Annotated in this window: 54 protein-coding genes (1 of these 54 running past the window's edge); 37 read left to right on the top strand and 17 right to left on the bottom strand. The window is 65.5% G+C overall.

The window, feature by feature from the left end; translation table 11 throughout:
* The 6 genes from HY019_RS11110 to HY019_RS11085 form a co-directional block, all read right to left on the bottom strand.
* Positions 1–291, bottom strand: the start of a protein-coding gene (locus tag HY019_RS11110; RefSeq protein ID WP_290691992.1) for a GspH/FimT family pseudopilin. It extends 327 nt beyond the left edge of the window; 291 of the gene's 618 nt are visible here — the first part of the coding sequence; the start codon lies at positions 289–291; its stop codon lies off the left edge, out of view.
* Positions 285–740, bottom strand: a complete 456-nt coding sequence (locus tag HY019_RS11105) for a type IV pilin protein (RefSeq protein ID WP_290691990.1) — start codon at positions 738–740, stop codon at positions 285–287. Before HY019_RS11105 ends, HY019_RS11110 begins: the two co-directional genes overlap by 7 nt.
* Before the next feature lie 257 nt (positions 741–997).
* A complete protein-coding gene (locus tag HY019_RS11100) occupies positions 998–1,858 on the bottom strand; it encodes a sulfurtransferase (RefSeq protein WP_290691988.1) in 861 nt (286 codons plus the stop codon).
* Between the two features lie 59 nt (positions 1,859–1,917).
* Complete coding sequence (locus HY019_RS11095; RefSeq protein WP_290691987.1) at positions 1,918–2,859, bottom strand: alpha/beta fold hydrolase; 942 nt, start codon at positions 2,857–2,859, stop codon at positions 1,918–1,920.
* A 100-nt stretch (positions 2,860–2,959) separates the two neighbouring features.
* Positions 2,960–3,841 (bottom strand): alpha/beta hydrolase, encoded by an 882-nt coding sequence (locus tag HY019_RS11090; protein WP_290691985.1) that lies wholly within the window; start codon positions 3,839–3,841, stop codon positions 2,960–2,962.
* A gap of 126 nt (positions 3,842–3,967) precedes the next feature.
* Positions 3,968–4,945, bottom strand: coding sequence for a tetratricopeptide repeat protein (locus HY019_RS11085; RefSeq protein ID WP_290691983.1), 978 nt, complete (start codon positions 4,943–4,945; stop codon positions 3,968–3,970).
* A 116-nt stretch (positions 4,946–5,061) separates the two neighbouring features.
* Here HY019_RS11085 and purE point away from each other — a divergent pair, with 116 nt between their 5' ends.
* From purE to HY019_RS11065, 4 genes are all read left to right on the top strand, one after another.
* Complete coding sequence (gene purE, locus HY019_RS11080; RefSeq protein WP_290692038.1) at positions 5,062–5,568, top strand: 5-(carboxyamino)imidazole ribonucleotide mutase; 507 nt, start codon at positions 5,062–5,064, stop codon at positions 5,566–5,568.
* Entirely contained in the window at positions 5,565–6,737 is a 1,173-nt protein-coding gene (locus HY019_RS11075) for a 5-(carboxyamino)imidazole ribonucleotide synthase (RefSeq protein WP_290691981.1), read from the top strand. The genes purE and HY019_RS11075 overlap by 4 nt, the downstream gene beginning before the upstream one ends.
* Positions 6,738–6,772: 35 nt before the next feature.
* Entirely contained in the window at positions 6,773–7,831 is a 1,059-nt protein-coding gene (locus tag HY019_RS11070; protein ID WP_290691979.1) for an L-threonylcarbamoyladenylate synthase, read from the top strand.
* 113 nt (positions 7,832–7,944) lie between these two features.
* On the top strand, positions 7,945–9,315 hold the full coding sequence (locus HY019_RS11065) for an SGNH/GDSL hydrolase family protein (RefSeq protein ID WP_290691977.1): 1,371 nt from the start codon (positions 7,945–7,947) through the stop codon (positions 9,313–9,315).
* Between the two features lie 46 nt (positions 9,316–9,361).
* Here HY019_RS11065 and HY019_RS11060 read toward each other — a convergent pair whose 3' ends face one another.
* A complete protein-coding gene (locus HY019_RS11060) occupies positions 9,362–10,927 on the bottom strand; it encodes a D-alanyl-D-alanine carboxypeptidase (protein ID WP_290691975.1) in 1,566 nt (521 codons plus the stop codon).
* Between the two features lie 33 nt (positions 10,928–10,960).
* On the opposite strand from HY019_RS11060, the gene tsaB reads away from it, so the two are divergent.
* From tsaB to HY019_RS11045, 3 genes are read left to right on the top strand one after another with little or no spacing between them, the layout of a single operon-like run.
* Positions 10,961–11,740, top strand: a complete 780-nt coding sequence (gene tsaB / locus HY019_RS11055) for a tRNA (adenosine(37)-N6)-threonylcarbamoyltransferase complex dimerization subunit type 1 TsaB (RefSeq protein WP_290691973.1) — start codon at positions 10,961–10,963, stop codon at positions 11,738–11,740.
* Positions 11,741–11,790: 50 nt separating this feature from the next.
* Complete coding sequence (rimI, locus tag HY019_RS11050; protein WP_290691971.1) at positions 11,791–12,297, top strand: ribosomal protein S18-alanine N-acetyltransferase; 507 nt, start codon at positions 11,791–11,793, stop codon at positions 12,295–12,297.
* Entirely contained in the window at positions 12,284–13,201 is a 918-nt protein-coding gene (locus HY019_RS11045) for a uracil-DNA glycosylase (RefSeq protein WP_290691969.1), read from the top strand. The genes rimI and HY019_RS11045 overlap by 14 nt, the downstream gene beginning before the upstream one ends.
* A gap of 9 nt (positions 13,202–13,210) precedes the next feature.
* Here the strand turns inward: HY019_RS11045 and HY019_RS11040 are convergent, their stop codons facing one another.
* Both HY019_RS11040 and hemB read right to left on the bottom strand, forming a co-directional pair.
* Positions 13,211–14,464: a magnesium transporter CorA family protein gene (locus HY019_RS11040; protein WP_290691967.1), complete on the bottom strand. Its 1,254-nt coding sequence runs from the start codon at positions 14,462–14,464 to the stop codon at positions 13,211–13,213.
* Between the two features lie 74 nt (positions 14,465–14,538).
* The gene (gene hemB / locus HY019_RS11035) at positions 14,539–15,540 is read right to left on the bottom strand and encodes a porphobilinogen synthase (RefSeq protein ID WP_290691965.1); all 1,002 of its coding nucleotides are present in this window, start codon (positions 15,538–15,540) and stop codon (positions 14,539–14,541) included.
* Positions 15,541–15,829: 289 nt separating this feature from the next.
* Here hemB and HY019_RS11030 point away from each other — a divergent pair, with 289 nt between their 5' ends.
* From HY019_RS11030 to HY019_RS10915, 24 genes are all read left to right on the top strand, one after another.
* Positions 15,830–16,276, top strand: coding sequence for a CopD family protein (locus HY019_RS11030; RefSeq protein ID WP_290691963.1), 447 nt, complete (start codon positions 15,830–15,832; stop codon positions 16,274–16,276).
* 15 nt (positions 16,277–16,291) lie between these two features.
* The gene (locus tag HY019_RS11025) at positions 16,292–17,440 is read left to right on the top strand and encodes a VanZ family protein (RefSeq protein WP_290691961.1); all 1,149 of its coding nucleotides are present in this window, start codon (positions 16,292–16,294) and stop codon (positions 17,438–17,440) included.
* Between the two features lie 17 nt (positions 17,441–17,457).
* Entirely contained in the window at positions 17,458–17,784 is a 327-nt protein-coding gene (locus HY019_RS11020) for a (2Fe-2S) ferredoxin domain-containing protein (protein ID WP_290691959.1), read from the top strand.
* Positions 17,785–17,806: 22 nt separating this feature from the next.
* Entirely contained in the window at positions 17,807–18,472 is a 666-nt protein-coding gene (locus tag HY019_RS11015) for an alpha/beta hydrolase (RefSeq protein WP_290691957.1), read from the top strand.
* Positions 18,473–18,815: 343 nt separating this feature from the next.
* Complete coding sequence (locus HY019_RS11010; protein WP_290692036.1) at positions 18,816–19,925, top strand: D-alanyl-D-alanine carboxypeptidase family protein; 1,110 nt, start codon at positions 18,816–18,818, stop codon at positions 19,923–19,925.
* Positions 19,926–19,964: 39 nt separating this feature from the next.
* Entirely contained in the window at positions 19,965–20,267 is a 303-nt protein-coding gene (locus HY019_RS11005; RefSeq protein WP_290691955.1) for a DUF493 family protein, read from the top strand.
* Between the two features lie 145 nt (positions 20,268–20,412).
* On the top strand, positions 20,413–20,736 hold the full coding sequence (gene yajC / locus HY019_RS11000) for a preprotein translocase subunit YajC (protein WP_290691953.1): 324 nt from the start codon (positions 20,413–20,415) through the stop codon (positions 20,734–20,736).
* Positions 20,737–20,774: 38 nt separating this feature from the next.
* Positions 20,775–22,634 (top strand): protein translocase subunit SecD, encoded by a 1,860-nt coding sequence (secD, locus tag HY019_RS10995; protein WP_290691951.1) that lies wholly within the window; start codon positions 20,775–20,777, stop codon positions 22,632–22,634.
* Between the two features lie 15 nt (positions 22,635–22,649).
* A complete protein-coding gene (secF, locus tag HY019_RS10990; protein WP_290691949.1) occupies positions 22,650–23,666 on the top strand; it encodes a protein translocase subunit SecF in 1,017 nt (338 codons plus the stop codon).
* Positions 23,667–23,742: 76 nt separating this feature from the next.
* Positions 23,743–26,082, top strand: coding sequence for a DUF1631 family protein (locus tag HY019_RS10985; RefSeq protein WP_290691947.1), 2,340 nt, complete (start codon positions 23,743–23,745; stop codon positions 26,080–26,082).
* A gap of 183 nt (positions 26,083–26,265) precedes the next feature.
* The gene (locus tag HY019_RS10980) at positions 26,266–27,816 is read left to right on the top strand and encodes a hypothetical protein (protein WP_290691945.1); all 1,551 of its coding nucleotides are present in this window, start codon (positions 26,266–26,268) and stop codon (positions 27,814–27,816) included.
* Positions 27,813–28,508 (top strand): hypothetical protein, encoded by a 696-nt coding sequence (locus HY019_RS10975; RefSeq protein WP_290691943.1) that lies wholly within the window; start codon positions 27,813–27,815, stop codon positions 28,506–28,508. Before HY019_RS10980 ends, HY019_RS10975 begins: the two co-directional genes overlap by 4 nt.
* On the top strand, positions 28,505–28,993 hold the full coding sequence (locus HY019_RS10970) for a hypothetical protein (RefSeq protein ID WP_290691941.1): 489 nt from the start codon (positions 28,505–28,507) through the stop codon (positions 28,991–28,993). The genes HY019_RS10975 and HY019_RS10970 overlap by 4 nt, the downstream gene beginning before the upstream one ends.
* On the top strand, positions 28,990–30,681 hold the full coding sequence (mshL, locus tag HY019_RS10965; protein WP_290691939.1) for a pilus (MSHA type) biogenesis protein MshL: 1,692 nt from the start codon (positions 28,990–28,992) through the stop codon (positions 30,679–30,681). The genes HY019_RS10970 and mshL overlap by 4 nt, the downstream gene beginning before the upstream one ends.
* 12 nt (positions 30,682–30,693) lie before the next feature.
* Positions 30,694–32,403 (top strand): GspE/PulE family protein, encoded by a 1,710-nt coding sequence (locus tag HY019_RS10960; RefSeq protein WP_290691937.1) that lies wholly within the window; start codon positions 30,694–30,696, stop codon positions 32,401–32,403.
* Positions 32,400–33,644, top strand: coding sequence for a type II secretion system F family protein (locus tag HY019_RS10955; RefSeq protein WP_290691935.1), 1,245 nt, complete (start codon positions 32,400–32,402; stop codon positions 33,642–33,644). The genes HY019_RS10960 and HY019_RS10955 overlap by 4 nt, the downstream gene beginning before the upstream one ends.
* Positions 33,645–33,751: 107 nt before the next feature.
* On the top strand, positions 33,752–34,162 hold the full coding sequence (locus HY019_RS10950; RefSeq protein WP_290691933.1) for a type II secretion system protein: 411 nt from the start codon (positions 33,752–33,754) through the stop codon (positions 34,160–34,162).
* A gap of 136 nt (positions 34,163–34,298) precedes the next feature.
* Positions 34,299–34,694 (top strand): type II secretion system protein, encoded by a 396-nt coding sequence (locus tag HY019_RS10945; protein WP_290691931.1) that lies wholly within the window; start codon positions 34,299–34,301, stop codon positions 34,692–34,694.
* Positions 34,695–34,886: 192 nt separating this feature from the next.
* A complete protein-coding gene (locus HY019_RS10940) occupies positions 34,887–35,282 on the top strand; it encodes a type II secretion system protein (RefSeq protein ID WP_290691930.1) in 396 nt (131 codons plus the stop codon).
* Between the two features lie 207 nt (positions 35,283–35,489).
* Positions 35,490–35,972, top strand: a complete 483-nt coding sequence (locus HY019_RS10935) for a prepilin-type N-terminal cleavage/methylation domain-containing protein (RefSeq protein ID WP_290691928.1) — start codon at positions 35,490–35,492, stop codon at positions 35,970–35,972.
* Positions 35,962–36,621, top strand: coding sequence for a hypothetical protein (locus tag HY019_RS10930; RefSeq protein WP_290691926.1), 660 nt, complete (start codon positions 35,962–35,964; stop codon positions 36,619–36,621). Before HY019_RS10935 ends, HY019_RS10930 begins: the two co-directional genes overlap by 11 nt.
* Positions 36,618–37,541: a type II secretion system protein gene (locus HY019_RS10925; protein ID WP_290691924.1), complete on the top strand. Its 924-nt coding sequence runs from the start codon at positions 36,618–36,620 to the stop codon at positions 37,539–37,541. The genes HY019_RS10930 and HY019_RS10925 overlap by 4 nt, the downstream gene beginning before the upstream one ends.
* Positions 37,538–37,957: an agglutinin biogenesis protein MshP gene (locus tag HY019_RS10920; protein WP_290691922.1), complete on the top strand. Its 420-nt coding sequence runs from the start codon at positions 37,538–37,540 to the stop codon at positions 37,955–37,957. The genes HY019_RS10925 and HY019_RS10920 overlap by 4 nt, the downstream gene beginning before the upstream one ends.
* Positions 37,958–38,018: 61 nt before the next feature.
* Positions 38,019–39,941, top strand: coding sequence for a DUF6701 domain-containing protein (locus HY019_RS10915; RefSeq protein ID WP_290691920.1), 1,923 nt, complete (start codon positions 38,019–38,021; stop codon positions 39,939–39,941).
* Here HY019_RS10915 and HY019_RS10910 read toward each other — a convergent pair.
* From HY019_RS10910 to def, 5 genes are all read right to left on the bottom strand, one after another.
* On the bottom strand, positions 39,920–41,485 hold the full coding sequence (locus HY019_RS10910) for a glycosyltransferase family 39 protein (protein WP_290691918.1): 1,566 nt from the start codon (positions 41,483–41,485) through the stop codon (positions 39,920–39,922). The genes HY019_RS10915 and HY019_RS10910 overlap by 22 nt on opposite strands.
* Before the next feature lie 76 nt (positions 41,486–41,561).
* Positions 41,562–44,888, bottom strand: a complete 3,327-nt coding sequence (locus HY019_RS10905) for an EAL domain-containing protein (protein WP_290691916.1) — start codon at positions 44,886–44,888, stop codon at positions 41,562–41,564.
* A 177-nt stretch (positions 44,889–45,065) separates the two neighbouring features.
* Positions 45,066–45,908, bottom strand: a complete 843-nt coding sequence (gene htpX, locus HY019_RS10900) for a zinc metalloprotease HtpX (RefSeq protein WP_290691914.1) — start codon at positions 45,906–45,908, stop codon at positions 45,066–45,068.
* Between the two features lie 81 nt (positions 45,909–45,989).
* Complete coding sequence (fmt, locus tag HY019_RS10895; RefSeq protein WP_290691912.1) at positions 45,990–46,973, bottom strand: methionyl-tRNA formyltransferase; 984 nt, start codon at positions 46,971–46,973, stop codon at positions 45,990–45,992.
* A gap of 2 nt (positions 46,974–46,975) precedes the next feature.
* Positions 46,976–47,494, bottom strand: a complete 519-nt coding sequence (gene def, locus HY019_RS10890; protein ID WP_290691910.1) for a peptide deformylase — start codon at positions 47,492–47,494, stop codon at positions 46,976–46,978.
* 283 nt (positions 47,495–47,777) lie between these two features.
* Between def and HY019_RS10885 the strand changes: the two genes are divergently transcribed.
* The 4 genes from HY019_RS10885 (at position 47,778) to lipA (ending at position 52,163) form a co-directional block, all read left to right on the top strand.
* The gene (locus HY019_RS10885) at positions 47,778–48,947 is read left to right on the top strand and encodes a LysM peptidoglycan-binding domain-containing protein (RefSeq protein WP_290691908.1); all 1,170 of its coding nucleotides are present in this window, start codon (positions 47,778–47,780) and stop codon (positions 48,945–48,947) included.
* A gap of 148 nt (positions 48,948–49,095) precedes the next feature.
* Complete coding sequence (dprA, locus tag HY019_RS10880) at positions 49,096–50,253, top strand: DNA-processing protein DprA (RefSeq protein WP_290692034.1); 1,158 nt, start codon at positions 49,096–49,098, stop codon at positions 50,251–50,253.
* A gap of 51 nt (positions 50,254–50,304) precedes the next feature.
* Positions 50,305–50,991, top strand: coding sequence for a lipoyl(octanoyl) transferase LipB (lipB, locus tag HY019_RS10875; protein ID WP_290691906.1), 687 nt, complete (start codon positions 50,305–50,307; stop codon positions 50,989–50,991).
* 164 nt (positions 50,992–51,155) lie between these two features.
* Positions 51,156–52,163: a lipoyl synthase gene (gene lipA, locus HY019_RS10870; protein WP_290691904.1), complete on the top strand. Its 1,008-nt coding sequence runs from the start codon at positions 51,156–51,158 to the stop codon at positions 52,161–52,163.
* Between the two features lie 30 nt (positions 52,164–52,193).
* Here lipA and HY019_RS10865 read toward each other — a convergent pair whose 3' ends face one another.
* Positions 52,194–53,168 carry an oxygenase MpaB family protein gene (locus HY019_RS10865; protein ID WP_290691902.1) on the bottom strand — a complete coding sequence of 325 codons (975 nt, stop codon included), beginning with the start codon at positions 53,166–53,168 and terminating at the stop codon, positions 52,194–52,196.
* 249 nt (positions 53,169–53,417) lie between these two features.
* Between HY019_RS10865 and HY019_RS10860 the strand changes: the two genes are divergently transcribed.
* Positions 53,418–54,158, top strand: a complete 741-nt coding sequence (locus HY019_RS10860; RefSeq protein ID WP_290691900.1) for a fused MFS/spermidine synthase — start codon at positions 53,418–53,420, stop codon at positions 54,156–54,158.
* A gap of 42 nt (positions 54,159–54,200) precedes the next feature.
* The gene (locus tag HY019_RS10855; protein WP_290691897.1) at positions 54,201–54,401 is read left to right on the top strand and encodes a ribbon-helix-helix protein, CopG family; all 201 of its coding nucleotides are present in this window, start codon (positions 54,201–54,203) and stop codon (positions 54,399–54,401) included.
* 18 nt (positions 54,402–54,419) lie between these two features.
* Here HY019_RS10855 and HY019_RS10850 read toward each other — a convergent pair whose 3' ends face one another.
* Together HY019_RS10850 and HY019_RS10845 are read right to left on the bottom strand one after the other, a co-directional pair.
* Positions 54,420–55,166 carry an SGNH/GDSL hydrolase family protein gene (locus HY019_RS10850; protein WP_290691895.1) on the bottom strand — a complete coding sequence of 249 codons (747 nt, stop codon included), beginning with the start codon at positions 55,164–55,166 and terminating at the stop codon, positions 54,420–54,422.
* Positions 55,166–56,239, bottom strand: coding sequence for an acyltransferase (locus tag HY019_RS10845; RefSeq protein ID WP_290691893.1), 1,074 nt, complete (start codon positions 56,237–56,239; stop codon positions 55,166–55,168). Before HY019_RS10845 ends, HY019_RS10850 begins: the two co-directional genes overlap by 1 nt.
* Positions 56,240–56,267: the final 28 nt, after the last annotated feature.

The raw sequence follows: 56,267 nt of genomic DNA, 5'->3' as shown, positions 1-56,267 counted from the left end.
GCCATCCGGGCTGGTGCCCGAGAGGTTGATGACCCAGTTCTTGCCGGATGAGTCGATCGTGCAGTCGTTGCCCAGCGTGCTGGTCAACTGAAAGCGCACCGAGGTGTTGCGTTTGACTGCTTCGGCGCGGGCCGAATGCAGGCCATTGATGATGGATTCGGCCGCACTGCGCATCTGCGAGTTGCGAATCCACTCCGACATCGACGGCAGGCCGGACATCAGCAGGAAGGCCATGATGGTCAGGCCGACCATCAGCTCGATGAGCGTGAAACCACGTGAGGACTTCAGCATATGCCGCCCTTCTTTGAGACCCAGCAGCCGTTTTTGGCTGTCCAGCCATTGGGGACGGCGGTGGTATTGCGGGCGTTGTCCTGGTCTACCGTGTACACGAAGCCCGCCATGGCGCCGGTACCGGTGGCCGTGAGCAGGAAGGTGGTGGCGGTGGCCGTGCAGGTGAAGGTGAAGTAGCTGCTTGAGCTGGTGTCGGTTGCTGGCACGCCGCCGCAGGCTGCGCCGTCCAGGTAGCTGCGCTGGTCCTGGAACCACTGCTCCAGCTTGGATTGCTTGAGCGCCAGGTTGGACGTGGCATCGGGGATCTTGCCGCGTGTGCTGTAGTCCCGGTAGGCCGGGATCGCCACGGCAGACAGGATGCCGATCATGGCGATCACGATCAGCATTTCGACCAGCGTGAAGCCGGTGATGGCTGGGCGGGCGGGCCCTTGAGTGGTGGATGTGTGCATGCGCAAAACCCCTTGTCTTGAGGAAATGATGTCCTCGCGACAGGAATTCTGGGATGCCCCCCAAGGGCTGGAAGGCCGGATAACCGTGACAAATCCGACGCTTTAGAAGCGGTTTACGTCTTGTTGCGAGCAGCTGTTCACGGGGCTTGATTGGCGTAAAACCGTTCGTCGGACGAGCGCGACCGTTCAGCGGTGGCGTGACGACCGCTGGGGATGGTGCTCAGGGGGAGGGTGGGGCGCGGGATCCAGCGCCGAAGTCAGCGCTCGACGGGCCGGCTCGGGTCAGCGCACCACTCGCTCCAGGAGCCGGCGTACAGCCGGGTCACGGGCAGGCCGGCCTGGGCCATGGCCAGCAGGTTGTGGCAGGCGGTGACGCCCGAGCCGCACTGGTGCACGACGGTGTCCATGGGTGCTGCCGCCAGCAAGGCCTCGAACTCGGCCTTCAACTGGTCTGCCGGCTTGAAGCGGCCATCGGGCTGCAGGTTGAGCTGGAAGAAGCGGTTGCGCGCGCCGGGGATGTGGCCACCCACCGGGTCCATGGTTTCGTTCTCGCCGCGGAAGCGGTCGGGTGCGCGCGCATCGATCAGCACCTGGCGATCGGCTTGGCCCAGATTGGCGAGCACCTGTTCGGCACGCAGCACCCAGCTGGCGCGTGGCTGGATCTTGAACGCACTGGGCGGGCGAGCCGCCGCGCGCGTGTCCACAGGTCCTTGTGCAGCCAGCCAGGCCTGCCAGCCGCCATCGAGCACCTGCACCTGTTCAAACCCAGCCCAGCGCAGCAACCACCACAGTCGTGCAGCGAACATGCCGCCTGCGTCGTCATAAGCGACCACGCGCGTGCCGGGCTGGATGCCCCAGCTTTGCACGGTGTGCTCAAAAGCCTCGGGGGCGGGCAGGGGGTGGCGGCCATTGGTGCCCGTCTTGGGGCCGGACAGGTCCCGGTCCAGATGGGCATACAGCGCGCCTGCCACATGGCCTTGCGCGTAAGCCGTTTCGCCGGCCGCGGTGTTGCCCAGGTTGAAGCGGCAATCGATGAGCAGCCAGTCCTGATCGTGCCGGGGCAGGGCTTGTTGCAGTTCTTCCGCGGAGATCAGGGGGGCGATGGGCATGGTGGGCATCGGATGAGGTTGGTGGTGATGGGGCTGGCAATGGTGTCGTTTGATGTGCGGGTACCCGTTCATCGATGCAGCGCCGCCGTGATGGCCGCGCGCACCTCAGCGGGTGCTTCGTGCACCAGCCAGTGCGTGGCACGAGGCAGGCGTGTGATGTGCAGATCAGGCACGTGGCGTTCCAGGCCATCGAGCAGGCTGGGCGGCAGTGCTGTGTCAGCCTCCCCCCAGATCACGCTGGTGGGCACGTTGACCTGCAGCAGCGCGTCGGGCAATTGCAGCGTGTTGATCGGGTCGGAGGGCGATGAGGGGGGATGCAAGGGCGACGCACGGTAGTAGTTCAGTGGGCCGGTGAGGGCAGAACTGGCCGTGGCCACGCCATCGATCGGTGTGGGGGTGGCCGACCAGGCTTGCCTGTATTGCGCGCGCAGGCCCGGCGTCAGCCAGGTGGCGCCACCAAAGCGTTCGAAGAAGGCCCACATCTGCTCGAAGTCATTGGCGCTCAGTTGAGGCTCGATACCGGGTTGGCGCAGCAGGTTCATGTAGCTGCTGGCGGCTTGCTGGGTGGGGTCGTCGCGCAGCGCAGCCAGGAAGAGGCCCGGATGCGGGGCGTTGAGGATGACCAGCCGCTGCATGCATTGCGGCGCCGCTGCGGCCAGCCCCCAGGCCAGTGCGCCACCCCAGTCATGGGCGATCACGGCGGCGGCCGGTGTATCCGGTGTGACGGCTTGCTGGCGGATCAGCGCGATCAGGTCACCCAGCACCACCTGGGCTCGATACGCCTTGACGTCTGCCGGTGCATAAGAGCCTGGATAGCCGCGCAGATTGGGCGCCACGCAGCGGTAGTGCTCACTGAAGTGCGCCAGCAGCTCATCCCATACGAAAGCGGCTTCCGGGAAGCCGTGCAGGAACAGCAGCAGCGGTGCGCCCTTGGGGCCCGCCACACGGCAGTTCAGGAAGGGTTGCTCGGCACCGTTGGCCGGCAGGGTGACAAGCTCCGTGGAGATCATGGGCACATTCATGGGCACGTGGGCTGATCAAGGTGCGGCCCATTGTCCATGAAAGACCGCGCCATGGTGTGGCTGGCCCTGGCATCCCATGGTGCCTCCTTCATCGCCCGATCTGCACGTCCACCTTGGAGTAGGTCGGGGTGCCTGCGCCGGTGATGAAGGGCTCGTAGCGCTTGTCCTCGTCCACATAGCGCTTGAGCCAGCTGATCACGGTCTTGCCCACGGTGTTTTGCACACTGTCCTTGGCCAGCGACAGCGGGCACAGGTGATCGGCGCCAGCCACTTCCAGGTAGGCGTGGTTGATGTCGGGGCTGAGCGAGGCGTAGTACTTGGCCGAGAAGGTCTTGTTGGGCGCGATGGCGTCCTTCTCGCACGCCAGGATCATCGTGGGCACGGTGATGGCGGAGAAGTCCGAGCCCGTGGTGGCCGGGGTCATCGGGATCGCGGCTTTGAGCATTGGGTCCTTGAGGGCTGCCGTGAGCGTGCCGCCGCCACCTGCCGAGTGGCCCATCAGGGCGCGGCGGCTGGAGTCCGTGGCGCTGCCGAAAGGCGTGTCGGGCAGGGCAGCCAGGGCTGCCACCTGTTTGAGCGCGGCGGCCATTTCGCGGGCGCGCGCGTCGGGCACGTCAAAGATGGTGCTGGTACCGATGTTGACCACCACGAAACCATGCGTGGCCACGCGTTCGGCCAGCCACTGGTAGTAGCTGGGCACGCCCAGGAACCCCGGTGTCAGCACAACCAGACCGAACTTGCCCTGGCTGGTATCGCGCGGGAAGTAGACGGTGGCGCTGCCGTAGCCATCGGGTTTGGCGATGGTGGTGGTGGCGATCGCGAAGGGGCCGTTGGCTTGCAGGGCGCTGTCTGTTGGGGCCGGGCCGCGCTCGAAATCGGCGGCCTGGGCGCTCATGGACAGGATGAGGGCGCTGACGCTGAGGGCGAGGCGCGTCAGCGGCTTCCCGCTGCGTGGTGGCGTGGCTGGCATGGCTGGTTCTCCTCTTTGTTCAAACACGTACGGATGAACACCATGCTAGAGGTGCCGACGCTGATTTAACGCTAGGTGTTTACGCGTCGGCGTCGGCGTCGGCGTTGGCGGTGACGCGCCTCGGCTTCAGAACAGCGCCATGCTCAACTTGCGGCGGTACTGGTCGATCACCGGGTCATTGCCCGTGATCTCGACCTTGCCGGCAATCTCCAGCTTGGGCTTGTCTTGCGCGCCCGGTGCACCGGCCACGGGCTTGCCCGCCACCGGCTTGGGCTGCGGCTTGGTCATCACTTCCAGGATGGCCACATAGGTCTTGCGCGGCAGCTCCTCGTTCCAGGCCTTGTCGCGCATGATGATCTCCAGCAGCTCGTCCATCGCCATGGTGGGCTGGCTGGCGGCCCAGAACAGCTGCGCCAGCTCGAAGCGGGCGGCAAAGTCACGCTTGTTGGCGCTGATGGCCGCTTCCAGCTCCTGCGGGGCACGGCCCTGGCGCGCCGCCTGCACGGCCGAGATATAGCGGCTGAAGGCCAGAGGGCGGGCTTCCGGCACCGGCCCCGTGGCGCGGCCCGCGATCGGCAGGAACACGTGCTTGGCCGCTTCCACCTGGCCTTCGCTGAGCAGCAGCTTGATCAGGTCATAGCGGGCCTCGTCGTTGTTCGGGTCCTTGGCCAGGGCGTCTTCCAGCTTGGCGGCGGCCGTGTCCAGGTCGCCCTCTTCGGCCAGCTCCTCTGCTTCAGTGGTTTCTTCCGCCGAGGCGATCTCGCCTTCGCCCGGCACATGTTTGTCCAGGAACTCGCGGATCTTCTCGGCCGGCAGGGCGCCCACAAAGCCGTCCACCGGCTGGCCACCCACGAACATCACGCAAAACGGGATCGAGCGCACCCCGAACATCTGCGACAGCTGCCCGGCGATTTCCTGCTGCTCGTCGGCATTGACCTTGGCGAGCATGAAACGGCCGGCGTATTCTTCTTCCAGGCGCTCCAGAACCGGGCCCAGCGACTTGCAGGGGCCGCACCACTCGGCCCAGATATCGAGCAGCACGGGCACCTGCATCGAGGTGGTGATCAGGTCGGATTCGAAGTTTTCGAGCGTGATGTCGATCATGTTGGGCAGATCTTTGCGAGGATGAAGGTGGGCGGCTGGCGGGCCAACGCCTAAAATCCGGGGTTTGATGAGTCGATTTGACGAAAAAGGATCAAGCCGTGACTGACACGACTGGCGTGAACACTGTGAAAGTGGGTGTGGTGATGGGTTCCAGCAGCGACTGGGACGTCATGCGCCATGCTGCCGACATTCTGACCGAGTTCGGCGTGCCTTTCGAGGCGCAGGTGGTCTCGGCTCACCGCATGCCGGACGACATGTTCCGCTACGCCGAAGCCGCGGCCGACCGTGGCCTGGTCGCCATCATCGCTGGTGCGGGCGGCGCCGCCCACCTGCCGGGCATGCTGGCCGCCAAGACCACGGTGCCCGTGCTGGGCGTGCCGGTGCCATCCCGCCATCTGCAAGGCGTGGACTCCCTGCACTCCATCGTGCAGATGCCCAAAGGCATCCCCGTGGCCACCTTTGCCATCGGCACGGCTGGTGCGGGCAATGCGGCCTTGTTCGCCGTGGCCATGCTGGCCCATGGTGATGCTGCCTTGCGCGCCAAGCTGGATGCCTTCCGCGCACGCCAGACCGAAGTCGCCCGTGCCATGACCAAGGACCTGACCATGGACACCAAGGCATGACGGTCAACAAAGACGTGATCCTGCCCGGTGCCACCCTGGGCGTGATGGGCGGCGGCCAGTTGGGCCGCATGTTCGTGCACGCTGCGCAGGCCATGGGCTACCGCACCGCCGTGCTCGACGCCGACCCCAGCAGCCCCGCCGGCCTGGTGTCGCACGCCCACATCCAGACCGCCTACTTGGACGCTGCTGGCCTGGCCGAGCTGGCCAAGGTGTCGGCCGCCATCACCACCGAGTTCGAGAACGTGCCTGCCCAGGCGCTGGACAAGCTGGCCGAGACGCGCCCCGTGGCCCCGGCCGGCAGCGCGGTGGCCATCTGCCAGGACCGCGCCCGCGAGAAGGCCCATTTCGTGGGCTGCGGTGTGGACTGCGCCCCGCACGCCCTGATCGAGACCCCCGCGCAACTGGCCGCTGTCAGTGACGACCTGCTGCCCGGCATCCTGAAAACCGCCCGCCTGGGCTACGACGGCAAGGGCCAGATCCGCGTCAAGACCCGTGCAGAGCTCATCGCCGCCTGGGACGAGTTGCAGCGCGTGGGCTGCGTGCTCGAAAAGATGCTGCCCCTGGCGTATGAAGTCAGCGTGCTGGTGGCGCGTGGCCGCGATGGCCAGGTCGTGCACTTCCCGCTGCAGCAGAACCTGCACCGCGACGGCATCCTGGCCGTGACCACCGTGCCCGCGCCCAATGTGACCGAAGCCGTGTCGCAGCAGGCTTATGCGTCCGCCCACAAGATCGCCGCGTCCATGGACTACGTGGGCGTGCTGTGCATCGAGTTCTTCGTGCTGGCCGATGGCCGTATCGTCGCCAACGAAATGGCGCCGCGCCCGCACAACTCCGGCCACCACACCATCGACGCATGTGATGTGTCCCAGTTCGAGCTGCAGGTGCGCGCCATGACCGGCCTGCCGCTGGTCGAGCCCGTGCTGCACAGCCCCTGCCTGATGCTCAACCTGTTGGGTGACCTGTGGTTCCCCCATGGCGCCATGACGCAGCAGGAGCCGGACTGGGCCGCCGTGCTGGCGCTGAGCGGCACCCACCTGCACCTGTATGGCAAGACCGAGGCCCGTCAGGGCCGCAAGATGGGTCACCTGACGGTGACCGGCGCCACACCCGAAGCCGCCAAGGCCGTGGCCTTGCGCGCCGCCGCCATCCTTGGCATTGCGCCGTTCTGATCCACCGCTGCCTTCCTACCCGAACGACCACGTCCATGCGCCTGCTCGACCCCGCCCAACAAGCCGATGCGATCGAGCTGGCTGCCCAGCGCCTGGTTGACGGTGGCCTGCTGGCCATGCCGACCGAGACGGTCTATGGCCTGGCCGCCCGCGCCGATGACGATGCCGCCGTGGCGCGCATCTTCGCCGCCAAGGGCCGCCCGGCCGATCACCCCTTGATCGTGCACGTGCCCAACCAGGCCGCGGCCCTGAGCTTTGTCTCGGCCTTCCCGCCCGTGGCGCAGCGCCTGACCGCCGCTTTCTGGCCGGGCCCCCTGACCGTGATCGTGCCCCGCAACCCCGAGATCGCCACCGCGGCGGCAGGCGGGCAGGACACCATCGGCCTGCGCTGCCCGGACCACCCGGTCGCCCGCGCCCTGCTGGACGAGTGCGCCAAACGCGATGTCCTGGGCGTGGCCGCGCCCAGCGCCAACCGCTTTGGCCGCATCAGCCCCACGCGGGCCGAACACGTGGTCGAAGAGTTCAAGGACCAGGGGGAAGGGTTGGACGAAGTCTGGGTGCTCGAAGGCGGCCCTTGTGACGTGGGCATCGAGTCCACCATCATCGACTGCTCGCGCGGGCACCCCGTGCTGCTGCGCCCCGGCAAGCTCACGCTGGCCGAGATCGAGGCCGTGGCGGGCGAGCCCGTGCAGTGGTCGCGCCCCGAAGCGCCGGACCCATTGGCCCCCAAGGCCTCGGGCACCCTGGCGTCGCACTACGCGCCGCGCGCCAAGGTCCGCCTGATGGACGACGAGCGCCTCAACGCCGCGCTGGACGTGATGGAGCCCGAGCTCTCCGCCGCCGTCATCCGCGACCCCCATCAAGCCCCGCGCATCGCCGTGTACTCGCGCAGCCTGTGGGCCTGGCGCCCCAAGCACAAGGCCATCGTCCACCGGTCCATGCCCGGGGATGCCGTGACCGCCGCCCAAGACCTCTTCGCCGACCTGCGCGAGCTGGACGCCACCGGGGTCGAGCTGATCTGGGTGGAGACCCCGCCCGACGACCCCGCCTGGGATGGCGTGCGCGACCGCCTTGCCCGCGCCGCCGCATCCTGAAAATAGGCTCACCAGCCTGATTGCCTTACTTTACGTGGCAGACTCTGCGACGCTCCAGGGCGCCGTTATGCTCTGGGCTTGATCGCCTGACCCGACCGTTTGACGGAGATTTCATGTTTCGTGTTGCTGCCTCTGAGAGCCCCAAGTCCCTGCGCCTGCTAGGCCTGGCGGCTGTGGTCTGTTCCGCCCTGACCCTGGTGGGCTGTGGTGGGGGCAATCGTGCCAAGGACTACGTGCCGGAGCGCGTGGTGGCGTTGGGCGATGAAAACAGCGCTTTGGCAACGTATACCTTGGCGAGCAGCGGTGGCTATGTGGTTAAGGGCCTGGTCTATACGATCAACCCGGTCAGCACCGTGAGCGACACCTCGGCGGTCTGTAGCGATACGACGCAGACGGGCAGCACCTTGTGCCTGGACGCGAATCTGTTGGCGGACCCGGATATGACAACTTTCGTGGCCACGTCGCCCTCCAGCACCACCAACCCATTGGGGATTGGATACCATTTCGGCACGGTAGATGAGCGTATCAACCTGGTGACGATGATCACCTTGGGTTCGGTTACTGATGGCGTCACAGGGCCTCAATCGCAGGCAAAGAGGACGATCGGGCTTTTTTATGGGTGCAATGCATCCGCCAACTGGATCCAGGCAGTTGCCCGCTCGTTCGGCTTGGGTTTTCGCAATGACCCCAATGGGTGCGGCCTGGATTACCCGGGTGCCCGGACCTATGCCAGCGAGGGGGCCACGGTGTCCCAATTGCAAGGTCAGTTGAATGCGGCCCAAGCCGACGCGCCCTTGGGCAAAGGGGCCCTGGTGACGGTGTGGGTGGGGCAGAACGATCTCTACACCCTGTTAACGAACAACACTTACGCCACCCTGGATGCCAAGCGTTACCAGGCCAAGTTGCTCGCGGACCAATTGGCCGGGGTCATCAAGCCGATCATCAACAGTGGTGCCAAGGTGATCGTGGTCGGTGTGGCTGACCTGGGCTTCTCCCCCTACGCCGTCAGCCAGATGTCGGGTGCGACCACATCGTGTGATGCGAGCGTCCGTAGCGACAACTCGGCTGCGCCGCCTTGCAATGGGGACATGCAGAAGATCGTTCAGGACTTCAACAAGACCTTGAAGATCGGTGACAAGGACACGGGTCTGCGTGGCCTGCAAGACTATGTCAACCAGGGGCGCGACTACGCCTTTGTGGACGCTCAGCAGCTTGTTCGTTCACTCGCACTCAGCGCCTCGTATGTCAGCGACAAGCAGTTCTGCGAAAAGGATCTCACCAAGGCCTATCCGATGATGACCCCTGACGGTGTCAAGAACAATTCTTCCGTGCTGTACTGCAATTCGTCCACCTATGCTGGTCGCGACACAGCAGACGTGGCTTATGCGTCCACCTACATCTGGGCGACTGACAAGCTCCTGGGCACCACGGCCCACAGCAACATTGGCTCCGTGGCCTACGCTCGCGCGTCCAACCAGTTCTGACCCCCACGCGCGCACGCATCCAAACGGCCCTTTCAAGGGCCGTTTTTCATTGGTCCTTCACCGCCCAGCCAATCAGTGCCGCCAATGCGGGCCGTGCCGCGTCAGCCTGCGGGTGGTTGACCACCCCCACCACCACCCAGCGGCGGCCGGAGTCGCCTTCCACATAGCCCGCCAGCGCCGCCACCCCATCCAGCGAGCCGGTCTTGATGTGGGCCTTGCCGCTCACGCTCTGCAGCTTGCGGGCTGTGCCGTCCAGGCCGGTGATGGGCAGCGAGGCGATGAACTCGGGCATGGTCGGGCTGGCCCACATGGCCTGCAGCCAGCGGCCCAGGCAGTGCGCACTGCTGCGCTCCACCCTTGACAGGCCCGAGCCGTTGTCCAGCGCCAGCGCGTCGCCTTCACACACGGTGTGCCCGCTGCCATCTGAGGTGGCCTGGCGCACTTGCTGGCTGACGATGGCGCGCGCCTTGTCCAGCGTGGCAGGGCCTGCATCCCCCGCATTGGCCATGTTTGTCGCGTTGCCCCCGTTTGTCCCGTTTGCCCCGTTGGCTGGGCCCGGCGTTCCCGCCAAAGCCAGGCTCAGAAACAGCTGCCGCGCCATCACGTTGTTGCTGAACTTGTTGATGTCGCGCACCAGCTGGCCCAAGGGCGCAGAGGCCCAGCTTTGCCACACCACGGCGTCGGCAGGCCAGTCGCCGGCCTTGATCTCACCGCCGAGTTTGCCGTCCAGCTGGCGCCAGGTGGCGTGCAGCAAGCGCGCCGCATAGTCCCCTGCGCCTTCACCTTGCCAGAGCACCGGCCAGTCCCGCGCGCCGCAAGCCGCCGGGTAGGGCCCTTGCACCGACAAGGTCCAGGGGCGGATGCCGTGCTGCGTCCAGCCACTGGCCGGGCGCATGTCCAGGCTCATGGCTTCACGCCAGTCGCCGCAGGCACCCGTGGCCTTGACCTGGATGCGGGACTGCAGCCGGACCTCATCGAGCGCAGGCTCCATGCTCACGCGCACCTGCCCGGGCCGGGCTGCGTCGGGCATGACATGCAGGATCAGCGCCTGGTGGTTGAGCAGCAGGGCGTCGGGCCCCGCGTTATAGGGCTTGAGGCCCTGGCCATCGAAGGCCGCAGGATCATGCGGCGGCACCTCGAACGCGTGCCGGTCGATGAGCAGGTCGCCCTTGATGTCCTTGAGCCCGGCACCACGCCAGCGGGCCATCATCAGCTGCACGTTCTCCAGTACGAGGCCGGGGTCGCCACTACCTCGGATGTAGAGCGGCCCGTCGAGCTTGCCATTGGGTTTGAGCGGGCCACCCAGCGCCACATCCGTGCGCCACACATAGGCCGGCCCCAGTGTGTTCAAGGCCGCGCCGGTGGTGAACAGCTTCATCACAGAGGCCATCTGCCGCACAGTCTGGGCCTGGTGTTCCAGGCGGGGCGGTGCGCCCGGGCCGGCGTCCACCGGCAACACCAGCAGCGAGACGGCGTCAGCAGGCACCCCGGCGGTCTGCAGTGCCGCCGCGAGGCTGGCCGGCAGGGCGTTGGTGGGTTCGATCGCCCAGGCGCCCTGATGGAGCAGGGGCAAAACGGTGGCGAACAGCTTGGGCAGGAACAGGCGGGTCATGCCGCCGATCATAGAAGCCCTACACTCCCGCCCATGTCTTCGCCCGCTTCTGTTGCGCCCATCCTGATGGCGCTTGACACCGCCACCGACCGCATCCACGCCGCCCTGAGCGCGGGCGCCACGGTGCACGCACTGGATCTGCCCGGTGGCGCCCTGGCCTCCGCCAGCCTCCTGCCCGCACTCCAGGGCCTGTTGAGCCAGGCCGGCTACGCCTGGGCCGATGTGGACGCCATCGCCTTCGGGCGCGGCCCTGGCGCCTTCACCGGGCTGCGGACCACCTGCTCCGTCACCCAGGGCCTGGCCCTGGCCCTGGGCTGCCCCGTGATCGCGATCGACACCCTCATGGCCGTGGCCGAACACGCCCGCCTGGCCGCACCAGACGCGCTCGCTGCGGGCGAGGTGGTCTGGGTGCTGCAGGACGCCCGCATGGACGAGCTCTACGTGGGCGCCTTCCGCTGGGATGGTGCCCACTGGCAGGTCGAGCAGGCCGCGCAACTGTGGTCGCTGGACGAGCCCTTGCATCGCTGGGCGCCCGATGGCCTCATGCAGGCCGGTGTGCGCTGGGCAGGCAACGCTTTGCGCGCCTACCCCGACAAGCTGGCCGTTTTGCACCCTGCGCAATGGGTGGCACATGGCGAGCCTGCCGTGCCCGGTGGCCAGGCCCTGGCCGAGCTGGCGCAACGCGCCTGGCAACGCGGCGACACCCTGGATGCGGCCCTGGCCTTGCCCCTGTATGTGCGCGACAAAGTGGCCCAGACGACCGCCGAGCGCCAGGCCGCCAAGGCCACCCCCCAGGATGCCACCCGTGCATGACGGACGGCCCGTAGTTCGGGCATGATTCGGCCTTCGCCCCCACTCCTGACATGACGATCTTGCAGACCCGCTACGTTGACCGCCCCATGACCGAGGCCGACATCCCGGCCGTGATGGCCATGGAGCGCGAGGCCTGCCTGCATCCCGTTCACGCCTGGAGCGACGACAACTACCGCTCGTCCATGCGCGCCGGTTACTGGGCGCGCGTGCGTTGCGAGGCCGACTCTGGCCGCGTGGTGGCCGTGTGCGTGGCCATGGACGGCGTGGACGAAGTGCACCTGCTCAACATCGCGGTGGCGCGTGACCTGCATGGCCAGGGCGTGGCACGCGATTTCCTGTCGGTGCTGTACGCGCGCTGCCGCCAACGCCAGGCGCCCTTGCTCTGGCTGGAGGTGCGCCCCAGCAACGAGCCGGCCCGGGGGCTGTACCGCCGCGAAGGCTTCATCGAGGTGGGCGTGCGCAAGAACTACTACCCCGCCGCCCAGGGGCGTGAAGACGCCCTGGTCATGAAGCGCGACATCGACCTGCTCAACGGGGTGCGCCATGAGCTGGACTGAACGCCAGCGCGCCATGCTGCGCGAGATCGGCATCCCCCCGTTCTGGCCCGTCGAAGCCGAGCCCAGCGAGGCGCCGCCCGCGCAAGCCGCCGCGCCCCAGGCGGCCGATCCAGATCAGCCCATGCGCCGCATCGCCGCGGTGGCCGAAGAAGCGATCCAGCGTGCCGCGGGCTCGACAGGCCTGGCCGATGCCGGCGAGTTGCCCGTTCAGCCGAGCGCACGCCCGGCAGGGCCTGCAGGGCGCGCACCTGCCGCACCCGCCCGCACCTCCAGCGCCCCCAGCGCCAAACCCACCGAGGTGCCACTGGGCCCCCGCCCCGTGGGCGTCGAGACCATGGACTGGCCCGCCCTGCGCGACGCCGTGGCCTCTTGCCAGGCTTGCAGCCTGTGCCAGAGCCGCACCCAGGCCGTGTTCGGCGTCGGCAACGAGCAGGCGCAATGGATGATCGTGGGCGAAGCCCCCGGCGAGCAGGAAGACAAGCAAGGCGAGCCCTTCGTGGGCCGGGCCGGGCAGTTGCTCGACCGCATGCTGGCCGCCCTGGACCTCACCCGCGCCGAGGCCGAGGCCACCCGCCAGGTCTTCATCGCCAACGTGCTCAAGTGCCGCCCGCCGGCCAACCGCAATCCGCAGCCGCAGGAGGTCGCGCAATGCGAGCCTTATCTGCTGCGCCAGATCGCGCTGGTCCAGCCCAAGGTCATCCTGGCCATGGGGCGCTTTGCCGTGCAGTCCTTGCTCAAGTCCACCGAACCCATCGGCAAGTTGCGCGGCCGGGTGCATGAGGTGGCAGGCGTGCCGGTGATCGTCACCTATCACCCCGCCTATCTGCTGCGCAGCCCGGCCGACAAGGCATTGGCCTGGGATGACCTGTGCCTGGCGCGCGAGGTCATGCGCAACAAGGTTTAGTCACCCAGGCTAGTCACCCAGATAGCGCTGGCGGCGGAACCACCACACCAGGCCGAGGCCGACCAGAGCCATCAGCCCGCAGGCAATCCAGAAGCCGACGCGGGCATGGATCAGGGGCAGGGCATCAAAGTTCATGCCGAAGACGCCCGTGATCAGGTTCAGCGGCAGGAACACGGCAGTCAGCACGGTGAGCGTGCGCATGATGTCGTTGGTGCGGCTGCCCTGTGCCGAAAAGTGCATCTGCACGGCGCTTTCGGCCGAGCTTTCCAGCCGGCGCACATGGCCCAGCACCCGCTCGATGTGCTCCTGCACGTCCTTGGATCGCACCCGCAGCAGTTCACGCTCGCGCGCGGCCTGTGCCTCGGCGGGGATGGGCCACTCTTCCAGCGCATCGATCCATTCCTGCACGGCGCTGCGCTGGTCCTCGCAGGTGTCTTCCAGCATGTGCAGGGTGTTGCGCGAGTCCAGCAGGGCCTGCCAGTTGGTGAACTGGTTGCGGTTGCTCAGCAGCTCCTGCTGCAGGTAGCCGAACTGCTTGGTCAGCAGGCGGCGCAGGTCCAGGTAGCTGTCCACCATGTGGTTGACGATGCGCAGCATCAGGTCGGCCGGGTTGGGCGGCAGGCGGGAGGTGCTACCCCGGCCTTCGTGACGCGGCACCTGGGCGTTGTCCAGGCCGTGATCGTGCACGGGTGGCAGCACGTTGTCATCGGTTTGCGCGTCGGCGTTGCCGGAACCGGCTTGCGCGGCCTCGCTGGCATAGCTGGGGCCTTGCGCCAGCACGCTCACGTCCTGCGCGTCGTGGCGGGGCGGGTGCGGGATCATCTGGCTCAGGCGCGCCTCGAAGAAGTCGCGCACCGAGCAATCGGCCGGGTGCACCGTCAGCAGGACGCGGTCGAACAGGGCAAAGCCCACGGGGCTGGTGTCGATGGCCGCCATGGCCTGGCGCGCGCTGGATGCGGTGCCACGTTCCTCGTCCAGGAACAGGCGCTCGGTGCCGTGGCCGGCGGCCAGGCGGCGGAACACCAGCAGGTCGTACCACGAGGTGTAGTCGTACTGCGAGGGCAGTTGCGGGTTGAGCAGGTCGGAGATGTGCAGGTCCACCAGCGTGCCGCCGGCCAGGCGATGCAGGTGCTGCTGCACCTGGGGCAATTGCACTTCAAAAACGCGCCGGCTGGTCGTCACCCACAGAAAGCCTTGGGCCGGCAGGGCCTTGGGCCAGTCCGTCAGTTCGGTGAAGTTGTCGTTGATCAGGAAAAAGCGCACTACCGGCTCCCGGGTCTCCACCCGAGAGCTTATGCGATTTGCCGGGGCTTTCCGGCGAGGGTTCAGCCGCGCGATCAGCCGCGGAGTTTCTCGGCGGCGTCCAGTGCAAAGTAGGTCAGCACGCCATCGGCGCCGGCGCGCTTGAAGGCCAGCAGCGCCTCCATCATGGTGGCGTCGTGGTCCAGCCAGCCGTTCTGGGCGGCCGCCTTGATCATGGCGTACTCGCCACTGACCTGGTAGGCAAACGTGGGCACCTTGAACTCGTCCTTGACGCGGCGCACGATGTCCAGGTAGGGCATGCCGGGCTTGACCATGACCATGTCGGCGCCCTCGGCGATGTCCATGGCCACCTCGCGCAGGGCCTCGTCGCTGTTGGCCGGGTCCATCTGGTAGACCTTCTTGTTGCTCTTGCCCAGGTTGGCCGCCGAGCCCACGGCGTCACGGAAGGGGCCGTAGAAGGCACTGGCGTACTTGGCGCTGTAGGCCATGATGCGGGTGTGGATCAGGCCTTGCGATTCGAAGGCGTTGCGGATGGCACCGATGCGGCCGTCCATCATGTCGCTGGGGGCGACGATGTCCACACCGGCTTCGGCCTGCACCAGGGCCTGGCGGGTCAGCACGGCCACGGTCTCGTCATTGAGGATGTAGCCCGTGTCATCCAGCAGGCCGTCCTGGCCGTGGCTGGTGAACGGGTCCAGGGCGACGTCGGTCATCACGCCGAGTTCAGGGAAGCGCTTCTTCAACTCGCGCACGGTGCGCGGCACCAGGCCTTCGGGGTTCAGGGCTTCCTGCCCGTCCGGGGTCTTCAGGCTGCTGTCGATCACCGGGAACAGGGCGAGCACGGGCACCCCCAGTTCCACACAACGCTCGGCCGCCGCGAAAAGGGGGCCACGGCCCAAACGGGCTACGCCAGGCATGGATTGCACGGGCTGCGAGCCGTCGTCCTGGTCCAACAAAAACACCGGGTAGATCAGGTCGGCGGATGTGAGTGTGTGCTCTCTTACCAGGCGACGAGTGAACTCATCTTTGCGCAGGCGACGGGGGCGATGGTGGGGGAAATGCTGCGAAAAGTTCATTTTGGTCGGACGTTAAAAATCTGTGAAGGAATGCAAAGCGCGCAAAAAAACACGTCCGAAAAGGGTTTTTCCGGACATGGCTTAGAGACATGCCACCCGATCCCATCTATAATTGTTCCTGAATGATACGCCGCAAGGCCTTCATTCCCTGCTTTTCCTCCCTGAGCAGGTGCCTTACCGTGATGACAGCGTTAAGGCTTGAAAGCCCCGGCTCGCGCCGGGGCTCTTTTTTTTCTACCGAGGCATTTGGTAACCCGGGCCGGTGCAGGCTGCTGTTCATAATCCCACCATGAGCAACGCCTATCTCTGGGTCAAGGCCCTGCACATCATCTTCGTGGCCAGCTGGTTTGCCGGCTTGTTCTACCTGCCTCGCCTGTTTGTCAACCTGGCCATGGTGCCATCCGACAGCCACGCCGAGCGCGAGCGCCTGCTGCTCATGGCCCGCAAGCTCTACCGCTTCAGCAGCCTGCTGATGGTGCCGGCGCTGGTCTTCGGTCTCGTGCTGTGGCTGTACTTTGGCATGGGCAAGGGCGGCGGGCAAATCTGGCTGCACCTCAAGTTGATCCTCGTCATAGGCGTCGTGGGCTATCACCACGTTTGCCGCAAGATCCTGCGCGATTTCGAGTCCCTGGCCAACCGCCGCAGCCACCGCTGGTTCCGCGTGTTCAACGAGGTGTCGGTGCTGCTGTTTGCCACGATCGTGTGCCTGGTGGTGCTCAAGCCGGCGATCTCCTGACGCGGGTCTTGACGCATGTCCGTGCACCGCAGCTCCGCATGGCCCCTGACCTGGGTGGCGGCGGCCCTGATCGTGTATGCCTCGCTGTTTCCCTGGAGCGGTTGGCGCTGGCCTGAGAGCCAGGTGTTCCACTGGTTGCTGCCCAAGCTGGGTTTCGAGGTGGCCAACGACCTGGTCGCCAACATCCTGGGTTACCTGCCCTTCGGCCTGATCATGGGCATTGCGCACCTGCGCAGCGGCAGAGGCCCCCTGGCCGCGGCCGTGCTCACGGTGCTGGCCGGCTCGGCCGTGTCCTACCTGGTGGAGTTGACCCAGTACACGCTGCCGGCGCGCGTGCCCTCCATCACCGACTGGATGCTCAACACCCTGGGCATGGCCTGGGGGGCGCTGGCGGCTTTGACCCTCAGTGCCCTGGGCCTGGTCGAGCTGTGGCACCGCCTGCGCGAGCGCTGGTTCATTCCCCAGGCTGGCCATGGCCTGGCCTTGCTGTCCATGTGGCCCCTGGGGCTGCTGTTTCCCACGCCCTGGCCGCTGGGGCAGGGCCAGTTGTTGCCGCGTGTGCGCATCACCCTGGTGGAGTGGACGCAGGACACGCCCCTGCAAGCCTGGATCTTGCCCGCTGACCCGCTGACCATGTGGGCGTCGTTCCACTCCGCGGTGGTGTCATCCAGCTGGTTGCCCGTGGTGGAAACACTGGCCACCACCACCGGCCTGCTGGTGCCCATGTGCGTGGCCTGTGCGGTGGCGCGGCCACGGTCGCTGCGGCTGGCCTTGATGTCGGTGCTGGTGCTGCTGGGCATGGGGGTGACGGCCTTGTCGGCGGGCCTCAATTTCGGGCCGACCCACGCGTTCAGCTGGTTGACCTTGCCTTCTGCGATCGGGATGTTGCTGGGCGCGTTCGGCGGCGCCGTGCTGGTGGGCTGCTCTCGACGCACTTGTGCGGTGCTGGGGGTGCTGATGGTGCTGTCCTTGATCGGGCTCATCCATCTGGCCCCGATGGACCCTTACTATGCGCAAACACTTCAGGAATGGGAGAACGGGCGCTTCATCCGTTTCCATGGCCTGTCGCGCTGGATGGGCATCTTGTGGCCTTATGTGGCCCTGGTCTGGCTGATCGGGCGCCTGGCGGGCCGAGAAACCCATCATCCCGATGCCCTCGAGTGAACACCTAAAATGCCCCCATGAGCTATTACCAGCGCCACATCTTCTTCTGCCTGAACCAGCGCATCAATGGTGAGGCCTCCTGCGGCGACCATGCGGCCAAGGAAGGTTTCGATCACTGCAAACGCCGCATCGCCGACGCCGGCCAGAGCGGGCCGGGCAAGGTGCGCGTCAACAAGGCGGGCTGCCTGGACCGCTGTGCCGGTGGCCCCGTGGCCGTGGTCTACCCCGAAGGCACCTGGTACACCTTCGTGGACAAGGCCGACATCGACGAGATCGTGGACAGCCACCTGATCAAGGGCGAAGTGGTCGAGCGCCTGGTGTTGCCGCCAGACGTGGGCCGTTGAGTTAGCGCGGCCATCTAGAACCATGCTTGGACGCCCCACCTCCAGCACCATCGACGGGCCAGCCGGCCTGATCGAGGTGGTGGTTGAAGACCCTCAGACCCCACCCATCGGCCTGGCCGTGATCGCGCATCCACACCCCTTGATGGGCGGCACGATGGACAACAAGGTGGTCCACACCCTGGTGCGCGCTTTTGTGCTGGCCGGCTGGCGGGCCGTGCGCTTCAACTTCCGGGGCGTCGGCCAGTCCGAATCCAGCTGGGACGAAGGGCGCGGCGAGACCGTGGACATGATGGCCGTGCTGGGCCATTTCCAGGCCGATCCGGACGTGCGTGGCCTGCCCGTGGCGCTGGCCGGCTTCTCATTTGGGGGCTATGTGGCCGCGCAGGTCTACACCCGCCTGGCGCAGGCTGCCGCCAACCAGCCCGCCATCCAGGTGCCCGCGCAGCTGGTGCTGATCAGCCCCGCCGTGTCGCGCTTCGAGGTGCCGCAGGTGCCTGCGCACACCCTGGTGGTGGAAGGCGAGCAGGACGATGTCGTGCCGCTGGGCAGCATCCTGGACTGGGCGCGCCCGCAGGCGATGCCGGTCACGGTGATCCCGGGGACCGGGCACTTCTACCATGGGCAGTTGACGCGGCTGCGCGAGGTGGTGCTGCGGCACTTGCAGGCCGCCGCGCCTGAAACCGTCTGACCCTGTTCACACCTGCAGCCTCTGTGCGACCGGTGCCGTCCGGAGTTTTTTTGCAGACGCCCAGGCCTGCTGGCCTTGCATTTCCGGTCGCAGGCACCCATATCGACGCATACCTCTACCCAACGCTTTCATGACCCACGCCCTGAAGTCCTGCTTTGCTTCGATCACCTCGCCACGCGCCGTCCTGTGCGGCCTGGCGCTGCTGGCGGGCTTGATGCTGGGCGCCTTGCCTGCGCAGGCCGCGGCAGCCGGCAAGGCCGCGCCCATTGGTTCCAGCACCAACACCACCACTACCAACGCCGCGCCGGCCCCCGCCCCCGCCCCAGCGCCCGTGGCGTCCGGCATGTTTTCCCAGCCCACCGTGGCCATGCCCCTGCCGCCTGAAATCGCCGCGCGCGCCTTCATCCTGCAGGACATGGGCTCGCGCCAGACGCTGGCGGCCCGCAATGCCGACACCCCAGTCGAGCCGGCCTCGTTGACCAAGCTGATGAGCGCCTACCTGGTTTTCCAGGCGCTGCAAAACGGCAAGCTCAGCGCCACCAAGGAGCTGGCCATCTCGGACCGCGCCTGGCGTACTGGCATGAGCGGCGCCTCGCGCTCGTTCATGGACGTCAACAGCCGCGTCAAGGTGGATGACCTGATCAAGGGCATGGTGGTGCAAAACGGCAATGACGCCACCGTGGCGCTGGCCGAAGGCGTGGCCGGCTCGGTCGAGGCCTTTGTCGAGATGATGAACCGCCAGGCCCAGGTGTTCGGTCTGAAGGCCACCCACTTCGCCAACCCCGAGGGTCTGAGCGCCCGCGGGCACGTCAGCACGGCGCGCGAGTTGTCGCTCATCGCCGCGCGCCTGATCACCGATTACCCCCAGGCACTGGCCTATTTCAGTTTGAAAGAGTTCAGCTACAACGGCTACCGGCAGCTCAGCCGCAACCTGCTGCTGCACCGTGACCCGACGGTCGATGGGCTGATGACCGGTTACACCGAAGCCGCCGGCTACGGCCTGGTCGCCACGGCGCACCGCACAGCCCAGGGCAGCGAGCGGCGCCTGATCAGCGTGGTGCTGGGCGCCGTCTCGCCTGAAACCCGTGCCAACGAGAGCCAGAAACTGCTCAACTGGGGCTACAGTGCGTTTGATGTGGTCAAGTTGTTCGACGCCAACCAGAGCGTGGCCACCGCCCGGGTCTGGAAGGGCCAGTCCAGCACGGTGCGCCTGGGTGCCACCCACCCCGTGCTGGTGGTGGTGCCACGCGGCCAGGGCCGCACCGTTCAGACCAGTTTGACGCGCAATGACCCCCTGATGGCGCCCTTGACCCTGGGGCAGACCGTGGGCACCTTGACGATCACCCTGGGCAGCCAGCCCTGGCAGACGCTGCCCTTGCAGGCCCTGGAGCCTGTCCCCAGCGCAGGCTGGTTGGGCCGCATGTGGGATGCCGTTCGCCTGGGCATCCAGTAAGTCGTTTCGCACCGGATTTTGTAGAAGAAGGAGGCCGACATGAGTCAGCCAGATCACACCCCCGCCAACCCGTACATCCCGCCCGAGCAGTCGCTCATTGAATACCCCTGTGCTTTCCCGATCAAGGTGATGGGCGCGCACCAGGAAACCTTCGTGGATGCCGTGGTCGCCATCGTGCGCGAGCACGACCCGGCTTTTGACGCCAGCACCATCCAGCGCCGCCCCAGCAGCAGTGGCAATTACCTGGGCCTGACCATCACGGTCACGGCCACCAGCCGCACCCAGCTGGACAACATCTACCGCGGCCTGACCGCCCACCCGCTGGTCAAGTACGTGCTGTAAACCTTGCTGGCCGCTGCTGTAGCGGCCAGCGGTAAGCACCCGGGTGAGATGTCACGCCCGCGGCATACAATCGATCGGTTTTGGCCGGCGCGCCCGTCACTCTGTCGAGTGAGGTGCCTCGGCCCTTTGTTTGAAGGATATTGCCGTGTTTATTTCCGAAGCCTATGCCCAGGCCGCTGCCCCCGCCGCTGGTGCGCAGGGTGGTTTGATGAGCTTTCTGCCCCTGGTCCTCATGTTCGTGGTCCTGTACTTCGTCATGATCCGCCCGCAGATGAAGCGCCAGAAAGAGACCAAGTCCATGCTCGACGCCCTGGCCAAGGGCGATGAAGTGGTCACGCAAGGTGGCGTGATCGGCAAGATCACCAAGATCGGTGAAACCTTTGTCAGCGTGGAAGTGGCCAATGGCGTGGAGCTGCAACTGCAGCGCGTGGCCATTGTTCAGGTCCTGCCCAAGGGCACCTACAAGTAAACAAGAAGACCGACACGCCGTCGCCTCTAGAGGACCTCATGAACCGCTATTCCTGGTGGAAATACCTGATCATCGCCGTGGCCTTGTTCATCGGCTTGATCTACACCCTGCCCAACTTCTTCGGTGAAGCGCCGGCCGTGCAGCTCTCCAGTGGCAAGGCCACGGTCAAGCTCAATACCGAGGCGGTGGACAAGGTCAAGGCGGCGCTCACGCAGGGCGGTTTGTCGGCTGACTTCGTCGAATTCGACGGCAGCTCGGTGCGTGCCCGTTTCAATGACACGGACACCCAGCTCAAGGCCCGCGACATCATCACGCGCGCCTTCAACCCCGATGCCACCGACCCGCATTACATCGTGGCGCTGAACCTGCTGTCGCGCTCGCCCTCGTGGCTGCGTGCCCTGCATGCCCAGCCCATGTACCTCGGCCTGGACCTGCGCGGTGGCGTGCACTTCCTGATGCAGGTGGACATGAAGGCGGCGCTCACGCAAAAGCTCGAAAGCATCACCGGCGACATGCGCTCGCTGTTGCGCGACAAGGACATCCGCCACAGCGGCATCCGCCGTGACGGCCAGTCCGTCATCGTGCGCTTGCGTGACGAGGCCGGTCGCAAGGCCGCCCGCCCCGTGCTGAACGATGGTCTGCTCGACCTGGTCTGGACCGATGGCACCGACGAGTCCGGCGACCTGACCCTGGTCGGCAAGCTGACCCCCAAGTCCGAGCGCGCCATCCAGGATCAGGCCATCAAGCAGAACATCACCACCCTGCACAACCGGATCAACGAACTGGGCGTGGCCGAGCCGGTGATCCAGCAGCAGGGCGCGGACCGCGTCGTGGTGCAGTTGCCCGGCGTGCAGGACACCGCCAAGGCCAAGGACATCATCGGCCGCACCGCCACACTGGAAGTGCGCATGGTCGATGACAGCACCGAGGCGCAAGCCGCGCTGAGTGGCGCGGGGGCCGTGCCCTTCGGCGACGAGCGTTATCTGGAGCGTGGCGGCCTGCCCGTCATCGTCAAGCGCCAGGTCATCCTGACGGGTGACAACCTGACCGATGCGCAAGCCGGTTTCGACGAGAACCACGAAGCCGCCGTGCACCTGACGCTGGACGCCCGTGGCGCGCGCATCTTCCGTGACATCACCCGCGAAAACGTGGGCAAGCGCATGGCCATCCTCTTGTTCGAGAAGGGCAAGGGCGAGGTCGTGACGGCCCCCGTGATCCGTGGCGAAATCGGTGGTGGCCGCGTGCAGATCTCCGGCCGCATGAGCACCGAAGAAGCCAATGACACCGCGTTGCTGCTGCGCGCCGGTTCGCTGGCTGCGCCCATGGAGATCATCGAAGAGCGCACCGTCGGCCCCAGCCTGGGTGCCGAGAACATCGCCCAAGGCTTCAACAGCCTGATCTACGGCTTTGCCGCGATCACGGTGTTCATGGTCTTTTACTACATGCTGTTCGGTGTGTTCTCGACCATCGCGCTGTCGGTCAACCTGCTGCTGCTGGTGGCCGTGCTGTCCATGCTGCAAGCCACGCTGACGCTGCCGGGTATCGCCGCCATCGCCCTGACCCTGGGCATGGCCATTGACTCGAACGTGCTGATCAACGAGCGCGTGCGCGAAGAGTTGCGCAACGGCTCGGCGCCGCAGTCGGCGATCGCGGCCGGTTACGAGCATGCCTGGGCCACGATTCTGGACTCCAACGTGACCACGCTGATCGCAGGCCTGTCCCTGCTGGCCTTCGGCTCCGGCCCGGTCAAGGGCTTTGCCGTGGTGCACTGCCTGGGCATCCTGACGTCGATGTTCTCCGCCGTGTTCTTCTCGCGCGGTCTGGTCAACCTCTGGTATGGCCGTCAAAAGAAGCTCAAGAGCGTGTCCATCGGGCAGGTCTGGAAAGCTCAGGAATAAGAGGGAGCACACAACATGGAATTCTTCCGCATCAAGCGCGACATCCCCTTCATGCGCCACGCGTTGATCTTCAACGCGATCTCGTTCCTGACCTTTGCGGCCGCCGTCTTCTTCCTGGTGACGCGTGGCCTGCATCTGTCCATCGAGTTCACCGGCGGTTCGCTGATCGAGGTGCAGTACGCTCAGAGCGCCGACCTGGTCAAGGTGCGCACCGCCATCGACAAGCTCAACTACGGCGAGGTGCAGGTCCAGAACTTCGGCTCATCGCGTGATGTGCTGATCCGCCTGCCTCTGCGCGGCGGCATGAAGCAAGGCGAAGTGGTCAACAAGGTCTTCGGTGCGCTGTGTGCGGCCGAGGGTGGCCAGGTCACCACGCAGGACGCCGACAAGGGCCCCGCCCAGGTCTGCCAGGCCGGTGCCGCCAAGCCCGTGAACCTGCAACGCAGTGAATTCGTCGGCCCGCAGGTCGGTGACGAACTGGCCCATGACGGCGCCCTGGCGCTGGGCGTGACGGTGCTGGGCATCATGATCTACCTGGCCATGCGCTTCGAGTGGAAGTTCTCGGTCGCGGCCATCATCGCCAACCTGCACGACGTCATCATCATCCTGGGCTTCTTCGCCTTTTTCCAGTGGGAGTTCTCGCTCTCGGTGCTGGCGGCGGTGCTGGCGGTGCTGGGCTACTCGGTGAACGAATCGGTGGTGATCTTCGACCGGATCCGTGAAACCTTCCGCCGCATGCGCAAGCTCAGCACGCCCGAGGTGATCGACCACGCCATCACCAGCACCATGAGCCGCACGATCATCACCCACGGCTGTACCGAAATGATGGTGCTGGCCATGCTGATCTTCGGCGGCCCGACGCTGCACTACTTTGCCCTGGCGTTGACCATCGGCATCCTGTTCGGCATCTACTCCTCGGTCTTCGTGGCCGCGGCCATCGCGATGTGGCTGGGCGTTAAACGCGATGATCTGATTAAAACGGGTAAAAAAGACCTCGATCCCAACGATCCGCACGCTGGCGCGGTGGTGTAGAGTCTTTGGCAGTATTGAATCAATCCAGCTTGGCCGGGAAGGCTGTCACCCGGTCGGCTGAACTACTGCCACATCCATGACTGTTGGTTCACACCGAGCGCTGGCGCTGACGGCCCGCGTCTGCTTTCTGGAGTCTCTGGCCAAAGGCGTTGGTGCCCTGGTGCAGGCGTCGCTGGAGGGCGCTCGGATGCTGTCCATGCAGTCGGCCGAGGCCACGTTGCGCCAGCGCCGCCAGGACGTGGTGCTGGACCTGCCCCGCGCCACGGCCACATGGCAGGCCGAAATCGACAAACGCATCCACGACGCCCTGCGCGATCTGCGCACCGGGCGCCCGGTCAGCTTGCGGCCGCTTGGCAACGGCGAGCCCAAGATCGACATCCCCCTGAGCCTGGTTGACGACAGCGAGATGGACCGCGACCTCACGGCCTCGCGCCTGTCGCAAGCCGTGTCGGACCTGACGGGCCAGGAGTACACCGACCTCAACGCGCGCCTGCAGGCCGTGGGTGGACAGGTGGACACCGCCAATGGCCAGGTGGATGTGCTGGCGCCCCAGTGGCTGGCCAAAGGTGTGGTCGAGGGTTGGCTGGCGGCTGGCATGACGATCGCGCACTGGGCGACCTTGCAGACGGTGTTGCAAAACGAGGTGTCGCACTGGGCCCAGGAGGCCTACCACCACGCCAACCGGGTGCTGCTGGACCACGGGGTGCGGCCTGAAATCGACCTGCGCCCCTTCATCAAACGCACACGTGACAGTGGCCAGGCTCGCGCAACCGCGCCTGGTGGCTTGGGCGCGCCCATCCAGAGCCCAGGTGTAGCCAACAGGCCCGGGGCGGCACGCGCCCCCGCGGCGCCGGCTGGCAACAGCGGTCTGCAGCCTCTGGGGCAGGCCTACGACGAGACCCACATGCTGACCGAGACCCCGGGCATGCGCGCCTCCGCGCAGCAGCAGGTGGTGCTCAGCAAGCTCAACCAGGTGGTGTCTCGCCAGGTGCCGGGGTTTGCGCCAACCGCGCCCGTGCAGGCGCCCGTGGCGCTCAGCCCCTCGCTGGGGCAGGCCATTGCGGCGGTGGACCAGGTGGTGCGCCACCATGTGGACAGCCAGCAGGGCTTGCCCACCGGCACTCCGGCGGCCTTGTTGCAGGAGTTGCAGCACAGCAAGCAGGCGCTGAAGCAGGCTGCCTCCACCCCGGTGGAGCGCGCCACGATCGAGATCGTGGCCTTGTTGTTCCAGTCCATCCTGCAGGAAGAGCGGCTGCCCGCCAGCATCCGCGTGTGGTTTGCCCGCCTGCAGATGCCCGTGTTGCGCGTGGCCGTTGGTGAACCCGACTTTTTCGCCACCACCAGCCACCCCGCGCGCGTGCTGATCGACCGCATGGGCGCCTGCGTGATGGGTTTTGTGTCTGGCGCGCAAGAGCACGACGACGCCTTGCACCGCGAAATCAAGCGCATCGTGCAGGTGGTGGAGGCCTATCCCGATACCGGCCGGCGCGTGTTCCAGACGGTGCTGACCGAGTTCGAGCGCTTTCTGGAGAGCTATTTCCGCGAGCACAACGAGGCCAGCCGCAAGGGGGTTTCGCTGGCGCAGCAGGTCGAGCAGCGTGAGACTTACGCCATCCAGTACACCATCGAGCTGCGCAAGATGCTCGACGGCGTGCCCGTGCACGAAGGCGTGCGCGAGTTCCTGTTCAAGGTCTGGGCCGACGTGCTGGCGCACAACGCCGTGCAGACCAGCCAGTCCAGCGATGAAACCCGCGCCCTCAAGAAGGCGGCGGCCGATTTGATCTGGTCGGCCAGTGCCAAGACCTCGCGTGAAGAGCGTGCCGACGTGCTGATGCGCCTGCCACCCTTGCTGAAAACCGTGCGTGAAGGCATGGCCCGCTCCGGCGTGGCCGTCGACAAGCAGGACGAACACATCCAGTCGCTCAACACGGCCCTGGCGGCGGCCTTCTCGGCCCGCTCGGCGGCCTTGTCGGCGGCGCACCTGAAGGCGGTCACCGACCGCCTGGAGTCCCTTTCCGACGTGTTGCCCGATATCGGTGACATCGAGCTGGATGAGCAGACATTGCGTGACTTGTCTGGACATGAGAGTGATAACCTGGAGATCGTGGCAGAAGGCGGCACGATGCCGACGCCCGCCATGCTGGGTTGGGCCCGTGATCTGCAGGTCGGTGCCTGGTTCAAGCTGGACTACCGCGGGCAGACCGAATCGGTCCAGCTGGCCTGGCAGGGGCTGCAAAAGCAGCTGATCCTGTTTGTGTCGCCCAATGGCCGCGGCGTGCTGTTCCAGTTGCACCGCCTGGCTGCCTTCCTGCAGGCCGGCTTGCTCGTGCCGGTCGAGGACGAGCCGCTGACCACCCGGGCCACGCGCGAGGCGCTGGCCAAGCTCGACGCCGACCCTGCGCGCCTGCTGAGCTGAGCGGGTTCGTTCCTCGGAACCAGCTTCCGAGAAATACGACACGAACCCGCCTTTATTCCTTCCACTTGGTGGAATCCCTTCTGTCAGCATTCCGATGTAAGAGTCTCGGAGTGCGGAATGCTTTTTCGACGCCAGTCACATGATGGTTCGCAATGGGTCACCACGATCCAGGAGGGATCGGCCGTGCACGCTGCGCAAGTGGTGTACACCCCCGAGGGGCGGCCGTGCGTGAACTGGCTGTGGCAGGGCGAGGCCGAAGGCGTCGGCGCCGGCCTGCGCGCCCTGCAGGCCGCCAAGCGGCTGCGGGGCTGCTCGCTGGTGGGCGTGCTCAGCCGCCAGCACTACCGCATGCTCGCCACCGACACGCCCGATGTGCCGCAAGCGGATTGGCGCGACGCCATGCGCTGGCACCTCAAGGAGCAGGTCGACTTCCCGGTTGAAGATGCCGTGCTGGACGTGCTGGGGGTGCCCCAAAGCACCTTGCGCAGCAACAGCGCCGTGATGAGCTTTCTGGTGCCCCGCGTGGACTACACGACGGTGGAGCTGGCCGCCGACGACCTGGGCCTGAGCTGGACCGCGCTGGATGTGCCTGAAACGGCCCTGCGCAACCTGTGTGGGCTGGCCGAAGACGGCGAGAAGGCCCACGCGCTGATGGTGTTTGGCGAGACGCACGGCATGTTGGTCATCACGCTCAAAGGCGAGTTGCTGATGGCGCGCCACATCGAGGTGACGCTGTCTGCCGTGACGGGCGATGACGAAACGCGTGGTGCGGCGCTCAGCCGGGCTGCGCTGGAAATCCTGCGCACGGTCGACACCTTCGAGCGCATGCACAGCCAGGTCCATCTCTCGGCCATGACGGTGGCCTTGCCGCCGGGCTGCGGCGAGGGCGCGCTGGAGATGCTCTCCGAGCTGATTTACGTGCCTTTGACCGCACTGGATCTGCGCCTGTGGTTCGACCTGGACCAGCTGGGCGAGCGGGCGGACATCGTGGCGCAAAGCCCCAACTTCAGCGAGCTGTGTGTGCTGGGTGCTGCGCTGAGGGCGCATCCCAATTTTGCCGAACGGATGCAGCTGCAACTGCTGGACCCCAACAGCGTGCTGGGCCAGGCCCCGCCGTGGGGTGCCTTGTTGGGCGTGCGCGTGGCCGCAGGCGTGTTGGGCCTGGGGCTGGTGACGGGGCTGGGGCTGCGGGCAGCTGCGAGCACCCTCAACATGCGTGCTGCGGGCATCGAGCAGGAAATCAATGTCTTGCGCATGGCCGCTGCGGCGAACCCCGCTTCGCCGACGGTGAAAGAGCTGGAGAGCCTGCGTCAGAAGGAAGCCCAGCAGCGCCAGGTGCAGGATGCCCTGCAAGGCAGCATGATCTGGGCCTCGCAAGGCTACTCGGACTACCTGATGGCCTTGGGCCGTCAGACCTATCCGGGCGTGTGGATCACAGGCTTGAGCGTGTTTGGCGATGGCAGCGACATCGTGTTGACGGGGCGAACCGTCAACGTGTCCGCCCTGCCCAACTACCTGCAGAAGCTGGGGGTTGAAGAGCGTTTCAAGGGGCGTCGTTTTGCCCAGCTTGAAATGAACGCCATGGAGGCTGGCGGCGGCATGACGGATGGCGTCGTGCAGTTCACCCTCAAGGGCATCCGCAAGGACCAGGGCGATACGACCACACGCGAAGCCGCGCTGCGGGCCGTGCGTCGGGTTGCCGAGGAAGCGAACAAAGAGGCGCACGGGAAATGACAGCACTGTTTCGCTCCATGGTGCCCTTGATCCAGACGCGCTGGCGGCAGGGCCGTCGCTTGTTTGATGCGCGCCTGCTCAACGAGCGCCGCCTGATCATCGTGGCGGTGGTGGCCATGATCTGGTTCTTGCTCGATTCGGTCTTGATGACCCCTTCGTTCCGCCAGTTCAACGAGGCCAGCAAACGCAGCAAGGCGGCCAATATGGACCGCGATGCACTGGTGCTCGAGACCCAGCGCCGCAAGCAGGACATGGCCCTCAAGGAGGCCGAGGCCAAGCAGGAGATCACGCGCATCAAGGAGCGCATCGAGCGCAGCAAGCAGGCCCTGGCCCAACAGCAGGCCATGTTGATTTCGGCGCGCGAGATGCGCAGCCTGCTGGAAGGCTTGCTGGTTCAGAACGGGCGCCTGCAGTTGGTGAACATGCGAACCTTGCCGCCCGAAGACGTGAAGTTTGCGCCCGTGCCAGGCGTGGCCCTGTCCCAATCGATGTTGTACCGACAGAGCATGGAAGTGGCGGTGTCGGGCAGTTTCATTGAAGTCCTGACCTGGCTGCGCAGTGTGGAGGCTTTGCCCCGCAAGCTGTTGTGGGACAACCTGACCCTCAAGACCAACGACATCGGGACGGTGATCTTGACGCTGCAGGTTCACACCTTTAGCCCTGATCGGGATGCCCTGGAGATCTCGCCATGAGACACCCTGCGCGCGGCTGCGTGAATGTGTTGCTGGGGCTGATGGCCCTGCTGCCCTTGGCGGCGGTCTCCGGTGAGCCGGATCTGCGTGGCGTGGGGGACCCGACCAAGCCGCCACCCGGCGTGTTGGCCCGTCAGTTTGGCGGCGGCGGTGCGTCTGCCGATGATGCCGCTGCGGCAGCGGCGGCAGTAGCGGCCGCCTCCGCGGCAAGTGCAGCGGCCGCCGAGGCGGCTGCCGAGGCCAAGGCACTGGCCCTTACCGGGATCCGCATCAATCTGGGCAATGGTGAGGGCGTCGCTGTGGTGGGCGATGAGGTCGTCAAGGTGGGTGACAAGGTGCGCGGCATGACCGTCGTGTCCATCACGCATGACACCGTGGAACTCAAGGGCCCGGCAGGTGCCCGGCGGCTGAAGCTGCCAGACGTGATCGATCAAAGCAGGGCGCCGGCCCGTGCCGCCAAGCGCGGACGAAAGGACAAGAAATGAAGTCATTGCACACAATCCAGCGCGCCTTGGTTTTGGGCTTGAGCATGGCCGGTTGGGGGAGCACCTATGCCGCCAATATGGATGACCAGGCTGGAGGTGCTGACTCGTTTGCGCTGGCGGGCCGCATGAGCACCAGCCTGAGCCTGCGCCAGATGCAATCGGAGTTGCAGGCGCGGCCGCCCGCTGGAGGCGTACCCAGCACACGCCCTGGCGAGACCCGTTTCGACATCGCGGTGCGCAATGCGCCGGCCGCCCAGGTCTTCGCGCAGATTGGCTCAGGCAGCAACTACAACATGCTGGTGCCGCCCGATCTGTCTGGCGCGATCAGCCTGACCTTGAGGAACACGACCATGCACGAAGCGCTGGACACCCTGCGCGAGATGTATGGCTACGACTACCGCATCACGGGCAACCGCGTGTTCATCTCCTCGAACACGGTTCAGACGCGCCTTTACCGCATCAACTACCTGCCTGGGCGCCGCGTGGGCTCGTCCGAGCTGAGCATCTCTTCGGCGGCGCAGGCCAATGCCTCAGGAGCCAATGCGGGCAGCGGCTCGACAACAGGCACAAGCACGACCCCTGGTGCATCGGGCTCTGGCGGTAACAGCCTGACCTCATCGGTGCGCACGACCTCGGATGCCGATTTCTGGAAGGATGTGAGCGATTCGCTGACCTCGATGATCGGCAGCAAGGATGGCCGCAGCGTGACGATGAACCCCGGTGCCGGCGTGATCCTGGTGCGGGCGACGCCGGCAGAATTGCGCCAGGTCACGGAGTACCTGCGTGCTGTGCAGGTCACCATCGAGCGCCAGGTCATGCTGGAAGCCAAGATCGTCGAGGTGCAGTTGTCCAAGGGCTCGGAGACGGGCATCAACTGGGGCGCCTTCCGCTCGCAAGGCATTGACGGCCATGCCGGCCTGATCAACATGGCGCCCGGCACCACCTTGACCAGTACCTTGCTGAGCAACAGCAATGTGTCGGTCACACCGGGCACCGGCGTGAGCTCCTCGGCCGCGGGCAAGGGCTTCTATGGCCTGGCCATCCAGACGCCCAACTTTGCCGCCTTGCTGTCCTTCCTGGAAACGCAGGGCAATGTGCAGGTGCTCTCCAGCCCTCGCATTGCCGCGCTCAACAACCAGAAGGCCGTGCTGAAGGTGGGCAGCGACGACACCTTTGTGACCTCGGTGACCAACAACGTCACGACCTCGGGCAACGGCAACACCGTGAACTCGCCGACGGTGGGCACCAAGACCTATTTCAGCGGCATCTCGCTGGACGTCACCCCTCAGATCGACGACACCGGCACGGTGATGTTGCATGTGCACCCGGCCATCAGCGTGGCCACCACCAAGAACCTGTCGCTGACACTGGGCGATGCGGGCACATACCAGGTGCCCGGTGTGGCGATTTCAATCAACGAGACCGACAGCATGGTGCGCGTGCGCGATGGCCAGATCGTGGCCATCGGTGGCCTGATGCAGCAGTCGGGCAGCAACAGCACAGCGGGCTTGCCGGTCTTGAGCGACGCCCCTGTGGTGGGCAACCTGTTTCGCTACAAGTCCAGCAGCAACGTCAAGCGCGAGCTGGTCATCCTGATCAAGCCCACCGTGATCACGGATGACAACCCCGGCGCAAGCCCGGTCGTGCCCGCGACGCCGCTGCTTGATCAGGAAACCGCGTCCAACTAAAGGGGCAGCACCATGTCACGCCCACAGAAATTCAGGCTGGGGGACTTGCTTGTCCAGGACAAGCTGGTCACCGAAGAGCAGTTGAACCAGGCCCTGGGGGAGCAGCGCGGCAGTGGCCGCAAGCTCGGCCAGGTGCTGGTTGACCACGGCTGGATCACCGAAGCCCAGATCGCCAAGGCCGTGGCGCGCCAGTTGCGCGCGCCCTATATCGACCTGGCGCATTTCCCTTTGCGGCCCGAGCTGGCGCAGTTGCTGCCCGAGGCCCATGCCCGACGCATGCACGCCATCGTGCTGGACGACCCCCCCAGCGGCCTGATGGTGGGCATGGCCGACCCGACCGACATCTACGCGTTCGACGAGATCGGCCGCCTGCTCAAGCGCAGCATCGACCTGGCCGTCATCACCGAGACGCACCTCAACGCCGCGCTGGACCGTGTCTACCACAGCACCGAAGAGATCGAAGGCCTGGCGCGTGAGCTGACCACCGAGCTGGCCGGCACGGAGTCTGACCTGGGCGACCTGCTGGGCGTGGACTCGACCAGCAATGAAGACGCGCCCGTGGTGCGCCTGCTGTACTCGGTGTTCGAGCAGGCGCTGCGCCTGCGCGCGTCCGACATCCACATCGAGCCGCAGGAAAAGCAGCTGCGCATCCGTTTTCGCATCGACGGTGTGCTGCATGTGCAGACCGAAGCCGATGCCAAGATCTCCAGCGCGGTGGCGCTTCGCCTGAAGCTGATGTCGGGCCTGGACATCTCGGAGAAACGCCTGCCGCAGGACGGCCGCTTTGCCGTGCGCCTCAAGGACGGCACGGTGGACATCCGTATCTCGACGATGCCGGCGCAGTACGGCGAATCCGTGGTGATGCGTTTGCTCAGTCAGAGCTCGGGCATGCTGGATCTGGACAAGATGAAGATGCCGCAGCCGATGCTGGCTGCGCTGCGTCGCGCCATCGACAAGCCCAGCGGCATGATCCTGGTCACCGGCCCGACCGGTAGCGGCAAGACCACGACCCTGTATGGCGCGCTCAATGCCTTGAACAGCACCGAGCGCAAGATCATCACCGTGGAAGACCCGGTGGAATACCGCCTGCCCGGCCTGAACCAGGTGCAGGTGATGGAGAAGATCGACCTGGGCTTTGACCGCGTGCTGCGCGCCGCCTTGCGTCAGGACCCGGACGTCATCCTGGTGGGCGAAATCCGCGACAAGGCCACGGCCGAGATCGGCCTGCGTGCGGCCATGACCGGCCACCTGGTCTTGTCCACCTTGCACACCAATGACGCGGCCTCGACGCCCGCCCGCCTGATCGACATGGGCGTGCCACGCTGGATGGTGGCGCTCTCGCTGCAGCTGGTGGTGGCGCAGCGCCTGGTGCGCACCTTGTGCCAGGCCTGTGCCGTGTCGCATGAGCCGACGCCTCAGGAGCACACCTGGCTGCGCAGCCTGCTGGGCGCGGAGGCCGACAACGCCACCTACAAGTTTGGCAAGGGTTGCCCCGACTGCAACCACTCGGGCTTCAAAGGCCGCTCCGGTGTGTACGAGTTCCTGGAAATGAACCTGGGCCTGATCGATGCGCTCAACCACCCTGAGCCAGGCGTGTTCGCCAAGGCCGCGCGCACGCACATGGCCGGGCACACCTTGCGCCGCGACGCGGCCAGGCTGGTGGTGCAGGGTCGCACCACGGTCGATGAAGCCATGCGTGTCAGTGCCGAGGTCGACGAATGAGTCGGTTCAACTATGTGGCCAAGGGGCCGCACGGCACGATACAGGGCACGCAGGACGCGGCATCAGCCTCGTCGCTGGCCAGTGACCTTCAGGCCAAAGGCCTGGTGCCGCTCAAGATCACGCCAGACGGCCCTGTTACCGCAAGCAATGCGGGCAGCGCCGCCAGCGGGGCCATGGCCACGCCGGAGTTCATGAAGCCCAAGATCTTGCCCATGGACGTGATGATGTTTGCCAAGCAGCTCTACACGCTGTTCAAGGCAGGCGTGCCGATCCTGCGGGCCTTGGCGGGCCTGCAGGAAACCACGCAGAACCCCACGCTCAAGGATGTGCTGCTGGACCTGCGCCGCAACCTGGAAGGCGGGGTCGAGCTGTCGGCCTGCATGGCCCAGCACCCCAAGGTGTTCGATGGTTTTTTCGTGGCCATGGTCAAGGTGGGCGAGGCGTCTGGCCGCCTGGAAGAGATTTTCCTGCGGCTGTCCGAGCACATTGGTTTCGAGCTCTTCATGCGCCAGCAGGTGAAGTCGGCCACGCGCTACCCCAGCTTCGTGGTCATGGCCATGGTGGGCGCCCTGGGTGTGATCAACATCATGGTGATCCCGGCCTTTGCCAACGTGTTCAAGTCGCTGGGGTCTGAATTGCCCCTGCCCACCAAGATCCTGGTGGCGACCTCCAATTTCACGATCCAGCACGGCTGGACCATCCTGGGGCTTTTCGTGGCGAGCTTCTTTGGCTGGCGCTACTGGAGCAAGACGCCGGAAGGCAAGCTGGTCTGGGATCGGCTGGTGCTGCGCATGCCCGTGGTGGGCAACATCGTCACCAAGGCTGCGCTGGCGCGTTTCACCCGGGCCTTTGCCCTGTCCTTGAAAAGCGGGGTGCCCCTGGAGCGGGCGCTGATTGGTGTGGCGCAAACGGCAGACAACGCCTATTTGACGCAGCAGATCGATCAGATGCGCGACCACATCATGCGCGGCGAGACCCTGGCCCGTGCGGCTGCCAGCACCGGCATCTTCACGCCCATGGTGCTGCAGATGATCGCCATTGGTGAAGAAACCGGCATGGTCGACGAGTTGCTTGAAGAGGTCGGCGAGCTCTACACCGAAGAGGTGCAGTACTCGCTCAAGACCCTGTCGCAGCAGATCGAGCCCATCCTGATCGTGTTCATGGGCGGCCTGGTCCTGATTCTGGCGCTGGGCGTGTTCCTGCCGATGTGGAACCTGGGCAGCGCGGCCATGAAGCACTGATCAAGGAGCCAGAGCATGCTCAATTCGCGTGAAATGGTGCACAAATGATCGATACATTGTTTTGTCATCAGCCCACAGGCGCCAGACAAACCATCAGACTGACTGCCATGAAGCGACGTCAACTTGGCTTCACGATGATCGAGTTGATCGTGGTCATTGTCATCCTCGGCATCCTGGCCGCGGTGGCCTTGCCCAAGTTCCTGGACTTGTCGGGCGACGCCAAGTCCGCGGCGCTCAAGGGCATCACGGCCACGGTGACGGGGGCCATGACGGTGAACTATGGCGGCTGCTCTGCGACATCCAACTCGACCAGCGGCGCCAATGCCGACAAGTGCAAGACGGTGCGCTATTGCGATGACATCGTGGCCGTGCTGGTGCAACCGATCGACGCCACCGAATACACCATCTCGCACACGGATCTGACCACCACCAATGGCAGCACGGGCAATTGCACGGTGACCCAGATCAGCTCCGGCAACACCTTGCAGTTCTCGGGTATTTCTGCGGGCAATCCGTGATTTAAAAGAATTTTTCAGCAAGGCTAAAGCCAGGCTGGATCGTGACGAAAAGATGTTCAACCGTGCATTTGTGATAACGCTGGCTTGCACGACCGGCGCCATGAAATGGTCTTTGCCAATCTACGAGGTAATTGATATGAAACGCAATCAATCCGGCTTCACCATGATCGAATTGATCGTGGTCATCGTCATCCTGGGTATCCTGGCCGCGACCGCGCTGCCCAAGTTCATCGACTTGAGCGGCGACGCCAAGACCGCCGCCGTCAAGGGCATGGCGGGCTCGGCCAACAGCGCCATGTCCATCAATTACGCAGGTTGCGCCGCCAACAGCCAGGTCGCCGCTGCCGGCAAGTGCGTGGCCATCACCAATTGCACCGACGTGAGCAACCTGATGCAGACCCCGTTGACGGGCTACACCGTGACCGCCGCGGCCATTGCCTCGCCCCCCGGCACCGCTGTGACCTGCACGCTGGCTGACTCCAGCGACGCCACGAAGACGGCGACCTTCACGGGCATCCGCACGATCAACTGATCGAGGCTGCTCGGCCCGGTCAGGCCACCAAACCAGGATGCGTTCCGGTTTGGTGGCTTTTTCACATGAAGATGTAACGGCCTCAAGTATCACGGGTGTGCGCCGAAATAGAGGCAAGGGAAGCATATTCACCTGTGTGGACCGGGCGTCCGTGGGGGCGCAGGCCGCATCTCACCGTTGGAGGTCATGCTCATGAAGCGCACGCAGACTGGTTTCACCATGATCGAATTGATCGTGGTCATCGTCATCCTGGGTATCCTGGCTGCCACAGCCCTGCCCAAGTTCATCGACTTGAGCGGCGATGCCAAGACCGCCGCCGTCAAAGGCATGGCGGGTTCGGCCAACAGCGCCATGTCCATCAATTACTCCGGTTGCGCGGCCAACGGCCAAGTGGCCGCGGCAGGCAAATGCGTGGCCATCACCAATTGCACCGACGTGAGCAACCTGATGCAGACCCCCTTGACGGGCTACACGGTGACGTCCGCGGCCATTGCCTCGCCCCCTGGTACGGCCGTGACCTGCACGCTCGTTGATGACACCGACGCCACCAAGACGGCGACCTTCACGGGCTTACGCACCATCAACTGATCGGGCTAGCCCGGCGTCTGCAAGCCACCAAACCAGTGTGCGTTCTGGTTCTGGTGGCTTCGGTCCTTCTGGCGCAGGTCTGGGTGGTGATCCCCTGCTTATTTGGCGCTTGCGTTTTTGCCACTTTTTCCACAATCAGCAACAGTTCCGGTTTGACATCCTTTCAAAGGCGGACTTGGGTCATTGATTACTTGATGGAGCGGCTCCGTGAAAGGTTTGCAGTCAAGGGTTGAAGGCGGGTTCACCTTGGTGGAGCTCGTGACGGTCATGAGCCTGATTGGCATCATGGCCTTCTTTGCCTTGCCCAAACTGACCCAGGTCATGGCGCTGCAGTCGTCAGGCTACAAGGACCAGGTCATGGCCACCATCGACTACGCGCGCAAGATCGCCGTGGCCCAGCGCCGGCATGTCTGCGTGAGCATCGCGGCCAGCACCGTCACCGTGACCTCGGACCGAGGCCTGCCCGTCAGCCATGTCAATGGCACCTGTGCCAGCACCTTGTTGTTGCCATCCGGCTCGAACGTCATCACGGCGCCCAAAAACGTCACGCTGAGCCCGGTGGTGTTGCTCGACTTCGATGCCGAGGGCCGCCCCGTGATGGGGGCGCCAGCCACGATCACCATGACGGACGCCAGCGTCAGCCAGTCCTCGACGTTCACGGTGGAGGCGGAGAGTGGTTATGTCCATTGAACCGAGCATGGACCCGACACCAGGGCGCGCGCCACCTGTGCGCAAGCCTCAACGCGGCGTGTCGCTCATCGAGTTGATCATCTTCACCCTGGTGGTGGGCACGGCCCTGGCCGGCGTGGTGTCCATGCTGGACATCGGTGTCTTGCACAGCGCCGACCCGATGATCCGAAAGCAGATGCAGACCATCGCTGAGGGGCTGCTGGACGAGATCGACCAGATGCCCTTCAGTGCCTGTGACCCGGTGAGCAACACCAACCCCACGGCCACGACCACGGCGCAGTGCACGCCTGCCGGGGCCTACCAGCAATTCGGCTACCCGACCGCCGGTGTGTCGCCCCGCAGCAATTTCAACAACCTGGGCAACTACTGCAGCAACGCAGGGCCGAGTGCAGGCAGCTGCAGCTTGTTGACGCTGGGTTCTGCCAGCACGGCCATGCCCGACCTGACGGGCAGCACGACGGGTGCACCGGTCGGCTACTGGGCCACCGTGGCCTTGACGCCTGAAAGCCTGTGGGGCGTCACATCGAACGCCACGGCGGCGACGATGAACGTCTTGCGGGTGACCGTCACGGTCTACTACGGCAGCGAGAGTTTGCGCCTGGATACCTACCGCACCCGTTGGTCCCCCGCACCGATGATTTCGCCATGATCAACGCTCGCCCCTCCACCCGACCAGGCTCGCGTCAAGCGGGCTTCACGCTGATCGAGATGATCATGGCCATGGTGCTGACCGGCATCCTGGCGGGCATCGTGGCACAGATCATCATGGGGCCCGTGAAAGGCTATTTCGACTCGGCCCGGCGCGCCGAGCTCACCGATACGGCCGATCTCGCCTTGCGTCGCCTGACCCGGGAGTTGCGCCACGGCGTGCCCAACAGCCTTCGGATTTCCGATTCGGCCGGCAACGTCGGTTCGTGTGTGTCCGGGACCTGCTACATCGAATACATCGCCACCAGCGGGGGCGGGGCGTTCACCACAGGCACCGGCTTTTTCGCCGGCTTGACGACGTGTCTGGTCACCCCGGCCAACTGCCAGCTCACCATCACCAGCCCGATGCCCAGCAACCCGGCCATGGCGGTGGGCGATTACATCGTCTTGAACAACACCAACAACAACGACATCACCAGCCAGTACAACGCTTATGCCTGTGCCTCGCTGACGAACTGCAACATCAGCCGGGTGACCAGCCTGGCGGGCAGCCTGGCCACCCTGACCGCGGGCGCCACAGGGCTCAATGTGTTCGGCTTTCCTGGGCCTTCCACGTCGCGCTTTCAAGTCGTGCCGGGCAGCACCAAGGCCGTGATCTACGCGTGCACGATCTCACCGAGCAAGGGCACGATGAAGCGCTACTGGAACTATGGCCTGTATGGCACGCCCTCTGCCGCGGCGGCGGCGGCAACGGGGGGCGGCTCGTCAGCCATCATGGCGACCAATGCCGGCTGCAGTGTCAGCTACCCGGCATCGGCGCAGACCTTCGGTGTGCTGATCGTGTCGCTGACGCTGACTGACAGCTCCGGGGTGGACAGCGTCACGCTGATGCGCGAGATTCACGTGGACAACACACCATGAAGCCAAGGCAGCAAAGCGGTTTTGCGCTCATCACCGCCATCATCATCCTGGTCGTGCTGGCTGGGCTGGGGGCTTTTGCGGCGAGCTTCGTGCCCATGCAGCAGCTGGGGTCGGCGGCAGACATTCAAGGGGCCCGTGTGCTCCTTGCTGCCCGCAGCGGCCTGGAGTGGGGTGCCTACCAGGTCACGCAGGGCGGGCCATCGTGTGCGGCGTCCACCTCCAACACCTTGCCTGCCACCGCGGCCTCTTTGACGGGCATCACCGTCACGGTGACCTGTGACAGTTCCAAGGCGCCCCTGTACAAAATCACGGCAACCGCTTGTAATCAGCCTTCAGGCGGGGCTTGCCCCAATACCACGACACTCAATGTCAGCTACGTTGAGCGTCAGGTCGAGATGATTGTGCAGTACCCATGAGCGGTCTGGTCAGGCCTTCTCATGACAAGGTATTGCCTCATGCGAACCCGGAGATGACATCATGAAATCGATGCTCGCAAGCGCCGCAGCCCATTTTGCTCAACGTCGCATGGTGCGCGTGCTCATCGCCATGCTGATGGTGCCGTTTGTATTCGCAGGGTGCGCGTCCTTGGGGGTGAAGAGTGCTTACCTGGATGCGACTGAATCCGGCACGACCTTTCCGACGAGCGTGCCAGCCGCAACCCAGATTTATACAAAGGTCGCCGGCATTGCCTTCAGCCTGGATGTGCTGGCGGGCGTGTACATGACCGACAACACCACCATCCAGAGCAGCGTGAACGCGGGGTTTCCTTACGGCACGGTCTACGCATCGGGCCAGTCTTACGTTGATTTCGTCGATTGGACCAAGTCAGGTGGCAACTGCGGCTCCATCGGCGACGCCAACCAGGTCAGTGGCGTGACCAATGGCACGAGTGGGGTTGGCGCCTATGGCGGTGGCACCAGCATGTCCTACAACTGGACCGGGTCAGAGCACGGCCGCAAGACCTACACCTTCACGGCGTCACAGGCGGTTGCCAAAGCCAAGGTGCGCATTTATGGCTACAACTCGAGTCAGGGTGTGTCTGCAACGAGCTGTTCGATCGACTCGTTCACCATTCGGCCCGCGTCGTTTGCCATCTCGTCCACCCCTGCGAGCGGGGCCACCCAGGCCGCTGGCAGCAACTACACGATGACGGCGACGGCCGTCAACAACGGGGGCACGACCACAACGGCCTATACCGGGACACCAGCCCTCACGACAACCGGCATGACCGATTGGAAATCAGTGGTCATTGCAGGGGGCTCGTTCAGCGGCAGCTTCGGTGCGGCTGTGTCCGGGGTGGCCAGCGGCAACAGCTTCAACTACACCGACTTCGGCCCGCTGACCATTCCGGCCGGCGCCGTCACGGACACCACCTACGTGGCCAATTCGGGGTCGGGTGATGTCGCTGGCAGTGACTGCGTCCCCGCATCGTCTTCGAACGTGTTGTCCAGTGGCAAGTATGGCTGCAACATTGCCAACACGGCCAGCGCCACCACCCCCAGCTTCATCGCGCACCACTACACGGCCGTGCACACGATCACGCCGGCGTGCAACAGCAAGTTCACCTACTTTGGTCAGCCGCTGACTTATGGCGTGACCATCGATGCCATCAATGCCCTGGGCAACCGCATGACCCGCTTGACCGCGAGTGCGCCCAACAAGCCGACCTTCACCTTCTCGCAGTTGAACAGCGGTGCCGCCACGATCAACCCGCTCACGATCACGGCGCCTACCTGGGCCAGCGACCTGACACACGGCACGGCCAGTGGCGGTGAATACGCGCTGAGCGCCGCCTCGGTCACGTCAACACGGCCAGCCGGGCTGTCTTCGGTGTCGGCCGCGCCGCCCAGCTACGAGTCCTTCGTGGTGCGGGTGACATCGAGTGACGCCAACATCACGACATGCAATGGCGTGGCGGCCGCGGGGACCACCTCGTGCGACTCGGCCGCCACCAAGCTGCGCTACGGCGTCTTGAAACTGTCCGACGGGCAGGCCACGTCGGTGTCGCCCGCGTCCATGCAACTCACGGCCCAGTACTGGAACGGCTCGGCCTTCGTCACCAATACCGATGACGTGTGCACGGCCATCAATTTCAATACGGGCACGATCGCGTCCAGCGCCTTGCCCAGGCCCACCGCGAAGAACGCCAGCACCACCTTGTCCAATGGCGTTGGCTCGGTGATGCTCAGTGCGAGTGTGGCGTCCAACGTCGCGATCAAGCTGGGGGCCAGCGACAACAATTGCGTGACCGCCACCAGCACCGCTGGCGCACCCCTGAATGCGGTGAGCGGTTATCTCGGGACCACATCCTGTTCGAGCAGCTACGACAAGGACCCCAGCGCGCGCATGACATTTGGCACCCTGCGCAGCCCCTACGTCTACCGCGCCGAGAAGTTCTGAGCCGGCGGTGAGGGCGGCAGGATCGCCCAGGCCACCGCCACGGTATAGGGCTTGCCCATCCAGTGTGTGTTCACCAGCAAGGTGGGCTGGATTTGAAGGCGGGGGTAGCGCGCCAGCAAAGGGGCCACCTGCTCGCGGCTGTCCATGGGCAGTGTGGTCACGTCAACCTCACCGCGGCTGAGCGGCCACACGAACACCGCGCCTTGCTGGGTGACCTGCTCGGGGCGCAACCACAGTGATTCGCTGAAATCGGCGTCGTAGAACACCGAGGGACGGTCAGCGCTGTAGTGCGCCACCGTGCCGGCCACGAACTCTTCCCCCGCCACGATGGACAGAGGCCGCCCGGTCTGGGTGTGCCATTTGGCCGTCAGGATGGCGGCGATCTCCTGGCCCGGGTAGCTGGTGCGGTCCAGCTTGTGCTTCTTTTGCGGGCCCAGCAAGGCGGTGCTGGCGAAGATGACCACCGTGATCAGCATCCAGGTTGACCAAGCCCAGGTGAAGCGCGATGTGTTCAGCGCGGCCGGTTGGCGCCAGGCCAGCCACAGTGGCACCGCACACAGGAAGAAGGGCGAGGCCCACATGTGCAGCATCTGGGCCTGTGCCAAGGTGGCCGCCAGCATGATCAGCAGCAAGGGGGCCAGGGCCAACGTGAACAAGAGCCCGCGCTCGTGCGCAGGGCGCTGTGTGGGCCGGCTGGCACCCAGGGTGCGCAACAGGCCCCAGGCTGGCAGCAAGGTCAGGGCCTGGGCGAGCACGAAGTGGATGAACTCCTGACGCCAGCTGCCTTGTTGCGCCAGTTCATCGCTGTGGCCGCGGCCAAGGGCGTAGTGCAGCGTGGCCCAGTCGTGATCGATGGCCCACTTCAGATGCGGCGCGATCACCAGCAGGAACACCGCGGCGGCGGCCCAGGGGCCGGCGGTTCGCCAGGCCTGGCGTGCCACCGGGTTGATCCAGGTGTAGAGCACCAGGCAGGCCGGCAGCAGCAGGAACACATACTTGCCCAATGTGCCCAGCCCGCAGCACAAGCCCAGCGCCATCCACCAGCCCAGCTTGCCACTGCGCAGCGCGCGCCAGCCGCACAGCGAGGCGCCCGCCCACAGCGGGAACAGCACCACATTGGCGTTGAACTCGGTGCTGGACATGTTGAAGTAGTGGATGCCCTCCGTGGCCATCAGGCCCAGCGTGGCCAGGCGCGTGCCCAGCAGCTCGCGCCCGAGTGCCCAACTGGCCGCCATGCCGCCTGTCACCATGAGTTGCGCCAGCAGGAACAAGCTCCAGTTCGAGGGCCCCAGGCGCGCCATCTCGGCCAGCCAGCCCGACAGCGGCGGGTGCTTGTAATAGCCCCATTGCCACTCGCGGCCCCAGGCCAGGGCCTCGACCACGTCCAGCGGCAGGTTGCGCGAAACCAGCAGCGGCAGGGCTGTCCAGATCAGGAGGTGCAGCACCAGCAGGGCGGCGGCCGTGCGGCTGTCGTCCAGAAGCGAGGTGAGGGGCTTGGCGTTGGAAGCGAGGATGGCGGTCATGTCGGCGTCGGCATCAGGCATGGCAGGGCCACGCGGGTGCGGTGCGGCATTGTAGAGATGCCACGCCGCGCCGACGGCACTCAGGATGCTCGGAAGATCAGACGATCAGCGTCGGGTCTGCAGGCGCCAGATCGGGGTCGGCGGGCTTGGCCTCGGTCGCCACAGGCTGGGGCTCGGGTGTGGGTGCAGGCTTGAGCGCCTGTTCGCGGCTGTGCTCCATCAGCAGGGCCTCGAACGCGGCCTCGTTCATCGGGCGGCCCAGGTGGTAGCCCTGGGCCTCGTCGCAGCCATGTGTGACCAGGAAGGCCGCTTGCTCGGGGGTTTCGACACCTTCGGCCACGATGCCCACTTCCAGCCTGTGCCCCATGGCAATCAGGGCGGCCACCAGGCGGCTGTCGCCGGGCGACGAGGGGATGGACGACAGGAAGCTGCGGTCGATCTTGAGGCGGTCCACGGGCAGCTCGCGCAGGTAGGCGAAGCTGGAGTACCCGACGCCAAAATCGTCGATGGCGATGCTCACGCCCACTGCACGCAACTGCGTCAGGATGTCGGCGGCGCGCAGTGATTCGCGCACCACCACGCTTTCGGTGATCTCTAGCTCCAGCGCCGTGGGTGGCAGGCCTGTTTCTTTCAGCACCTGCGCCACCAGGCCAGGGATGTCGGCCTGATCCAGCTGCACGGCCGACAGGTTCACGGCCACGCGCAGTGGCCAGCCCGAGCGCTCACGCCATTGCTGCGCCATGATGCAGGCGCGGCGCAGCACCCACTCGCCCATGGCCACGATGAGGCCCGTTTCTTCGGCCATCGGGATGAAGTCGGATGGCGGCACCAGCTTGCCGCCGTGCTCCCAGCGCAGCAGGGCCTCGGCGCCGCTGATGCGGCCGGTGGCGCAGTCGAACTGAGGCTGGAAGTGCAGGCGCAACTCGTCGCGCTCCAGCGCCTTGTACAGGTCGTTCTCCAGCACCAGCGTTTCGGCCGACGGGGCCTGCATCTTGTCGCTGTAGACCTGCACGCGGTTGCGGCCATTGTTCTTGGCCTGGTACATGGCCAGGTCCGCGTGGCGCATAAGCGTGACGGTGTCGGCACCGTGCTCCGGGTAGATGGCCAGGCCGATGCTGGGCGTGACACGCAGTTCGTGGGCGCCGATGCGCAGCGGGTCGGTAAACAGGTCCAGCACCTTCTGGGCCACGCGCTCGCCGTCTTCCACGGCCGCGATCTGCGGCAGCAGGATCACGAACTCGTCACCACCCAGGCGGGCCACGATGTCCGAGGTGCGCATGCCGGTGCGCAGGCGGCGGGCGATCTCGATGAGCACGCTGTCGCCCACGTTGTGCCCCAGGCCGTCATTGATCTTCTTGAAGCGGTCCACATCCAGGAACATCATGGCCATGTGGCGGCCGTAACGCTCGGCCTGGTTCATGCAGGCCTTGAGCTGCTCTTGCAGCATGTTGCGGTTGGGCAGCGAGGTCAGCGCGTCATGCTGGGCCATGTGCTGCAACTGGTTCTCGGCATCGTGACGCGAGGTGACGTCGTAGGCCATGGCCAGGTAGCCGCTGAGCAGGCCGTACTCGTTGCTCAGTTCCGTGACGGTGATCTCGGCCACCAGGAAGCTGCCATCGTCGCGGCGCATGGTCCACTCGCTGGGCAGGCCGGGCGATTCGTGGGCCAGGTGGGTGAGCACATCCAGCTCCCGCACGGGTTCATTCAGGCGCAAGGCCAGCAAGCGGGCGCGGTCGGCCACCTGGTCGGCATCGAAGAAGCGGCGGGCCGTGCAGCGCCCGACCAGATCCTGCGCCTTGACGCCCAGCATCTTCTCTCCGGCGGGGTTGACCGTCTGGATCACGCCCTGCGTGTTGAGCACGAAGATCGCGTAGGGTGCGTTGTGCACGATCACGCGGCGCATCTCGTCGACTTCATTGAGCTGGCGCTGGGCTTCGCGGATGGCTTTCTCGGCGGACTCCTGTGCCGAGAGATCGCGCAGCACAACGATGAACTGGGTCTGGCCGTTGAGCGCCATGCTGCTGACGGCCATGTCCACCGGAAACCGTGTGCCCGAGGCTCTCACGCCTTCGACGCGGCGCCCCACACCATCGATGCCGACGGCTTGGGCCTGCAGGAAGGCGTCCACGCCTTGCTGTGGGTGCGCACTGGCGGCGGGCAGCAGCATGCCCATGTGCTGGCCGACCATGTCGGCCTCGCTCTGGCCGAAGATCAGGCAGATCGCGCGGTTCACGCTGAGGATCTTGCCCGAGGGGTTCAGCGTCAGGATGCCGTCCACGGTGTTGTCCAGCAAGGCCCGCAAACGGCGCTCGCTGTCCAGCGCCTTCTGGCTGAGCTCCAGCGCCATGGCGGCGGCCAGTGCATGCCGGTTGGCCGCATTGCGGATGGCCCACCACAGGCCGACCGACGCAAAGATGCCGCCCAGCAGCAGGGCCAGTGGGTAGGCCTGGGTCATGGCGCGGACGGGTTCGCGCACGAAGCTCATCTGCCATTGGCGCCCGCCCCATTCAATCTGGGTGCTGCGCTGGTCTGCCGGGTCGATCTCGCTCGTGCGGCGGTAACCCTGGTTCATGTGCTGCGCGCTGTCGAACAGCTGTTGCGCATCGGCTTGCGCCGTATCCGGCCTGGGCCCGATGTCGCTGACCACCCAATGCAGCTTGTGCCAGTCCTTGCTGCTGGCGACCTGCTTCATCAGGGTCGACGCGCGGATGACGCCGCTGATCAACCCCACGAAGGCGTCACGGCGGCTGGCGGTGTCGTTCACGCGGGCACCAGGCTTGTAGACGGGCAGGCGCACCAGCACGCCCAGGTTGTCGCCCTGGTCTTGCAGCATGTGCAGGGGCGCGGATACCTGGGCCAGGCCGCTGTCGCGGGCGCGCTCCATCACCTCGCGGCGCGTGGCCTCAAAGGCCATGTCGTAGCCCAACACGGTGTGGTTGGGCGTCATGGGCTCGTTGTAGACCACCGGCAGGTATTGGGGGCGCTGGCCCGGCGGCAGGATCTCGTAGCCCGGGTAGCCGCTTGCGTCCATGCTGCGATCGGCGCGGATCGCGGCCTCGAAGGCGGCCCGGTCGGCGTGCGTGACCGTCTGCGCGTACTGGATGGCCATGAAGGCGGGGTAGTCCGCCGAGACGCTCAGATTGAGAAAGTGCTGGTGGAAATTGGTGCGGCTGACCTTGTGGTCCACCAGGTACATGGCCTGAAAGCTGCGCAACACGTCCAGGTAGTGGTCGCGCAACTGGGTGAGGTGTTCGGTGACGTCGCCGGTCTGCTGGGCAAAAGTGGCGTCGGCGGTTTTCTGGATGCGGTCGCTGGCACGCCACCAGGCCACGCCACTGAACAGCAAGCCGATGGCGAGCACAGCCCAGGCACAGCGGTGCAGCCATTGCGATTCTTCTTCGGTCTTGCGAATGTCGATCAGCATCCAGTGTCCTTGACATGGCGCAGCCCGCCTGCGAGGCGGAGCGCGTTGTCGGTGTATCGGACGGGTGCTGTCGGGCTTGACCCTCAAATCAGGGGGTGGTGCCCCAAGACCGTGCCAGGGTGGCACCGGGCGTGAAGAGTGTCACACCCATTGTCATGCTGCGTAACGATTGAATGTTCAATGGACCATGGCCATCAGGCGCGCCACACGCTCTTCGGTAGCCGGGTGCGTGGAGAACAGGCTGCGCAGCCCGCCGCCGGACAACGGGTTCATGATCATCATCTGGGCGGTCTCGGGGTGAGCTTCGGCCGTTTCCAGCGGGATGCCTTGGGCATAGCGGTGGATCTTCTCCAGCGCGCTGGCCAGGGCTTGTGGGTCGCCGCTGATCTCGGCGCCGCCTCGGTCGGCCTCGAACTCGCGGGCCCGGCTGATCGCCATCTGGATCAGGCTGGCGGCCAGCGGTGCCAGGATGGCCACAGCGATGCCGGCGATCGGGTTGGCGGGGCGGCCTTCCGAATCACGGCCACCAAAGAAGGCGGCGAAGTTGGCCAGCATGGAGATCGCGCCGGCCATGGTGGCACTGATGGTGCTGATCAGGATGTCGCGGTGCTTGACGTGGGCCAGCTCGTGTGCCATCACGCCGCGCAGTTCGCGGTCGGTCAGCACATTGATGATGCCGGTGGTGGCGGCCACGGCGGCATGCTCGGGGTTGCGGCCCGTGGCAAAGGCGTTGGGCGCGGCCTCGTCGATCAGGTAGACGCGGGGCATGGGCAGCTGGGCGCGCTGGGCCAGCTCCTTGACCATGGCGTAAAAACGCGGCGCGGAGGTCTCGTCCACCTCGCGGGCGTTGTACATCTTGAGCACCATCTGGTCACTGAACCAGTAGCTGAAGAAGTTCATGCCCAGGGCCACGACCAAGGCCAGCATCATGCCGGTACGGCCACCGATCATGCCGCCGATGGCCATGAACAGGGCAGTGATCGCCGCCATCAGGATGGCGGTTTTCATCATGTTGAACATCTTGTCGGGCCTCCTGACCCGCGAATGGAAACACACCACCTCATGGTGGCAGCCTTTTAGATGGGTGCCCGGCCGGAAAGTTCAAGCCAGGGAAGCCGGTATGGTCCTTGCGTTTTGCAGGAAATCACGTGCAGAAATGCGCTTGCCCCCCGGTTTTTGCAATGCGCGCAAGGCCAGGGCCTGCTGGCCGCAGGCCACCACCAGGGTGTCGCCCTGCGCCTGCAGGATCTGGCCGGGCGTGCCGCTGGCGTCCGGCACCAGGTCTGCGGCCCACAACTTGATGGTGTCCTTGATGGGGGCGGCCGAGCCTTCTTCGCCGGGCCACTGGAAGGTTGTGCCGGGGAAGGGGTCGAAGGCGCGCACACGGCGCGCGATCTGGGCGGCGGGCAGCGACCAGTCGATGGCGGCTTCGGCCTTCTCGATCTTGTGCGCGTAGTTCACGCCCTCTTTGGGCTGAGGCGTGGGCTTCAGGCCATTGCAGGCGGCGCATTCCAGTGCCTCGACAATCAGGCGCCCGCCGAGCGCGGCCAGCCGGTCATGCAGCGTAGCGGTGGTGTCCTCGGGTTGGATGGCGACCTTCTCGATCAGCAGCATGTCGCCCGTGTCCAGGCCCGCGTCCATCTGCATGATGGTGATGCCTGTTTCGGCATCGCCGGCTTCGATGGCCCGGTGGATGGGGGCGGCACCCCGCCAGCGTGGCAGCAGCGAGCCGTGGATGTTGAGGCAGCCCAGGCGGGGCAAGTCCAATGTCCACTGCGGCAGGATCAGGCCATAGGCGGCCACCACCAGCACGTCGGGCGCGGCGGCCAGCAGGGCCTCGTGTGCGGCCTTGGCCTCGTCAGGGTACTTGCCGTCCAGCTTCAGGCTGTGGGGTTGCGCCACCGTGATGCCGTGCTGCTGGGCCAGTTGCTTGACAGGCGAGGCCTGCAGCTTCATGCCGCGGCCAGCGGGGCGGTCAGGCTGGGTCAGCACCAGCGGCACCTCAAAGCCCGCAGCCAGGATGGCGCGCAGGGCTTCGCTGGCGAATTCAGGCGTGCCGGCGAACGCGACTTTGAGCTTGCTCATGCTCATGCAGTCGTGCGTTCTTCACGGGCCTTCTTCTGCATCTTGGCCTTGATGCGGTTGCGCTTGAGCGGCGAGAGGTATTCCACGAACACCTTGCCCAGCAGGTGGTCGAGTTCATGCTGCACGCACACCGACAGCAGGTCCTCGTCGGTTTCCAGCTCGAAGGTCTGGCCGTCGCGGTTGAGCGCACGCACCTTCACGCGCACATGGCGCTCGACCTTGTCGTAGATGGCTGGCACGGACAGGCAGCCTTCTTCCCACACCAGCATCTCCTTGCTGGCCCAGAAAATCTCGGGGTTGATCAGCACCAGGGGCTTGTTGCGCTCTTCGCTGGTGTCGATGACGACCACGCGTTCGTGCACGTCCACCTGGGTGGCCGCCAGACCCACGCCCTTGGCGTCGTACATGGTCTCCAGCATGTCATCGACCAGCTGGCGGATGCGATCGTCTACCTGGGCAACAGGCTTGGCCACCGTGTGCAGGCGGTTGTCGGGGTAGGTCAGGATGGGCAGCAGGGCCATGGTCTACTCTTGTCTCAGCGAGGGATATCAACAATATCGTTGTGGAAGCGGCGCAACGGCTGAATCAGCAATGGGCCGGCAACCACCGGTAACACGGGGCAATTTTCGTTGCGACTGCGCAGCTTTTGCGGGCAGAATCAAATGATCATTGACCAGATTTTGCCGAATATGAGGTATCCCTGTCTGCGGGAATCTCTTTGAACGGTAATTGGAGACTGTATTCATGACCCAGCGATCGCTGTCCTGTATGGCTCGGTTCACGCAGGCAGGCGGCCCCGCCCTTGTGAGTCGGACCCGTGCCCTGAGTGTATCGGCGCTTGCCGCGCTGGGCGTGTTGGCAGGTAGTTTGGCCACGGCTGCCCAGGCCGAAGGTTTCCCCAACTACCCCATCACCCCACAACAAAAAGCCACGGCGGCCAAGGTGGCCGAAGCCGGTGTGCCGCTGTCCGAGCTGTCGCCCAACGCGCCCGACACCTACACCGTCAAGCGCGGCGACACGCTGTGGGACATCTCCAGCCTGTTCCTCAAGACCCCCTGGCGCTGGCCAGAACTGTGGGGCATGAACATGCAGCAGATCCGCAACCCGCACCTGATCTTCCCGGGGCAGATGCTGTACCTGGACAAGAGCAATGGCCGCGCCCGCCTGCGTGTGGGCGAGCCGGTGGTGGGGGCCAACGGTACCGTCAAGCTGTCGCCGCGCGTGCGTGAAGGCAGCCTGGACGACGCCATCAGCAGCGTGCGCGTGCACCTGCTGGAGCCCTTCTTCAACGAAGCCGTGGTGTTCGACACCAGCGAAGAGTTGCTGCAGGCGCCCCGCGTGGTGGCCACCCAGGAGGGCCGTGTCGTGCTGTCGCGTGGTGAAACCGCCTACGTGCGCGGTGACCTGGGCGGCCGCCGTGACTGGCGCCTGTTCCGCGAACCCAAGCCCCTGCGCGACCCGGCTACCCGTGAGGTGCTGGGCTACGAAGCGCAGTATGTTGGCACGGCCACCATGACCCGCGACGGCGCGGAAGGCACCGGTGCGGACGGCGGCCAGGTGGTCATCCCTTCCACCTTCACCATCACCAGCCTGCGCCAGGAGTCCGCCGTGGGTGATCGCCTGGCCCCGGTGCCCCCGCGTGAGTACACCAACATGGTGCCGCACGCGCCGGCCCAGGACTTGTCTGGCCAGATCGTGTCGATCTACGGTGATGCCCTGACCGCTGGCCAAAGCCAGATCGTGGCGCTCAACAAGGGTGCCAAGGACGGCATGGAGCGTGGCCATGTGCTGGCGCTGTGGCGTGCGGGTGTCACCATGCGCGACAAGACCAGCGATGACAGGGCCGTGATGAACCTGCCTGACGAGCGCCATGGCCTGCTGTTCGTGTTCCGCGTGTTCGACCGCGTGTCCTACGCCTTGATCCTCAACGTCAAGGACCCGGTCAAGCCGGGTGACCGTTTCACGCAGCCCTGATGGGCGTCCTCAGGCCCTCGGTGGTCTGAGCTTCAGCGGCCCTGGTGCCGCCGTGCCTCAAGGGCGAAATAAGGGCAGATTTGGGTTTCCCAATCTGCCCTTTTGTTTACTGTTTTGCATACGGATCAAGAAAATGGAACGGGAGGACATGGCGCGGGCAGAGTTGCGAGCCTGGCTGCGCCTGGTGCTGACGCCGCATGTCGGGCCGGGCTGTGCGCGCAAATTGCTGGCCGCACTGGGCTCGCCCCAGGCCGTGTTTGCCGCACCCGAAGCGGCGCTGGTGGCCCTGGTGAGCAAACGCGAGCGCACCGCGCTGGGCGAGGAGCCCGAAGGCCTGGACGAGCAGGTGGAGGCCACCCTGGCGTGGCTGGCGCAGTCGCCGCAACTGGCCAGCGGCCGCATGGCGAGGCAGGTGCTGAGTCTGGCTGATCCCGCCTATCCCCAGATGCTGCTGCAGGCGGCGGACCCGCCCTTGCTGCTGTTTGCCCAAGGCCGGCTGGACCTGCTCGCGCGCCCAGCGGTGGCCGTGGTGGGCAGCCGCCACCCCAGCCCGCAAGGGCGAGACAACGCCTACGCTTTTGCCAAGGCCTTGAGCCAGGCCGGCGTGACCGTGGTCTCGGGCCTGGCGCTGGGCGTGGACGGTGCCGCCCATGAAGGTGCGCTGGACGGCGGCCTGGGCAGCACCATCGCGGTGGTGGGCACGGGCCTGGACCGCGTCTACCCCAAGGCCCACCAGGCCCTGGCCCACCGCCTGGCCGAGCAAGGCCTGCTGCTCAGCGAGTTCACCTTGGGCACGCAGCCCCTGCAGGCCAATTTCCCCAAGCGCAACCGCGTGGTCGCTGCCCTGACGCGCGGCACGCTGGTGGTGGAGGCGGCCGTGCAGTCCGGCTCCCTGATCACGGCGCGCCTGGCGGCCGAGATGGGGCGCGAGGTGCTCGCGATCCCTGGCTCCATCCACTCGCCGCATGCGCGTGGCTGCCACGCCTTGATCAAGCAAGGCGCCAAGCTGGTCGAGACCGCGCAGGACGTGCTGGAAGAGCTGCACCTGGAGAGCTCGGCCTTGGGCGCTGCGGCAAACGCGTCCTCTGCCGACGCCAACACCTGCCAGGACCAGGCAACATCGGTCACATCAGACGAAGACCCCATCCTGGCCGCCATGGGCTATGACCCGGTCAGCCAGGAGGCGCTGTCGGCTCGCACGGGCTGGGGGGCGGCCGACCTGGGCGCCCGCCTGCTGGAGCTGGAGTTGATGGGGCAGGTCGCCCGGTTGCCGGGGCAGTTGTTCCAGCGCGTGGGCTTGGCCTGAGCGGCGCCCGCTTTCCGGCGTGGTTGGGGGCTGGGGTGTCAAAATGCGCCTGTGAGCACGATCATCCAGAACCTGGGCCTGGTGCCCTACGCCCCCACGATGGCGGCCATGCAGGCCTTCACCGACACCCGCACCGCGGACACCCCCGATGAAATCTGGGTGTGCCAGCACCCGCCCACCTTCACGCAAGGCCTGGCCGGCAAGGCTGACCACGTGCTGTTCAACCCCGAAGGCCCCGACCACATCCCCGTGGTGCAGACCAACCGGGGCGGGCAGGTGACCTACCACGGGCCGGGTCAGGTCGTGGCCTACCCGCTGCTCAACCTCCAGCGCCGCGGTTACTTCGTCAAGGAGTATGTATACCGGCTGGAAGAAGCCATCATCCGCACCCTGGCGCACTTCGGGGTGACGGGGCACCGCGTGGCTGGCGCGCCGGGCATCTACGTGCGGCTGGACGACCCTTTTGCCCACGCTGCGCTCAGCACCCCCGCTGACCCGCGCGACCCCTTCAAGGGCCTGGGCAAGATCGCCGCCCTGGGCATCAAGGTCAGCCGGCACTGCACGTACCACGGCATGGCGCTCAATGTGGCCATGGACCTGAGCCCCTACGGCCGCATCAACCCCTGCGGCTACCAGGGCTTGCGCACCGTGGACCTGGCCAGCATCGGTGTGGACGTGGGTTGGGATGAAGTCGCGGCCGTGCAGGCGCATCAGCTCGACCTTCGGCTGGCGCCCTGAGCACACGGTGGGTGCCCGCAGCGGCGCCCCCACGTGCGCCATCCTTGTGCTTGATTCACCGGCCTGCGGCTTTCCACACCGGGGCTTTCGCCCGTCGCGGGCCCCAATCGGCTAAAGTGGCAGATGGCCCGGCCAAAAGCCGGGCGTTGAAATCAAGCCTTGCCATGTCCACAGAAAACACCCCCGCTGATCCTGCACAAGGCCTGACCCAGGCCCCCGCGCCCGCCTACGACCCTTCCGCCAAGCAAAAAGCCCAGGCCAAGACGGCCCGCATCCCCATCAAGGTGGTGCCCGCGGAAGAAGTGCTGCGCAAGCCCGAGTGGATCCGCGTCAAGGCAGGCTCGCCCAGCACACGCTTCTACGAGATCAAGAGCATCCTGCGCGAGCACAAGCTGCACACGGTGTGCGAAGAGGCCTCCTGCCCCAATATCGGCGAGTGCTTTGGCCACGGCACGGCCACCTTCATGATCATGGGCGACAAGTGCACGCGCCGTTGCCCCTTCTGCGACGTGGGCCACGGCCGCCCTGACCCGCTGGACGTGAACGAGCCGGCCAACCTGGCCAAGACGATTGCCGCCCTCAAGCTCAAGTACGTGGTCATCACCAGCGTGGACCGCGATGACCTGCGTGATGGCGGTGCCGGCCACTTCGTGGAGTGCATCAAGCAGATCCGCGAGCAATCGCCCGCCACGCGCATCGAGATCCTGGTGCCTGACTTCCGTGGCCGCGACGAGCGCGCCCTGGAGATCCTCAAGGCCGCCCCGCCCGATGTGATGAACCACAACCTGGAAACCGCGCAGCGCCTGTACAAGGAAGCGCGCCCAGGCAGTGATTACGCGTTCAGCCTGAACCTGCTCAAGAAGTTCAAGGCCCTGCACCCGGATATCCCGACCAAGAGCGGCATCATGGTCGGCCTGGGTGAAACCGACGAAGAGATCCTGCAGGTGATGCGCGACATGCGCGCGCATGACATCGACATGATCACCATCGGCCAGTACCTGGCGCCTTCAGGCCACCACCTGCCGGTGCGCCGTTATGTGCACCCGGACACCTTCAAGATGTTCGAGGAAGAAGCCCGCAAGATGGGCTTCACGCACGCTGCCGTGGGCGCCATGGTGCGCAGCAGCTACCACGCGGACCAGCAGGCCATGCAGGCGGGTGTGAAGGTCTGACCCTTGGTGCTTTGCACCTGAGCGGCAGGGTCAACCTGCCCGCTTGACCTGGGCCTGCGCTTCACCCTCAAGCTCACCCTGATCCTCGCTGCCGGCCTGAAGTCGGTGCGCAAATGGTGGCCCCAGTTCCTCGATGCGGTAGCACTGGCCCGGGTAGGTGCGGTTGCGCGTGTTCGCCAGCATGGTGGGGTAAGCCTCCCACGGCAACCCGCGCTTGGCCAGCGCCCGCAGTTTCAGCGCCCCGTGGACCAAGGCCTTGAGCACAGGCGACGGGGCGTGCATGCCGATGGCTGGCAGTAAACGAGCTGGCACCAGCGTACGGACCACCGGGGCGACCGCGCCACGCAAGGGCTTGGGCAGCCAGGCCGCCATGATGGCGATGGTTGCCTGGGCCACGCGTTCGTTGGCGGGCGTGTGGTGCAGCTGGCGGGCCTCGTAGGCCTGCACGAAGGCATCGAAGGCTTCCGGGCTGCCGGGGATGTGCTGCAGCCGCATGCGCCGGCCAATCTCCACCCAGTAATGGAACCAGGCCTGGCGCTCGTGCGCGGTGACGCGGCGCCAGCCAAACGCGTCCAGCCAGCGCAAGGGGAAGTCGATGAAAGTCCACAGCACGAAGAGGAAGTCCTCGTTGTCGATGCGGTAGTGCGCGTGGATGTGGTTCATCTGCGCGATCGAGCGCTGGCCCGGGTCGGATGCCCAGCCGCTTTCCATGAACTGGGCGATCAGCAGGCGCGTGTCGTCGTAGCGCTTCTGGCCCAGCTTGCTGAACTGGCCGGTGCGGTCCAGCAGCGCGGAGATCGAGTGGCTGCCATAGGTGTGGAACAGGGCCAGCTCGGTGGCGCGCTGGATGTCGGCGGGGAACTCATAGGCCGTCAGCAGGTGCACGATGCGCTGGCAGTCGCGCTGGGCGTCGAGGGCGGCGATCTCGCGTCGAACAGAGGGGTTGCGCCACAGGCCCAGGAGGCGGCGGTGCCGCTGGCCGCCACCCGCGTCGGGCGTGCTCATGGGGCACCCGGAGGCGCCTGTGGAAGGATGCTCGCTCATCATGCAGCCCGTCGTGGTGGTGAGGGTCACACGCTAGAGCAACGGGCGCTGAATCACGATCGTCACTTCGGACGATTTGTCTCGCGGTGGTGGCCGCTGGCCGTCGTTCAAGCTTGGATGGCTTGTCAACTTGCGTTGATCAATTGATCACATTACATGTTAATGTGATGATAATCAAAGGCAAATTAAAGTTGTATAGCCTGAATCCGGATGCCTGACACCACCGACCCCGACGAGTTCGTCAAACCCTTTGTCTCGGAGACCTTGGGATCCAAGTCCTTGTACTTCTCGATCTCGGCCATCCAAAGCAGCATGAACCTGATGCAGCCCGACGCCCTGGTGCTGGAGTACACCCGCACGATGATGGGCTTCCTGCTGTTCAACCCCAGGCCCGACAACATCGCCATGATCGGGCTGGGCGGCGGCTCGATGGCCAAGTTCTGCTACCGCTACCTGCCTCGCGCCCGCCTCGTGGTGGTGGAGATCAACCCCCATGTGGTGGCGCTGCGCGATGCCTTCCTGATCCCTCAGGACGACAGCCGCTTCAAGGTGCTGCAGGGGGACGGCGCGCTGTTCGTGCGGCGCCCGCCCAAACAGTACGACGTGCTGCTGGTGGACGGCTTCGAGGTCAGTGGCATCCCGGCCAGGCTGTGCTCGCAGCGCTTTTACGAGCACTGCTACGAGGCCTTGCAGCCCGGCGGCATCCTGGTGGTCAACCTGCATTACAGGCACCCGCACTTCGACACCTACGTGGCCCGCGTTCACGCGGCCTTCAAGGGCGAGGTGCATGTCGTGGTCGAGCCCGAGGCAGACAACGCCACCGTGTTCGCCTGCAAGGGGCATTTGCATGAGGCCTTGCCGGCGCCCCGTCCGGCCGGCTTGCCGGATGCGGCCTGGAGCCAGCTGGAAGCCGCTTTCGCCCACATCGCCCAAAGCCTGCGCCGTGCGTGAGCGGGCTCCTACAATGCTTTTGACTTACCCTTGCGCGCCATCATGGAATCCAAAACCGCTCGCCTGACGCTGCTGATCGACCCTGACAAGAAGGCCGCATTCGAGGCCTTGTGCGCCAGCCAGGACCTCACGCCATCGCAGGTGGTGCGGCAGATGATCCGGGACTACCTGGCCGAGCATCAGGTGACGTATGCGAGCAAGAGCGCGGTGCCTGGGCGCAAGCCTGCGCCCGGTACGAAATGAGCGCGAGCCTGACGCCTGTCAGGGCTGCTTCTTGCCCGGTGTCTTGACGGGCTGTGCCGCCTTGTCCGCGCTTGGGCGTGGCCCCGCCACGGTGAAGATCTTGTTGGCGATCGCCTTCATGCCGGCGTCCCCGGGGTGAGCGCCCACGCCGTCATGCGCAATCGTGCGCTCATTGCGCGCGATGCTCTTGGGTGATCGGGCGATGCTGGAGATGTCCACGAACACCCCTCCGGCCTTTTCGCAGCGCTCCTTGATGAGCTGGTCTTTTTCAGCCGAGGGCCACCAGGTGCTCACGCAAGCCAGTACGCCGGCTTCAGGCTTCAAGGCCTCGAGACTTTGCGAGTAGGCTTGGGCAAACATGGGCAGGGGCGTCTTGCCGGTGTCCACGTTGTCGCCGACCTCCACCACCACAAGAGCCGATTGGCGGGCCAGGCGGCTTGTCTCGTCCGCAACGTGATAGAGGGCCGGGTGGCGTTCCAGTTCGCCGCCGTCTTCCTTGTGTGCAGCCCATGATGCGCCGGCCGCATCCTGGTTCAACAGTTTCAGCAATTGCGCCACGTAGTCCTTGTCGGCGGCGCTGGCGGCCATGCCCCATTCACCTTGCCAGCCAATCGCTGATGAAGGGCCATGGCGAGTCAGGGAGTTGCCAATCACGAACAGGCAGTTCTTGCCCTTGTCGCAATCCGCAGCCTGGGACAGGGCCGTCGAGCCCATCAGCGCACAAGCCAGTGCCCCTTGCAGGATGCGGGTCAGAGTGTCAGCCATCAGCTTCCTTTGGCGGCCACGTGGCTTGGGCGGGACTTCAGGAACACCTTGCCCAGATGCCGTTTGGCCAGTTCATTGAGGGGGTTTTCAATATACCTGTACAGCAAGTTGGCTGCTGTGACGCATGCCACGAACGCAACAGGAACGATGATGTAGGGCGAGCTGATCTTCAGCTTCAGCAGGAGCACGCAGATGGCCGGCGCCAGGATGGGGTGCAGCATGTACAGCGAGTAAGAACTGTCGCCCAGCGAGACCAGCAGGCGCTTGAGCGGGGGCAGGGCATTGAGGCTCAGCGCCATGGCGGCCATCACGATCAGCGCGGCATCGATGTTGTAGCCGTGGATGAAGGCAAAGACGGCCCCGTCCATACCCTGCAACGAAGCAAAGGCCACCGCCAGCATCAACAGCCCCAGCGCACGGGGGATCGCGCGTCCGGACTTGATCCAGGCCGACAGGCTCATGCCCGCCACGAACATCAGGTTGATGCGGTCTGTGCACACATAGGCGAGGGCAGATTCTGGCTGGATGAACAGGCCGGCGGCCCACATGCCGGTGATGAGCACCGAGCTGAACACATAGGGCGAGCGGCGCAACACCATGGCCAGCGCGAAGATGTAATAGAACAGCATCTCGTGCAGCAAGGTCCAAGCGACCCCATGGATGGGGCGGATCTGCCCCTCGCTGTTGAACATCGGGAACAGCACCAGTGAGCCCAGGCTGTGAAGCAGGTCCGGGGCGTTGTGCAGGATCGCGGCGGGTACCGCAAACGCGATGCACAGTTTCACGATGGTGATCAACCAGTACAGGGGAAAGATGCGCGAGACGCGCCTGTGCATGAAGATCCTCGCGCCGTCACTGTTCAGTGGGATCCGGGCCGCCGACAGGTGCATCACGAAGCCGCTGATGACAAAGAAGATGGGGACGCCCACCTCTCCCACGTGCCAGACCCCGATGGTGCTGTCGACCCGCTCGTGGATGTAGAAGGTGATGTGGGTCAGCAAGACAAACGCCGCAGCGAAGAAGCGCAGCATCTGCAAATTGTCGTTGCGGTTCTGTTGGGGTGCGTTGTCCATGTGATGCGGGGCGTGATCGAGAATTATT

This window comes from Aquabacterium sp. (assembly GCF_016195855.1).
GTDB lineage: Bacteria > Pseudomonadota > Gammaproteobacteria > Burkholderiales > Burkholderiaceae_C > Aquabacterium.
The sequence above is the reverse complement of the archived record's forward strand: the minus strand, read 5'-3'. Positions and strand labels throughout refer to the sequence as shown.

Bases quoted from the DNA above. Each gene is read 5' to 3' on its own strand.
- HY019_RS11070 (WP_290691979.1), top strand. From the start codon at position 6,773: ATGCGCCTGCTCGACCCCGCCCAACAAGCCGATGCGATCGAGCTGGCT.
- fmt (WP_290691912.1), bottom strand. From the start codon at position 46,973: ATGAGCAAGCTCAAAGTCGCGTTCGCCGGCACGCCTGAATTCGCCAGC.
- HY019_RS11030 (WP_290691963.1), top strand. From the start codon at position 15,830: ATGAGCAACGCCTATCTCTGGGTCAAGGCCCTGCACATCATCTTCGTG.
- def (WP_290691910.1), bottom strand. From the start codon at position 47,494: ATGGCCCTGCTGCCCATCCTGACCTACCCCGACAACCGCCTGCACACG.
- HY019_RS11015 (WP_290691957.1), top strand. From the start codon at position 17,807: ATGCTTGGACGCCCCACCTCCAGCACCATCGACGGGCCAGCCGGCCTG.
- HY019_RS10860 (WP_290691900.1), top strand. From the start codon at position 53,418: ATGCCTGACACCACCGACCCCGACGAGTTCGTCAAACCCTTTGTCTCG.
- HY019_RS10950 (WP_290691933.1), top strand. From the start codon at position 33,752: ATGAAGCGACGTCAACTTGGCTTCACGATGATCGAGTTGATCGTGGTC.
- htpX (WP_290691914.1), bottom strand. From the start codon at position 45,908: ATGTTCAACATGATGAAAACCGCCATCCTGATGGCGGCGATCACTGCC.
- HY019_RS11085 (WP_290691983.1), bottom strand. From the start codon at position 4,945: ATGATCGACATCACGCTCGAAAACTTCGAATCCGACCTGATCACCACC.
- HY019_RS10865 (WP_290691902.1), bottom strand. From the start codon at position 53,168: ATGAGCACGCCCGACGCGGGTGGCGGCCAGCGGCACCGCCGCCTCCTG.
- mshL (WP_290691939.1), top strand. From the start codon at position 28,990: ATGAAGTCATTGCACACAATCCAGCGCGCCTTGGTTTTGGGCTTGAGC.
- HY019_RS11075 (WP_290691981.1), top strand. From the start codon at position 5,565: ATGACGGTCAACAAAGACGTGATCCTGCCCGGTGCCACCCTGGGCGTG.
- HY019_RS10850 (WP_290691895.1), bottom strand. From the start codon at position 55,166: ATGGCTGACACTCTGACCCGCATCCTGCAAGGGGCACTGGCTTGTGCG.
- HY019_RS10960 (WP_290691937.1), top strand. From the start codon at position 30,694: ATGTCACGCCCACAGAAATTCAGGCTGGGGGACTTGCTTGTCCAGGAC.
- HY019_RS11020 (WP_290691959.1), top strand. From the start codon at position 17,458: ATGAGCTATTACCAGCGCCACATCTTCTTCTGCCTGAACCAGCGCATC.
- rimI (WP_290691971.1), top strand. From the start codon at position 11,791: ATGACGATCTTGCAGACCCGCTACGTTGACCGCCCCATGACCGAGGCC.
- HY019_RS11025 (WP_290691961.1), top strand. From the start codon at position 16,292: ATGTCCGTGCACCGCAGCTCCGCATGGCCCCTGACCTGGGTGGCGGCG.
- HY019_RS10940 (WP_290691930.1), top strand. From the start codon at position 34,887: ATGAAGCGCACGCAGACTGGTTTCACCATGATCGAATTGATCGTGGTC.
- HY019_RS11010 (WP_290692036.1), top strand. From the start codon at position 18,816: ATGTTTTCCCAGCCCACCGTGGCCATGCCCCTGCCGCCTGAAATCGCC.
- HY019_RS10910 (WP_290691918.1), bottom strand. From the start codon at position 41,485: ATGCCTGATGCCGACGCCGACATGACCGCCATCCTCGCTTCCAACGCC.
- HY019_RS11045 (WP_290691969.1), top strand. From the start codon at position 12,284: ATGAGCTGGACTGAACGCCAGCGCGCCATGCTGCGCGAGATCGGCATC.
- secF (WP_290691949.1), top strand. From the start codon at position 22,650: ATGGAATTCTTCCGCATCAAGCGCGACATCCCCTTCATGCGCCACGCG.
- secD (WP_290691951.1), top strand. From the start codon at position 20,775: ATGAACCGCTATTCCTGGTGGAAATACCTGATCATCGCCGTGGCCTTG.
- HY019_RS11095 (WP_290691987.1), bottom strand. From the start codon at position 2,859: ATGATCTCCACGGAGCTTGTCACCCTGCCGGCCAACGGTGCCGAGCAA.
- HY019_RS11005 (WP_290691955.1), top strand. From the start codon at position 19,965: ATGAGTCAGCCAGATCACACCCCCGCCAACCCGTACATCCCGCCCGAG.
- HY019_RS11065 (WP_290691977.1), top strand. From the start codon at position 7,945: ATGTTTCGTGTTGCTGCCTCTGAGAGCCCCAAGTCCCTGCGCCTGCTA.
- tsaB (WP_290691973.1), top strand. From the start codon at position 10,961: ATGTCTTCGCCCGCTTCTGTTGCGCCCATCCTGATGGCGCTTGACACC.
- HY019_RS10975 (WP_290691943.1), top strand. From the start codon at position 27,813: ATGACAGCACTGTTTCGCTCCATGGTGCCCTTGATCCAGACGCGCTGG.
- dprA (WP_290692034.1), top strand. From the start codon at position 49,096: ATGGCGCGGGCAGAGTTGCGAGCCTGGCTGCGCCTGGTGCTGACGCCG.
- HY019_RS10905 (WP_290691916.1), bottom strand. From the start codon at position 44,888: ATGCTGATCGACATTCGCAAGACCGAAGAAGAATCGCAATGGCTGCAC.
- HY019_RS10930 (WP_290691926.1), top strand. From the start codon at position 35,962: ATGTCCATTGAACCGAGCATGGACCCGACACCAGGGCGCGCGCCACCT.
- HY019_RS11105 (WP_290691990.1), bottom strand. From the start codon at position 740: ATGCACACATCCACCACTCAAGGGCCCGCCCGCCCAGCCATCACCGGC.
- lipA (WP_290691904.1), top strand. From the start codon at position 51,156: ATGTCCACAGAAAACACCCCCGCTGATCCTGCACAAGGCCTGACCCAG.
- HY019_RS10955 (WP_290691935.1), top strand. From the start codon at position 32,400: ATGAGTCGGTTCAACTATGTGGCCAAGGGGCCGCACGGCACGATACAG.
- HY019_RS11090 (WP_290691985.1), bottom strand. From the start codon at position 3,841: ATGCCAGCCACGCCACCACGCAGCGGGAAGCCGCTGACGCGCCTCGCC.
- HY019_RS10845 (WP_290691893.1), bottom strand. From the start codon at position 56,239: ATGGACAACGCACCCCAACAGAACCGCAACGACAATTTGCAGATGCTG.
- HY019_RS10855 (WP_290691897.1), top strand. From the start codon at position 54,201: ATGGAATCCAAAACCGCTCGCCTGACGCTGCTGATCGACCCTGACAAG.
- HY019_RS10915 (WP_290691920.1), top strand. From the start codon at position 38,019: ATGAAATCGATGCTCGCAAGCGCCGCAGCCCATTTTGCTCAACGTCGC.
- HY019_RS10945 (WP_290691931.1), top strand. From the start codon at position 34,299: ATGAAACGCAATCAATCCGGCTTCACCATGATCGAATTGATCGTGGTC.
- HY019_RS11100 (WP_290691988.1), bottom strand. From the start codon at position 1,858: ATGCCCACCATGCCCATCGCCCCCCTGATCTCCGCGGAAGAACTGCAA.
- HY019_RS10985 (WP_290691947.1), top strand. From the start codon at position 23,743: ATGACTGTTGGTTCACACCGAGCGCTGGCGCTGACGGCCCGCGTCTGC.
- HY019_RS10925 (WP_290691924.1), top strand. From the start codon at position 36,618: ATGATCAACGCTCGCCCCTCCACCCGACCAGGCTCGCGTCAAGCGGGC.
- HY019_RS10970 (WP_290691941.1), top strand. From the start codon at position 28,505: ATGAGACACCCTGCGCGCGGCTGCGTGAATGTGTTGCTGGGGCTGATG.
- hemB (WP_290691965.1), bottom strand. From the start codon at position 15,540: ATGAACTTTTCGCAGCATTTCCCCCACCATCGCCCCCGTCGCCTGCGC.
- HY019_RS11060 (WP_290691975.1), bottom strand. From the start codon at position 10,927: ATGACCCGCCTGTTCCTGCCCAAGCTGTTCGCCACCGTTTTGCCCCTG.
- HY019_RS10920 (WP_290691922.1), top strand. From the start codon at position 37,538: ATGAAGCCAAGGCAGCAAAGCGGTTTTGCGCTCATCACCGCCATCATC.